46 protein-coding genes and 2 pseudogenes (1 of these 48 only partly in view) are annotated in these 57,423 nt (G+C 60.9%); 25 read left to right on the forward strand and 23 right to left on the reverse strand.

Features of this window, described 5'->3' with window-relative positions:
- Positions 1-657 (forward strand): GNAT family N-acetyltransferase (locus MUN46_RS10480; RefSeq protein ID WP_243377341.1); only part of this gene is annotated, 657 nt, incomplete at its 5' end.
- Between the two features lie 1,437 nt (positions 658-2,094).
- Here MUN46_RS10480 and MUN46_RS10485 read toward each other — a convergent pair.
- The 8 genes from MUN46_RS10485 to MUN46_RS10520 form a co-directional block, all read right to left on the reverse strand.
- The gene (locus MUN46_RS10485) at positions 2,095-2,982 is read right to left on the reverse strand and encodes an IS3 family transposase (protein WP_340309690.1); all 888 of its coding nucleotides are present in this window, start codon (positions 2,980-2,982) and stop codon (positions 2,095-2,097) included.
- On the reverse strand, positions 2,948-3,466 hold the full coding sequence (locus MUN46_RS10490) for a hypothetical protein (RefSeq protein WP_285230631.1): 519 nt from the start codon (positions 3,464-3,466) through the stop codon (positions 2,948-2,950). Before MUN46_RS10490 ends, MUN46_RS10485 begins: the two co-directional genes overlap by 35 nt.
- Positions 3,444-3,806 carry a MarR family winged helix-turn-helix transcriptional regulator gene (locus MUN46_RS10495; RefSeq protein WP_237978300.1) on the reverse strand — a complete coding sequence of 121 codons (363 nt, stop codon included), beginning with the start codon at positions 3,804-3,806 and terminating at the stop codon, positions 3,444-3,446. The genes MUN46_RS10490 and MUN46_RS10495 overlap by 23 nt, the downstream gene beginning before the upstream one ends.
- Before the next feature lie 169 nt (positions 3,807-3,975).
- Positions 3,976-5,289, reverse strand: coding sequence for a vWA domain-containing protein (locus MUN46_RS10500; protein ID WP_243377764.1), 1,314 nt, complete (start codon positions 5,287-5,289; stop codon positions 3,976-3,978).
- A gap of 14 nt (positions 5,290-5,303) precedes the next feature.
- Positions 5,304-6,296: an AAA family ATPase gene (locus MUN46_RS10505; protein WP_243377765.1), complete on the reverse strand. Its 993-nt coding sequence runs from the start codon at positions 6,294-6,296 to the stop codon at positions 5,304-5,306.
- A 1,195-nt stretch (positions 6,297-7,491) separates the two neighbouring features.
- Positions 7,492-8,232 (reverse strand): IS21-like element helper ATPase IstB, encoded by a 741-nt coding sequence (gene istB / locus MUN46_RS10510; protein ID WP_243377472.1) that lies wholly within the window; start codon positions 8,230-8,232, stop codon positions 7,492-7,494.
- Positions 8,225-9,802: an IS21 family transposase gene (gene istA / locus MUN46_RS10515; RefSeq protein ID WP_243377473.1), complete on the reverse strand. Its 1,578-nt coding sequence runs from the start codon at positions 9,800-9,802 to the stop codon at positions 8,225-8,227. The genes istB and istA overlap by 8 nt, the downstream gene beginning before the upstream one ends.
- Before the next feature lie 84 nt (positions 9,803-9,886).
- Complete coding sequence (locus MUN46_RS10520) at positions 9,887-10,966, reverse strand: IS110 family RNA-guided transposase (RefSeq protein WP_243375898.1); 1,080 nt, start codon at positions 10,964-10,966, stop codon at positions 9,887-9,889.
- Between the two features lie 191 nt (positions 10,967-11,157).
- Here MUN46_RS10520 and MUN46_RS10525 point away from each other — a divergent pair, with 191 nt between their 5' ends.
- Genes MUN46_RS10525 through MUN46_RS10535 form a run of 3 tightly spaced genes read left to right on the forward strand, consistent with a single transcriptional unit; the run spans position 11,158 to position 15,654 of the window.
- On the forward strand, positions 11,158-12,180 hold the full coding sequence (locus MUN46_RS10525) for a hypothetical protein (RefSeq protein WP_243375899.1): 1,023 nt from the start codon (positions 11,158-11,160) through the stop codon (positions 12,178-12,180).
- Positions 12,152-14,716: a reverse transcriptase family protein gene (locus tag MUN46_RS10530; RefSeq protein WP_243375900.1), complete on the forward strand. Its 2,565-nt coding sequence runs from the start codon at positions 12,152-12,154 to the stop codon at positions 14,714-14,716. Before MUN46_RS10525 ends, MUN46_RS10530 begins: the two co-directional genes overlap by 29 nt.
- A complete protein-coding gene (locus MUN46_RS10535) occupies positions 14,713-15,654 on the forward strand; it encodes a hypothetical protein (protein WP_243375901.1) in 942 nt (313 codons plus the stop codon). Before MUN46_RS10530 ends, MUN46_RS10535 begins: the two co-directional genes overlap by 4 nt.
- An 18-nt stretch (positions 15,655-15,672) precedes the next feature.
- Here MUN46_RS10535 and MUN46_RS10540 read toward each other — a convergent pair whose 3' ends face one another.
- The 5 genes and pseudogenes from MUN46_RS10540 to MUN46_RS10555 all read right to left on the reverse strand — a co-directional run bounded on the left by MUN46_RS10540 (position 15,673) and on the right by MUN46_RS10555 (position 18,229).
- A complete protein-coding gene (locus MUN46_RS10540) occupies positions 15,673-16,038 on the reverse strand; it encodes a hypothetical protein (RefSeq protein WP_243375902.1) in 366 nt (121 codons plus the stop codon).
- A gap of 212 nt (positions 16,039-16,250) precedes the next feature.
- A complete protein-coding gene (locus tag MUN46_RS10545) occupies positions 16,251-16,418 on the reverse strand; it encodes a hypothetical protein (protein ID WP_243375903.1) in 168 nt (55 codons plus the stop codon).
- Positions 16,419-16,528: 110 nt separating this feature from the next.
- A pseudogene (locus MUN46_RS11795) lies at positions 16,529-16,726 on the reverse strand (hypothetical protein); the annotation flags it as partial.
- Positions 16,644-17,423, reverse strand: coding sequence for an ATP-binding cassette domain-containing protein (locus MUN46_RS10550; RefSeq protein ID WP_243375904.1), 780 nt, complete (start codon positions 17,421-17,423; stop codon positions 16,644-16,646). The gene MUN46_RS10550 and the pseudogene MUN46_RS11795, both read right to left, overlap by 83 nt.
- Positions 17,420-18,229, reverse strand: a complete 810-nt coding sequence (locus MUN46_RS10555) for an ABC transporter transmembrane domain-containing protein (RefSeq protein WP_243375905.1) — start codon at positions 18,227-18,229, stop codon at positions 17,420-17,422. Before MUN46_RS10555 ends, MUN46_RS10550 begins: the two co-directional genes overlap by 4 nt.
- 351 nt (positions 18,230-18,580) lie before the next feature.
- On the opposite strand from MUN46_RS10555, the gene MUN46_RS10560 reads away from it, so the two are divergent.
- Positions 18,581-19,594: a bifunctional transcriptional activator/DNA repair enzyme AdaA gene (locus MUN46_RS10560; protein WP_243375906.1), complete on the forward strand. Its 1,014-nt coding sequence runs from the start codon at positions 18,581-18,583 to the stop codon at positions 19,592-19,594.
- A gap of 113 nt (positions 19,595-19,707) precedes the next feature.
- Here the strand turns inward: MUN46_RS10560 and phoA are convergent, their stop codons facing one another.
- A complete protein-coding gene (gene phoA / locus MUN46_RS10565; protein ID WP_243375907.1) occupies positions 19,708-21,123 on the reverse strand; it encodes an alkaline phosphatase in 1,416 nt (471 codons plus the stop codon).
- 567 nt (positions 21,124-21,690) lie between these two features.
- On the opposite strand from phoA, the gene MUN46_RS10570 reads away from it, so the two are divergent.
- From MUN46_RS10570 to MUN46_RS10610, 9 genes are all read left to right on the forward strand, one after another.
- Positions 21,691-22,662, forward strand: coding sequence for a LysR family transcriptional regulator (locus MUN46_RS10570; protein WP_243375908.1), 972 nt, complete (start codon positions 21,691-21,693; stop codon positions 22,660-22,662).
- Between the two features lie 85 nt (positions 22,663-22,747).
- Positions 22,748-24,955, forward strand: coding sequence for a molybdopterin-dependent oxidoreductase (locus tag MUN46_RS10575; RefSeq protein WP_237978290.1), 2,208 nt, complete (start codon positions 22,748-22,750; stop codon positions 24,953-24,955).
- A 15-nt stretch (positions 24,956-24,970) separates the two neighbouring features.
- A complete protein-coding gene (locus tag MUN46_RS10580; protein ID WP_118076063.1) occupies positions 24,971-25,525 on the forward strand; it encodes a 4Fe-4S dicluster domain-containing protein in 555 nt (184 codons plus the stop codon).
- 2 nt (positions 25,526-25,527) lie between these two features.
- Complete coding sequence (locus tag MUN46_RS10585; RefSeq protein WP_237978289.1) at positions 25,528-26,205, forward strand: TorD/DmsD family molecular chaperone; 678 nt, start codon at positions 25,528-25,530, stop codon at positions 26,203-26,205.
- A complete protein-coding gene (locus MUN46_RS10590) occupies positions 26,192-27,181 on the forward strand; it encodes a formate dehydrogenase subunit gamma (RefSeq protein WP_118076067.1) in 990 nt (329 codons plus the stop codon). The genes MUN46_RS10585 and MUN46_RS10590 overlap by 14 nt, the downstream gene beginning before the upstream one ends.
- A 247-nt stretch (positions 27,182-27,428) precedes the next feature.
- Entirely contained in the window at positions 27,429-27,965 is a 537-nt protein-coding gene (locus MUN46_RS10595; RefSeq protein ID WP_340309689.1) for a 4Fe-4S dicluster domain-containing protein, read from the forward strand.
- A 9-nt stretch (positions 27,966-27,974) separates the two neighbouring features.
- Positions 27,975-30,902: a molybdopterin dinucleotide binding domain-containing protein gene (locus tag MUN46_RS10600; RefSeq protein WP_243375910.1), complete on the forward strand. Its 2,928-nt coding sequence runs from the start codon at positions 27,975-27,977 to the stop codon at positions 30,900-30,902.
- A 232-nt stretch (positions 30,903-31,134) separates the two neighbouring features.
- Entirely contained in the window at positions 31,135-32,205 is a 1,071-nt protein-coding gene (gene eutH, locus MUN46_RS10605) for an ethanolamine utilization protein EutH (RefSeq protein ID WP_237978285.1), read from the forward strand.
- Between the two features lie 120 nt (positions 32,206-32,325).
- Positions 32,326-32,490 carry a hypothetical protein gene (locus MUN46_RS10610; RefSeq protein WP_285230633.1) on the forward strand — a complete coding sequence of 55 codons (165 nt, stop codon included), beginning with the start codon at positions 32,326-32,328 and terminating at the stop codon, positions 32,488-32,490.
- A 45-nt stretch (positions 32,491-32,535) separates the two neighbouring features.
- Here the strand turns inward: MUN46_RS10610 and MUN46_RS10615 are convergent, their stop codons facing one another.
- Positions 32,536-32,955 carry a hypothetical protein gene (locus MUN46_RS10615; protein ID WP_237978283.1) on the reverse strand — a complete coding sequence of 140 codons (420 nt, stop codon included), beginning with the start codon at positions 32,953-32,955 and terminating at the stop codon, positions 32,536-32,538.
- Positions 32,956-33,224: 269 nt separating this feature from the next.
- On the opposite strand from MUN46_RS10615, the gene MUN46_RS10620 reads away from it, so the two are divergent.
- Entirely contained in the window at positions 33,225-34,637 is a 1,413-nt protein-coding gene (locus tag MUN46_RS10620) for a DASS family sodium-coupled anion symporter (protein WP_243375912.1), read from the forward strand.
- A gap of 152 nt (positions 34,638-34,789) precedes the next feature.
- On the opposite strand, the gene MUN46_RS10625 is transcribed toward MUN46_RS10620, so the two are convergent.
- Positions 34,790-35,713 carry an EamA family transporter gene (locus tag MUN46_RS10625; RefSeq protein WP_237978281.1) on the reverse strand — a complete coding sequence of 308 codons (924 nt, stop codon included), beginning with the start codon at positions 35,711-35,713 and terminating at the stop codon, positions 34,790-34,792.
- Complete coding sequence (locus MUN46_RS10630) at positions 35,706-36,917, reverse strand: M20 metallopeptidase family protein (RefSeq protein ID WP_243375913.1); 1,212 nt, start codon at positions 36,915-36,917, stop codon at positions 35,706-35,708. The genes MUN46_RS10625 and MUN46_RS10630 overlap by 8 nt, the downstream gene beginning before the upstream one ends.
- A 145-nt stretch (positions 36,918-37,062) precedes the next feature.
- Between MUN46_RS10630 and MUN46_RS10635 the strand changes: the two genes are divergently transcribed.
- A complete protein-coding gene (locus MUN46_RS10635; protein ID WP_237978279.1) occupies positions 37,063-37,380 on the forward strand; it encodes a glutaredoxin domain-containing protein in 318 nt (105 codons plus the stop codon).
- Between the two features lie 122 nt (positions 37,381-37,502).
- Here the strand turns inward: MUN46_RS10635 and MUN46_RS10640 are convergent, their stop codons facing one another.
- Positions 37,503-39,215: an ammonia-forming cytochrome c nitrite reductase subunit c552 gene (locus MUN46_RS10640; protein WP_243375914.1), complete on the reverse strand. Its 1,713-nt coding sequence runs from the start codon at positions 39,213-39,215 to the stop codon at positions 37,503-37,505.
- A gap of 366 nt (positions 39,216-39,581) precedes the next feature.
- On the opposite strand from MUN46_RS10640, the gene MUN46_RS10645 reads away from it, so the two are divergent.
- The 5 genes and pseudogenes from MUN46_RS10645 (at position 39,582) to MUN46_RS10660 (ending at position 43,550) form a co-directional block, all read left to right on the forward strand.
- Positions 39,582-40,556, forward strand: coding sequence for a cytochrome c biogenesis ResB family protein (locus tag MUN46_RS10645; protein ID WP_243375915.1), 975 nt, complete (start codon positions 39,582-39,584; stop codon positions 40,554-40,556).
- Positions 40,553-41,353: a cytochrome c biogenesis protein CcsA gene (gene ccsA, locus MUN46_RS10650; protein ID WP_237978276.1), complete on the forward strand. Its 801-nt coding sequence runs from the start codon at positions 40,553-40,555 to the stop codon at positions 41,351-41,353. Before MUN46_RS10645 ends, ccsA begins: the two co-directional genes overlap by 4 nt.
- 12 nt (positions 41,354-41,365) lie before the next feature.
- Positions 41,366-41,554 (forward strand): annotated as a pseudogene (locus MUN46_RS11800) (GntR family transcriptional regulator); the annotation flags it as partial.
- Between the two features lie 85 nt (positions 41,555-41,639).
- Positions 41,640-42,815 (forward strand): aminotransferase-like domain-containing protein, encoded by a 1,176-nt coding sequence (locus tag MUN46_RS10655; protein ID WP_243375916.1) that lies wholly within the window; start codon positions 41,640-41,642, stop codon positions 42,813-42,815.
- A 222-nt stretch (positions 42,816-43,037) separates the two neighbouring features.
- Entirely contained in the window at positions 43,038-43,550 is a 513-nt protein-coding gene (locus MUN46_RS10660; RefSeq protein ID WP_243375917.1) for a pyridoxamine 5'-phosphate oxidase family protein, read from the forward strand.
- Positions 43,551-43,762: 212 nt separating this feature from the next.
- Here the strand turns inward: MUN46_RS10660 and MUN46_RS10665 are convergent, their stop codons facing one another.
- Complete coding sequence (locus tag MUN46_RS10665; RefSeq protein WP_243375918.1) at positions 43,763-50,083, reverse strand: autotransporter outer membrane beta-barrel domain-containing protein; 6,321 nt, start codon at positions 50,081-50,083, stop codon at positions 43,763-43,765.
- A 507-nt stretch (positions 50,084-50,590) separates the two neighbouring features.
- On the opposite strand from MUN46_RS10665, the gene MUN46_RS10670 reads away from it, so the two are divergent.
- The 4 genes from MUN46_RS10670 to MUN46_RS10685 all read left to right on the forward strand — a co-directional run bounded on the left by MUN46_RS10670 (position 50,591) and on the right by MUN46_RS10685 (position 53,715).
- Positions 50,591-50,839: a hypothetical protein gene (locus tag MUN46_RS10670; protein WP_237978272.1), complete on the forward strand. Its 249-nt coding sequence runs from the start codon at positions 50,591-50,593 to the stop codon at positions 50,837-50,839.
- Positions 50,840-51,058: 219 nt separating this feature from the next.
- On the forward strand, positions 51,059-51,862 hold the full coding sequence (locus MUN46_RS10675) for a MerR family transcriptional regulator (RefSeq protein WP_243375919.1): 804 nt from the start codon (positions 51,059-51,061) through the stop codon (positions 51,860-51,862).
- Between the two features lie 121 nt (positions 51,863-51,983).
- Complete coding sequence (locus MUN46_RS10680) at positions 51,984-53,399, forward strand: FAD-dependent oxidoreductase (RefSeq protein ID WP_237978270.1); 1,416 nt, start codon at positions 51,984-51,986, stop codon at positions 53,397-53,399.
- Position 53,400: 1 nt separating this feature from the next.
- Positions 53,401-53,715: a cytochrome c3 family protein gene (locus MUN46_RS10685; RefSeq protein ID WP_243375920.1), complete on the forward strand. Its 315-nt coding sequence runs from the start codon at positions 53,401-53,403 to the stop codon at positions 53,713-53,715.
- A 155-nt stretch (positions 53,716-53,870) separates the two neighbouring features.
- Here the strand turns inward: MUN46_RS10685 and MUN46_RS10690 are convergent, their stop codons facing one another.
- The 4 genes from MUN46_RS10690 to MUN46_RS10705 all read right to left on the reverse strand — a co-directional run.
- Positions 53,871-54,194 (reverse strand): integration host factor subunit beta, encoded by a 324-nt coding sequence (locus MUN46_RS10690; protein WP_237978402.1) that lies wholly within the window; start codon positions 54,192-54,194, stop codon positions 53,871-53,873.
- Between the two features lie 271 nt (positions 54,195-54,465).
- Positions 54,466-56,271 (reverse strand): FAD-dependent oxidoreductase, encoded by a 1,806-nt coding sequence (locus MUN46_RS10695; RefSeq protein WP_237978268.1) that lies wholly within the window; start codon positions 56,269-56,271, stop codon positions 54,466-54,468.
- Between the two features lie 176 nt (positions 56,272-56,447).
- Complete coding sequence (locus MUN46_RS10700; RefSeq protein WP_243375921.1) at positions 56,448-56,726, reverse strand: hypothetical protein; 279 nt, start codon at positions 56,724-56,726, stop codon at positions 56,448-56,450.
- A 502-nt stretch (positions 56,727-57,228) separates the two neighbouring features.
- On the reverse strand, positions 57,229-57,423 hold the final stretch of the coding sequence (locus MUN46_RS10705) for a response regulator transcription factor (protein WP_237978266.1). The gene runs 480 nt beyond the window's last position; 195 of the gene's 675 nt are visible here — the last part of the coding sequence; its start codon lies beyond the right edge, outside the window; the stop codon is at positions 57,229-57,231.

The raw sequence follows: 57,423 nt of genomic DNA on the forward strand, positions 1-57,423 counted from the left end.
ATGAAGCAGACAGCCGCCGTCGGCGCGCTCACTGAAATTGCTCTTCACTCATCGGACTACGGCCGCATTGTTGATGCGTTTCATGCGCAGTGGGGATGGGAGACGCTTGGAGCTCCCGGGCTTGGAGCCAAGGTTGCGGACTGGTACTGCGCCAAGATGATGCAAAGCGTCACATTCGGGCGGCTGCTGATCGCGCCCACGGGCGGTACGGCCGGACTTGCCGTGGGAGGAGTCTTCGGAGATCGCCCCGTCATAGGCGGGGATGCGCGCCTGCCGGAGCGCCGCGCGGCGCTGGAAAAGGAAATTGCCGCTCAAAAGGGCGGTCCCGAGACGATTGCACTTTACGACCACATCTCCCGCATCAACGAGCATCTGCGGCGCCAGACCCGTGAAAACGGGCGGGTCTTTGCGGCTGAACTTTATTTTCTCTGGGTTTCGCCGGATTACCGCGGCTGCGGGCTTTCAAGACGCCTTCTCAACGCTGCCATGAAAGCGATGAAGGCGCGGCGCGTAAAGAACTTCTGCCTTTTTACTGATACGAACTGCGACTGGAAGTTTTATATGCGCGATCCCTGGGTCGCCTGCGGTCGTCAGCCTTGGCCCGACGTGCCGGGCATGAGAGGAGGCGCGGGGCTGATGTTCGGAGCCTCGCTCTGATTCGCCCGCCAGGCCTCCGGGCATACTGACCTGCCTTATGGCTGGGGATTTTCACTTCCGACGGCACTCAAAGAGGCATGCCAGCAAGTGAAGAGGCTGGCCTGGATATTGAAAGTTCCCGGTTTCCGTCTTATCTGAAACTGGCATTTGGACAAGGGGCTGTTCGTCGTCCCCGCTTGGATGCTTTGGAAGCCTTGGCCGGCGACCTGTCAGGCCCGGACGTCAGGGGGTGTCTTCCCTTGTTCCCTGGAAGGTGAAAGCTCCTCCTGGTTTTGCACGCAGGCTTATATGGTTTGCGACCGGCTCATCGGCCGGGCGGCACTCAAGAAAAACCAGGACTTCAAAGGAGCGCCGCGCCTTTGCGCAGAAAGCGCTGCGGCCCATCGGCCATCACATCAGCCTCAGGCTGGTCCCTGCGGGATCAATGCGGCGGGGCCTTATCCGTGTCGATGTAAACGCGCCTGTCGACCGGCGAAAGAGCTTGTCCGCAAAAGAGACACGACCTCTTTGCAGCCGGCAGCCCGATCGCCGCTTCGAGGAAAGACCGGTCTGTCATCGTGTTGAATATGGTCCGCTGGTTCTTCACGGAATAACGGGAAGATCTGCTTCAATGGTGCCACACTCGCCTTCATAAGCGGGCCGCAACAAGCCCATAAAAGATTTTCTGGATAAGGTGGGGATTCGAGGCTGAAGAAAAGACGAAAGGCGGTGAACGCCGTTAAGATCATTAATGCCGCCACAACTGTTAATGCAGCGACGCTACCGTCGTGAATGTTTTAGCAAACTCAATCTTGTCGCCAAAACTTGATTTTATGTCCCAACTCCGCTACCCCGGTTTTCTATTAAGAATTTGAAAAGCAATGAAGACGCAAACATCCACATTGACCTGAAGCCTGTGAGCGACGCTGCCTGCCCTGAATGTGGGAAACGGTGTTCTTCTATTCACGAAAGCGCTGGACGGATTGTCAGAGAAGCGCCGTTGCTGGCACGGAACCGGTATGCGTTCATTTTGAAGCACGTCGGGTGCACTGCAACTGCGGCCGTCACAAGATGGAATCTCTGTTCTGGGTCAGTCCCCGCGCCAGAAAAACGAATCTGATGGTCGCCAACATTCAGTCCCTTCTGCGACTCTGCGTATCCATCAGCGAGGTACCTGCCCACTGCCGCCTTGGCGGGGAAACCGTCAAGGCCTGCGACAGGGTTCTCCTCAAATATCTGTTCCAAAATACCGATTTCAACGGGGGAAGCGTCTGGCTATTGACGAATTTGCTGCCCATAAGGGGCATCGGTACGCAACGGTTGTCATGGATCTGGACACCAGTCGCATCCTGTGAGCGGAAATGGGAAAAAGCCGTAGAGACTGAACTGTCCCCACTTTGTGAGACAGAATTAATTGAGCGTCGGAGTGGTTTTACCTGTTACCGCTTCCCTGAATTGTCAGGGGGAGCGGTAACTTAATTTCGTTTGAATGCGTTTCTCATTGTAATAGGCGCAATAGGCTTCAATTTCCCGCCGGGCCTGGTTAAAAGTCAACAGATTTTTGTCAAAGCGCTTGTCCGGGTGGTACAGCCACTCCGTCTTCAGCGTTCCGTTCCAGCCCTCCATGACGGCGTTGTCCCAACAGTTCCCTTTGCGTGAATAGCTCTGCTTAAAGCCGTAATCCCGAGCTTGTTTCCTGAACATCGGGCTGGTGTACAGCACTCCTTGGTCGCTGTGCAGCACAGCCGGTCCGCTGGCCACCGCCTTAAGCGAGTGGAGCGTCTGCATCGCAAGCGCCATATTTTGGCAGGGGCTCATTTCACAGACGACGATTTCGCGAGTGCAAAGATCCATAACGAGCGAAAGATAGAGCCAGCCAGTTTTAGTTGGAATATAGGTCACATCCGTCACAAATACCTTGCCCGGCTCCTGTTGAGTAAATTTGCGATTCAGCGTGTTCTCGAGAACAGTCCCGTCGGTCAGCCGCCCCTTTGTGAGGCTGACTCTGTATGTGCTCTTTCTTCGAATCACGGCCTGGCATCCAAGTTCCTTCATGGCGCGTGCGACTTGGTTGTGTCCGGGTTTTCGTTCATGGCCATCCATGCGAAGGGCTGCCGTCATCCTTCTGACGCCATATCGTCCTTCGTGGCGTTTTTGGAGCACTTTGATGCGATCGCCAAGAGCCTTAGCCGCGAGCACTCTTTTACCAGGATTTCCAATACGGCGGTAAAAGGTGCTCCGGCTGGCACCTGCAATTTCGCAAGCTCGGGCAACGGGTACCCCGCTGCGATGTGCGCTCTTAATTGCCGAATCAAGGATGGCACATTGTTTTTTTTGAGCCCGGATGCTCGTCTATGGACTTCAGCAGGCAGTCCAGGACAATCCGCTGTTCCTCAATGGTCCTCCGGGCTGTCTTAAGTTCTTTGGCCACATTTTCTTTGCCGCGGGATGCAGTTGTTTTATCAGGCATGTTCTTGATCTCCGGGGCTTGGCAACGGACCCCTCTTTTGAGGATGGGAGCGCCGAACTTTTCAACGTTTTGCACATACCGACGTACATCGCTGGCGCTCATCCCCAAAGCACAGCCCGCCGCATTGTACGATTGACAAACAGCGTACACCCTGACAGCCTGCCACGCCATGGCTTCAGTTCTTTTCCGCCAGCTGTTATCCAGGCTCCATGAAACATCACCACGATCAAATGCCGCTTGCCAGTTTTCTACGCTAATGCGGGCCAATCCCAGCTGTTTTGAGATCGTAAAGGATCGAGCTCCCTGCCTCAGTAACGTCAATACTTTTTGACGAATTTCAATCGAGATCTTTTTGGACATGAAAATCCCCAGAAAGTGTCTCACCTTCTGGGGACAGTTCAGACCGGCCGTCTTTCTCCGAGGGTCTCCTTTTAATACAGCCGTTTTTCTCATGCCTGCTGATGAGGCGGGAGAGATAGCTTTTGTCGACCCGCATCGTTTTGGCGATAAAGGCCGCGTTGCAGCCTTCATTCGAGTAGATTTCGTAAAAGATCCTCGCGGCTGTCACTGGGTATTCGGAGCCGCGGTAATGGTCGCCGAGTAGGTTCATGGCCGGCATGTAGAAGCGGTTGAAGGCGCGGACGCGGTGCACGATGGCGGAGGTGCCGTCCCCGCCCAGTTCGGTGGCTTGAACTGACATGGAAGACTGGTTATTTAGTTGATCAAGGCAACTGATTTGACCGCAGCGCTCAGTCTGAGGCGGAGCCATCCGATGCCATTTACAGCCATTGTTTAAATCATATTTCGATTGTTTTTTGATATTTAAATAATTTGAATATTTGAAACCAGGCTTTCTGTTGTGCAGCTTTTTATCGGTCGGGCTCCTGGAGCTGCACCCATGCTCCCCACTCGGGGAAGCATTCCCTTCCTGCTCCGTTCGGTGTGACCAGCCAGATGACGGGCAGGCCCGGGGCATCAGGGAAGGTCCCGTAGCCGTCGGTCGCGTAAATCAGGGCAGCGGGCGGCTCTCCCTCTTTCGCTGTTTTGCCCCGCACCCATTTGAATACCGGCCGAAAGTCCGTGCCGCCCCAGCCCGCTATGGTCCACTGCTCCTTCGGATTCGGAAAATCCCAGGCCTCGAATTCCGAGACGCCCGCAATGTCTGCATCGGCCTGAAGGACCGTGAGGCGGCAAGGGAAAGTCTCGCGGAAGGCCTGAAGCTCAGAGAGGATCTGGCTGATTTCCTCATCCGACATGGAGCCCGAGGTGTCGATTGCGAAAACGATCCATCCCAGGGCCGGGGCGCCGCATGAGGGGAGGTAGAGTCCCTGGGAGATGAAGCGCTTCGAGGGCGGAAAAAGCCTCCAGTCGGTCTTGAGCGTTTCGGTCAGAAAGCGAGCGAGATGCGCGCGCCAGTTGACCGAGGGCTTTGGCCCCGCCTTTAATTCCTCCATCTCTGAGCCGGGGAAAAAGCCTTGGCTTTCCGTCTGCTGACAGAATTCGCGGCGGATTCGGGCGACGATTTTCTTCGCACTCGCGTCTTCCGCGTCGTCCTCGCTTCGGGCGAGCGTCGAAGGAAGCGACTGGGAGTCGACGAGGTCGGCCGCGGCCTCGGCGCAGGGCCCCGGGATCACCCCCGCCGGATCTTTTTCTTCGTCCCGATTCTCCGGGCGCCCTGCAAGGGGGGTGATTTCGATAGGCCCGTCAGGGGAGGAAAGAGGCGCCGGCCCGGGCCCGGCGCCGGCGGTTTTCCTGCGGGAGAGAAGGAGGTCGTAAATGGCCTCGGCCGAACAGTTTTTAAGATTTCGGGGAGGCAGCAGCCCGCCCTCTGGAATCGAAAATCCGGCGTCGGCCAGCAGGTTGTTCACGGCGTAGTCGCAGGCGATGTTCCAGGCCCGGGGGTTGCGTGCGCCCCTTCGGTCGCTGTGCTGGAGCACCACGTGCAGCAGCTCGTGGGCGAGGAGCCCGCGAAGCTCTGGCTGCGTGAGGGTGAGGGCGAACTCGGCTGACACGATGATCCGGTAGCCGTCCGTGCAGGCGGTCGGCACTCCGGCCCCAAGCACTCGGACCGGAAGCTCGAGAAGCGCCGTGGCGAGGAAGGGGCGGCGCATCGCAAGGCTCACGCGGGCCTTGAGCACGGCGTTGCGCGCTTTTTCAAGTGTTTCCTGGGAGGCCCGCTGCATGGCTTGCCTCCTCTTCAGCTCTTGAAGAGCGAAGCGTTTTCCTTCATGAACCTGCGGAAGGCGGGCTTCAGCATGAATTTGGGCGAGACCTTCAGCGTGTCGCGCGCGAGCACCACGGCGAATTCCGCGGGGAGCCTGAAAAGGAGTGCTTCGATCGTCGCAGCGCCCTGTTCGGAGCCGCCCGCACCGGAGGCGAGGTGGGTGACAAGGGCCCAGAGGTGGTCGAGCTGCTTGGGAATCGGAGCGCCCTCGGGGTCCTTGAGCAGAGCCTCTATTTCACGTGCGATCGCGGCGTTCCCGGCAAACGCCGCGAGTTCGGCCGCGGGGCCCTCGCCCACAATCCCGGGGAGCACGTCGCGCGCCTCTTTGATCCCTCCGAATGCCTTCAGGGCGTCGGAGGCCATTTCCCAGGACCTGGGCGTCGCAAAGGCGGCGCCTTCCCCAGGCTTTGTGTAGAGGAGCTCCGAGCGGTAGCGCAGCAGCCCTATCACCTCAGGGCGCACGCGGTGACTGAACGCCCATTCGCTCCAGCTGTGGATGTCGGGCTCGAGCGTGAGGTGGATGAAGCGGTTGGCAAGCGCCGAGGACAGCCTGAAGGTCACCGCGCGGTCGGACGCGCGGTTGCCCGCTGCGATGATCCTCCAGCCCGGGGGCAGCGCGTACTCGCCCACGCGGCGGTCGAGCACGAGCTGGTACATGGCGGCCTGGACGAGCGGAGGAGCGGCGTTGATCTCGTCCAGGAAGAGGACTCCGGGCTTCATCTCCGGGGTCGGCAGGAAGGCGGGCGGGCACCAGAGGGCCCGGCCGTCCTTCACCATCGGGAGACCCCGCAGGTCCGTGGGGTCAAGGAGCGAAGCCCGCAGGTCAACCACGGGCAGCTTCATCTTCGCCGCCGCCTCCCTCACGATGGAGCTCTTTCCGGTGCCGGGCGCGCCCCAGATGAAGGCGGCCCAGCGGGCTGCCTTAAGCAGTTTTTCCAGAACCTCTGTCAGCCGGCCGGCTCTCATTTTTCCCTCCCGCGCCGGAAGTCCCGGCGCCGATGCCGCCCTTACATTTCCGCTTGAAAAAAAACTACTTCCCCAGCCTGAAAAAAAGCTTAATTAAGCGATAGGGACTTGCCCGACTGCCGGGGAAATCCGCGCCTTGCTAACATAAATTCCATCCCCCTTCCTTCCGCAAAAAATCAGGTTTTGCCGGCGATTCGCCGGCTGAGGGAAATACGCCGGGGAGTCTCGCCTCCTTCGGCCTGAAGGCCTCGGGAAGTCGAGTTCTCCTCAGTCGAACTGTGGCTTCACAACGCTTCATCTGCGTTCTGCTGCGCATTCCGCAGTCTGACAGTGTTTTGAAGTCCACAGGGTCGCCTTCGGAGACTCCGGAGGAAACTTAAGTGATCAGGAGGGAAGGAGGATGCACGCCTTATGAAAATACGTGGTCAGCCCAAACTGTTGAGGCGTAGTTTCCCTAACGGGGCATGCGCAAGCATGCCCCAACTTTAAAAAGCTCAAATCGAAGAATCAGCATCGAGCCGCCGCACCAGTGCGCGCGGGATCAAATACGTGGTCAGCCCAAACTGTTGAGGCGTAGTTTCCCTAACGGGGCATGCGCAAGCATGCCCCAACTTTAAAAAGCTCAAATCGAAGAATCAGCATCGAGCCGCCGCACCAGTGCGCGCGGGATCAAAACACTTGCGCGCACCCATTATTGCGGCGGCGAGCGTCGAATTTACTTTGCCGCCACAACCTGATTTCCATAACCATTCCTGCCAATACACTTGTAGCGCCAGCTCTTCGTGTGATGAGGAGGCTTCACAGCAATACGTCCGCGGTCGTCATGAGGAAGGTTTTCTCTTCCTCGCCGCCTAGTGATATTCGGGTGCGGCGGGAGCGCACTATAAACATCGCAGTTTCATAAACTTGAACTATTTACATCACCTGCGTTTTCCCGCCGCCTTGAGCCGGATCGTCACTACAACATTGGCCTTCGTGGTCCTGAGAAAATATTCTTAGCTGTTCTCCGGTTTAAGCCGCAGCCCTCGATCTGCCGGCTTTGATGGGCTGAGGTCTGTATTCCATGCCTTTCTCACAGAGTATTCTCCAGGCGATGCGGGCGTGTGTTCCGTCAAGTCAAAACCAACCACTTTTTGACGCAAAGTCCTTCGTAAGCTGGTTGGTTTTTTCAGGATGTCATGGGAACCTCCAGTCCTTATTTCATCAGCGAGTGGCTTAAGCGATAGCTTTCACCCATGTGTTTAATGAGATAGCCATGATGAGCCAGCCGGTCAATCATCGCCATCAGCAGGCGCTCGTCGCAAAAGATCTTGTTCCATTCAGGAATCGGCATATTTGTCGTTAATATCAGGCTGCGCCGTTCGTAGCAGTCGGCAATCAGTTCGAAAAGCAGGCGCGTGCCCGTTACGTTGGTGGGCAGGTAGCCCCATTCGTCAATGACCAGCAGGTCGCATTTTTCAAAACGCCGCTTCAGCCTGGGCAGCTGTCCCGTCTCGTGTGCCGACGACAGCTCCTCGACCAGCACTGCCATTCGCTTAAAGAGCGCTTTGTAGCCCAGCCTGCAGGCCTGCAGGCCAAGCGCTGTGGCAAAGTGGGTCTTGCCAGTGCCCGGGTGCCCCAACAGGATGAGGTTCTGCTTAGCCTCAATAAAACGACACTGCGTCAACCAGGCCAGGTCAAGATTCCGAGGCAGTTCCAGACAGCTGCAGTCGAAATTCTCCAGTGTTTTGGTGCGCAGGAGACCGGCTTTGACTTGATTACGCTCGACACGATCTCGGACGCGCGCGTCCCAAAGCTTTTGCAAAAGCTGCAGGACGAATTCGGCTCGATCGGTCAGGCTGATCTCTTTGTAGGTTTTCACAACGCTGGTGCCGCCAAGCCTAAGATTTAAAGCAAGTTCTCGGATGCGGGCATCTGTTTCAGCGGCCTTAGACATGCGCCCCTCCCTCCAGCTCCTTGCAGACATCAGAGAAGCTATGCGGCGGCAGATCCATGTTCCCGAGGGCATGGCTCACGCTTTTCATCGGCTTGATGCTGTCGGTCAGCTTGTCCTCAGCTCCCCGATAGGCGGCAGCAACTTCTTCAGCGCTGCGGCTGCCATAGACATCGAGCGCCAGCTCCAGCAGCGAGAGTTCGCTGACAATGTTCCTGCTTTTGACAAAGCGCTGCCGCAGCGCCCGCAGCAGCACACCGCGCCCAGGAGCGGTCAGCTGCTTAAGGTAGGCAGACACTTTTTGCGGGCAGACGGACTGGAGATAAGAGCTGTTGAAAGCGCTTGGGCGCTCGCTGAGCATTTCAAGTTCCACGCCCCAGTTGATGCTGTCCCTGCGGGTTCCGTACTGTCGGTTGTATTCGGAAACGAGCTGCCCGCCCTCGGTGAAGATGGCCAGCTTGTTCCAGAACTTCTTCACAAACGTCTTCGTCCCAGGCGGCAGGCCGACCTGATAGGAATTCGTATCGACCTTGATGCGGCAGTCCTCCGTCACCGTTGCCCGGCCCCAGGAGTGAGTCACTTCGCGTGGGGCGTCCGGCAGCGGATTCATTGCCGCCAGATCCTCCTTGAAAAGGGCATCAATTGACTTGGGTTTGTGCAGATAGTGAGGTTTCCTGGCCTCGTTGAAGCAAAATTCCGCCAGTTCTGCGTTCAGGGCATCGTAGTTGCCGTTGAACGAACGCAGCGGGCAGAAAAAATTCCTTCTCACCCACCCGACGGCATTTTCCACTGAACCCTTCTCGTTGCCTGAAGCAGGATTGCAGAACTCCGCGTCAAAACCGTAAGCCGTCATCAGGGTGAGAAAGTTTTCCGTCAGCTGGCGCGGATGATCCTTTGCGTCGTGGTTGCAAAGCCCATTGCCCAGATTCTTGCGGCGAATGACTTTAGTGACGGCTGTGCTCATGTTGTCGCAGCGAATGATCACCGGGACGCGCCCTATGCGCTTGAACATCTCCGCCAGGCCGTGGGCCAGGCACTCAAAGTTTTGTGCCGGCAGGGCGTACGCAAGCCGAAAATTTGAATGCGGGAAGCTCATCACCAAAATGTAATGGCGGCTTTCTCCGTTTTCACTGAGCATTGTTATTTCACCGAAATCAAGCTGTGCCTTGCCTGGCTGATGGAGCAGCTTGAGATGCTGGCGGCTCTGGGCCTGGCGCAGTGAGCTTCGAATGTCTTTGACCATGCGCTCGACGGTCCGGATGGATACATTGAGCGGAGGCAGATCCGCGGCAAGGCTGCCGGTTTTGATCAATTCATGAATGCGTTTGGCCGTGAGCCTGAGCTTGGGATTGGCAACAGCGCTGTCGCTCTGCAGGAGATTCAGCACGTAAGGCTGGCAGGAGTCGATCTTCTTGGCGCGTTCCTTATGGAAAGGCTCAGGAATCGATGCCTCTTTTTTGATGTACTTCATCACCGTCTCACGGTTGAATCCTGTAATTTTCGCTATTTCTCGGGTTGAGCGGCCGCTGGCGGCCAGCTTCTTGATAAGATGAATTTGGTCCATGGATAGCATTTGCGTTTGCTCCATCTGTTTGGCTGCAGTGGAGCGTGAATGATATTCGTGGACTTTGTCGTTTTAGAGAGAAAAGTGCTTCTCTCAGCCAAATATGCCGCTCACTTTCGTGACGGCACTGGTTGGTTTCTTATTGACGGTTCTGGTTGGATCCTTAGTGTCGCAAAACAGGGCGAGCTTTGCCGCGATGGCGCAGACCTTGACGCCGTATTTCTTTCCGGACGCCTTGATCTTCCGGACCCATTCGCCAAGAGCTCCCTCGAGCCTGTCAGCCATGATCATCAAAGCCGAGGCCCCCTGAACTAACATGGATCTGGGGTGTTTCGGCCCTCTCTTCGTAATGTGGCCCAGGGTGTCCCTGTCTCCGGTCGAGTTCTGGCGGGGCACAAGGCCGAGAGAAGCTGCAAACTGCCGGCTGTCGCGGAAGCGGGAGGCTTCCCCGCAGTGCGTGAGGAGAGCGCCGGCGCATTTGGGCCCAATGCCCGGGATTGTCATCAGACGCTTCGAGTCCTCGTTTGCACGCACGAGTTCGTCATACTTCTGTCCGGCCTTTTTCTCCCATTCAGAGGCCTCGAGCCAGGAGTCCCGCAGCATCAGGAGGGCTTCCTCGGCCAAAGGCGTCAGATCCTTCGTATGCGTCTCTATGAACTCCGGCAGCTGTTCGGCTATGAACCGGCTTGTTTGAGGACTGCTTAAACCATATTCGAGCAGCAGGGCGTGAATTCTGTTTCCGAATTCTATGCGGGTCTTCATGTAGCCCTGATAGATGCGCTGCAGGGACTGGAGATCCTGCTGCGCCTGGGTTTTCGGGGCCACAAAGCTGATGCCCGGAATGTACCAGGCCCAGGCGATGTAGGCGGCGTCAAGCATGTTGTTCTTCTGATGCCCGCATCTGATCCGCTTCACATCACCGGGATTCACAAGCCGTCCGTCGTGCCCCAGCGCTTTCACTTTGCGGATGAAGCTGTGGCTTCCGCCGCAGGCCTCCATCAGAACGGTGGCCCTGGGCATGTTCGTAAGCCTTTCCAGCAGCTTTTCCTTCGAAATGCGGGGCAGCTTCAGGACTATCTTCTGGTTCTTGTCATAGCCGACGACATCGCAGTGGGTTTTGGCAAGGTCGATGCCGATGACAACAGCGGGATTGTTTGAGAGGGTAGAATTCATGGTGGAGCGCTCCTTGGTTGTGTATACCTCAGTTATAGCCCCGGGCGGGGTTATGTTCTGAGAAATCAGGGCGCTCTTTTTGTTTTCAGAGACGACTTTCATGATGGATGGTCACCGCGAGTAAGGCCCCGCTGTAGGGGGCTGACCATCTCATTAACTTCCGCCAGGCCAAAGACGAATCGTCGTTTTCCTTGGAAATCCGCGACGCCGTCAATTCCCTGGACTTCGCGATTCCCCGTGCGCTTCCCCGGGGAGATCCCTTTGCGCCTTCCGTCCCGGAGGAATACTGGAAAAAAATCCGCAGCGCAGTGGAGCAGCTGTGGCCCGCCCGGGTCAGGCCCCTTTTCAAGGGCAAGGACGAGGCGCGGGCTTATCAGGAGGCCTGGATCTCTGCCGCGTATTCGCCTTTTTGGGACTGCCTGAGGATCTCCGCGCTCTGGTGCGCCGGGCAGCCGGGGCGGCAGGCTCTCCTTGAAGCTGTGCGGCAGGCGGATGCGGTGCCCCGGCAGTATCCCCCGGCCGCGAGCCCGCTGCTCAAGGCCGTTGAGAGAGGGCCCCATAACCCCTATCTTGACGAAGAGTCTGCCCTCGACAAATACAGGGAGGTCTTTCCCAAAGGCAGCTTCACCCCTCCGATCGACACCTGCATGAAGCTGGGACGCCTGGTTGTCGAAAGCCGGCGCAAGCGCCCGGCGTGCGTTTCGGCCTGGGATGTATTCCGCTGCCTGCCTCCGACTCTTCCCCATCTGAGCTGCCGCTGGCTGACCAGGACCCTTCTGGGCTTCGCCGACGCCTGCGCGAGGCTGGGCATCAGGATTAAAAAGATTCCCGCCGCCTGTGCCGCTTTTCTGGGGCGGGATGCTTCGATTGCGATCCGGAGCCCGGCGGTGAGGAGCTTCTTTCTCCTGCCGCCGAAGAAGGACTTTTCGATTGACGTCCGCGCCCCGGCCGGGATGACGCTGCTCGGGTACTTGTTTTACGCTTTCTCAAAGACAGGGGAATACGAAGCGGTCTTCATCGTGTCGGAATCATTGCTGCGGGCCTTCTCGGGCGAGCCGAAGCTTCTTAGGCGGTTCAAGGAATCCCCCGGCTATCAGCTCTTCCTGAAAGCCGCGGTACAGGAGGAGCCGACTCCGAAGGGACGGCGAGACTGGCTGGAACAGGTTGGGCCAGGCCTCCTTCCTGGTGGAATTGGCCAAGGGTGCGCGGGCTAACTGCTACTTTCCACGGGGATACCAGAGGTCCCTTCTGCTGGTGAGCTCCGAGCGGCAGAAACGGCGGCTCGAAGAAAGCGGGCATTGGCTGCGGCTTTTCGACTTGAAAGACGGCTTCCGCAAGGGCGCGGCCAATTGGAAATTCATTCTTCTGCAGGAGAGCTGGGATACTGTCTGGAACGCAAAGGATCGCCTGCAGGAAGAACTGACTGCTGAAAAGGACGCTTCGGCCTACCTGCGCTTCGTGGCTCGCCATCATCCCTCCGGGGATCTGTCCCTGGACTTTTACAACAACAAGAAGATAAAAGAGCGCTTTATTTATGATTTCCACGGCTCCCCACTTTGGGAAAAGGCGGGAGGGGCCTGTCTCGAGCCACAAGAAGCTGAAGCCCTCTGCTTCGCCTGGGGGTCTGCTTCCTTTCGGGGCAGGGCGGGGAGCCTCGCTCCGGCCCTGGAGGAGGTCGGGCCGTACTGCCGGGAGGATCTGCTTGCCCTGATGCTCACCCCCGCGGGGCTGAGGCGCTGCCGCGGGGCGCTGCTTCGGGTCCTGCCCCGGGCATCGGCGGATGCGGTGCGTCATATCGCGGACAGATGCGAGGAGGGCGTTGTTCTCCGTGCGATCGCGCTTCATGGCCCCGAGGAAGCAAGAGTTCCAGCTGCCCTCAGGGCTTACGACCAGCTTGCGCCGGGGAAAGCCGCCGCGCTCGGGCGGAAGCTTTTCCTCGCGGGCCTGCCTGTCAGGCTTGCTCCGGGATGGCTCGACCGGGGAAGCTGGAGCGCAGAAAAACTTTTCCTTGCGCTGTGCGAGCTCTGCGGAGACCCGGACAGGGCGGGCCTGCGCCAGGCGCTCGAAGCCTGCGCGCCGGAGCCGGCGGGCAGCAGGCGCCTTTCCAGGAAGGCGCGGCTTATCGTTGCCCGGCTTGCCGCCCGAGCCGCGCGCCGGTTTGAACCCGGCGAAGCGGGAGCCGCCCCCGGAGCGCTTTCTGCACGGGAGGTCGGGCTCGCGGAATGGCTTCTTCGGGAGGCCCGCTGCTGCGCCTGGGGGGCGGCCTCTTACAACGGCCCCGGGCAAAGCATCGCCCCCGCCTTGAATGAGATTGGGCCGAACTGCCGGGAAGATCTGCTTGCCCTGATGCTCACCCCCGCGGGAGTGAGGCGCGGCGGCGGGGCGCTGCTTCGGGTTCTGCACAAAGCGCCCGCAGAGGCAGTTCTCGAAATCATTGACCATTGCACCGATGTCGAAGTCCTCCAGGCGATCGCGCTTCATGGCCCGAAGGAAGCGCGGGTCCCGGCGGCCCGGCAGGCTTTTGACCGGCTAAGGCCCCAAAAGGCTATCGAGCTCGCGAAGAAGTTTTTTCTTGCAGGCCTTCCCGTCAGGCTCGCCTGGGGATGCCGGGATGTCAAGAGCTGGACTCGGGAAAAGCTTTTCCTCGCGCTCTGCGCCTCCTGCGACAAGCGGGATGCAAACGAACTGTGCGAGGTGCTGGATGTCTTCGCCCGGAGCTTCCAAGGCCCGGATGCAGAGGCCGCTGCCCGCGGCACGCTGGAAGAGGTTGCCAGGCTTGCCGCCCGGGCAGGGCGGCTCCTTGTGTCCGCTGAAGCGGGGCTTGTGGCGGGACTTTGGCCCGGCAAGCAGGCGAGGATCGTGAAATGGCTCATTTCCGCGATGGACTGGAAAGCCGCCCCGGGCTGCCGGTTGCAAAAAAGCTACCGCAGGTTCCATATCCCGAAAAAGCATGGCGGGAAGAGGCTCATTTCGGAACCGATTAAAAAGCTCAAGTTCCTGCAGCGCGGAGTCCTTGAGCGCCTGATCGCTCCCTTGGGCGCGCACCCGGCCGCGATGGGGTTTGTGGCCGGCAAGTCCATCGCAGACAATGCGTCCGTGCACTCGGGCCAGCCCGTGGTGGCGGTGGCCGACGTCCACAACTGCTTTCCCTCGGTGGCCTGGCCTGTGCTGTACCGGGTGCTTGAAAGGGACCTGGGCCCCAGGCTGGGGGCTCCCGCCTGCGCCCTCATCGCCGACCTCTGCACGCTGGACGGGGGGCTCCCGATGGGCTCTCCCGCCTCTCCGGCGCTCTTGAACCGGGTGCTCTTCAAGGCCGATGAAATCCTGGCCTCTGAGGCGAAGCGGAAAGGCTGCCGGTATACGCGCTACGCGGATGACCTCGCTTTTTCGGGAGGCGAAGGGGCGGTCGGGCTCATCGCGCGGGCGGGGTCGGTCCTCTCCGCGGCGGGGCTCAGGCTCGATCCCAAAAAATCCAGCGTCTTTCGGCGCGGGCGCCGTCAGGTCGTCACGGGGCTTACGGTGAACGCGAAGCCCGACGTCTCCCGGGACTACAGGCGCCGGGTGCGCGCAGCGGCCGACCGCTGGAGGAAGGGCCTCGAGCCTTCCTGGCTGGGCTGTCCCGTGACCAGGGAGCAGCTGCTCGGCCGCATCGCCTTCGTGAATATGACTTCGGCCGAGGAAGCCGTCCGGCTCCGCAAATGGATGAGAGAGGGCGACCGGCTCAGAGGAAAGAAAGGGAAGGCTGCATGAGCGGAGAAACCATCACAGTGGCTCTCGCCGATGCGCTTTTAGCCCTCCGTGAATTCCAGCGTCTGGGACTCAAGGCGGAAGTCCGGGAGGTCCGCGCCGCCATTCACGAAGAAGCGCTTGAAACGGATGAGAGAACCGGGCGGCTCCTGCAGCACCTGCCGCAGGCGCCGGTGCCCTTCAAGGCGGAGCGCATCGTGATCGACCTCATCCGCATTCTTGCGGATGCGAGCCGCGACACCGGGCTTGAGTTCTTTGTGAAGGACCGGAAGCTTGCCGTTTTCTCAGGGCTTTTCGTGCGGAGCGGCCGGGTGACTTTCGATTATTTCGGGCAGTCGTATTACCCGGGCCTTGCGGTCTACGGCACCCGCCTGTCTGACTGGCTGGACGGGGCGGACGAGGATTTGGAGAGTATCCGGGAAGGTCCGCGCGGCGCGGCGCTTTGCATCTCCGATGACGCCGCCCGGCTGAGAATCTTTTCTCGCGAGAACGCGCACGGCTTTGACGGGTTCAGCGGCGAAGGCCGGGTGCCTGTCCGCCTTTATTTCCGGACAGGCTCCGCACTCCGTTTCCGGGCTCTGGGCGAGAGGCCCCTCTCTTACCGCGAAGGAGCCTATGAGGTGGGGCTCTCCGCCGAAGACCTGATGGAATGCATGGCTGCAGGGTTCGAAAAGAGCGTCCTCGCCGCGGGCTGCGCCTTCATGCGTTTCCCGGATCCCGTGGATGAGGTCACTGCAGGCTGCGGCAAGGTGTTCTTGAATGCCGTGCACGGATACTCCGGCCTTGCCGTTTCAACCCATAGCGAGAAGTCTTTGTCGAGCCTTCATCCGCTGCTTTCGCTCCCAATCGATTTGTGCCCCGTCCTTTTCGAGCACTTCGCGAGCTTCACCTTTCCCAATGAAGAGGAATTCGTGCGCCTGATCTTCAGCTATGGGCGCTGAAAAGGAGACTGCCGATCTTCAGCCCCACTCGTGCTTCATGTGCAGGAGGATGAGGACGGTCGAAATGACGGCGCAGGAGAGGTGCAGCGCGAGCCACGGCAGCCCCGGGAGGAAGGCGGTGCCCCAGTGGAAGTTCGCGAGGAGCGCAAGCCCCGAGAGGTAGAGCAGCACCATGAAGAGCGCGAGCAGGAGAATCACCGCCGCGTCCCCGGCGGGCGTCTTCGTGTACTTCAGGTGCGGGAGGCTGCGGTAGAAGTCGAGGCTTGCCGCGTTGTGCCAGATAAAGGCGAGAAAGAGAATCCCCGCGATGATTTCATGGGCCATCCCCGGCAGGAAAAGTCCGGCGAATGTGAGAATGAAAAGGGCGAGACAGATGATGGCCATTGGCGAATTCCTGTGGACGGAGGAAAAGGGCTCTCCGTGATTATAAAAGGGCGCAGGAACCGGAACGAGCGGCGGGGGTGGCCCCACCTGAGGGCCGACGGGGAAAGCGGCCCGGCTTCCAGCCGGTCGCGTTTTTATAAGATTCAAAGTAATCAGAAAACAATGGTAAAAAAATATTTTTAAACTCTCGCTTTTCCCCGCCTGGGCGCTGCTCAGGAAGCGGCGGCTTCCCTGAGATTTCGGAACAGGGATCCCTTTTGCAGCAGCTCAGCGGGCCGGCCCTGCTCCGCGATCCTGCCTTTATCGAGCACGACAACCCGGTCCGCTTCCTCAGCCATGGAGAGGCGGTGGGCGATGACAAGGCACGTGCGTCCTTCCATGGGCTTTCCGAGGGCCGCCTTGAGGGCGCCTCCGTCCGGAGGTCCAGGGCGCTCGTCGCCTCGTCGAGGATCAGGACGGGCGCGTCTTTCAGTAGGGCGCGGGCTATCGAGATCAGCTGCCGCTGGCCCCCCGAGAGGCTCGAGCCGGCCTCCCCGACCGGGGTGTCGAGCCCGCGCGGGAGTGCCGCGGCCAGAGGCCGCAGCCCGGCGGCCTCGGCGGCTTTCTCAATCTCCGCCTGCGGCGCCCCAGGCCTTGAGAAGGCGATCCCTGATCGTGCGTTCGAGCAGCACGACCTCCTGCCCGACATAGGCGATCGAAGAGCGAAGTGCGGAAAGCGAGTATTCCCTGAGGCCGGTCCCGTCGAGGGTGACCCTGCCTTCCGTGGGATCGCGGAACCGCGGCAGGAGCGAGGCGAGGCTCGACTTCCCGCAGCCCGATTCGCCCACGAGCGCGAGCTTCTCCCCCGGGGCAATTTCGAGGTTCACTTGCCTCAGGGCCGCTTTGTCCGCTCCCGGGTAGGTGAGGCTCACGTTTTCAAAGGCGATGCGGCCGGGACGGGGCCCCGGCGGCTTCGTCCCCGCATCGCTCTCCAGAGGTTCGTCGAGCATCTCGAAGACGTTCGAGGCGGCTGCGGAAATGGCTGTGAAGGTAGCGTTCAGCCCCGAAAGGTTCTGAACAGGCGTCTTCAAGAGCAGCAGCGCGGTGAGGAAGGTCACGAATTCCCCGAACGAGAACTGCCCGGCCTGCGCCTGCAGGAGCGCCGCTGCGACGACGAGGGCCACTCCGGCCATGGTGATCAGCTGCGAGACCGGGGTGCCCAAGGCCTTCTTGCGGAGTGTTTCGTAGGCCGCAAGGAAGGCCTCTCGGTTGATCCGGGCAAAGCGCTTTGCCTCGAAGCCGCAGGCCCCGGCAAGCTTGACGGTCGCCCAGGCCGCGTACGTCTCCTCGACCCGGGAGATCATTTCGGCCACCATCTGCTGGCTTTGCTTCACGGAACGCTTCATGCGGAGCGAGATGATCCGCAGGGCCCACGCGAGCGCGGCCCGATTACGAAGCTGATGAGCGTGAGGCGCCAGTTCTGCCAGAAAAGGACTGCAAGGAGCGAGGCGACCTGAAGCGAGTCCCGCACGAGGACCGTGAAGGCGCCGATCGAACCCGAGAGGGCGAGGTTCGCCTCGTTCACGAAGCGCGAAGCGATGACGCCAGAGGACCACCGCGCGGCGGTTTCCTCGGGCCGGTGCAGCAGCCTCGAAAAGAGCCTGCCGCGCATGTCGCGCAGGATTTTCTGAGTCACGCGGGCAAGGAGCGCGCTCGAGCAGAGCGTGCACAGGGAAAAGAGCAGGGTGACCGCGATAAGCGCGAGCGGTGCCGCGGCGCTCCAGTCTCCGGAGCTGTAGAAGCTCAGATCGGTGAGCCGCCCCAGGAGCGTCGCCGTGAGAAACGAGCAGGCCGCCGTTCCGGTGAGAAAGATCGCCGCTGCGGCAAGCTCCAGGGCGTGGGGCCTGAGGCAGGGCAGCACCGCGACGATCACCGGGGCGAGGGCGAGGCACACGAGCAAGAGCTTCCAGTCATGCCAGAGCAGAATGGCCGTGAGGAAAATCACCTGGGCGGTGTCGCGAAAGAGGGTGATGCAGTTCTTCGCGGCGCCCGAGAGCGCCGCGTTCGCCTCGTTTGCGAACCGCGAGGCGGCCTCGCCCGCAGTGGTTTCAAGGTGGGCCTGGGCGGGCCAGCGAAGAATACGCTCGAACATCTCCTGGCGCAGCGTCTCAAGCACCCCCTGGCTCACCCGCCCGAGGAGGGTCTGGCTCATGTACATGCTCGCGCCGTGCAGCGCTGCAATGAGGACGGGGGCCGCGGGGGCCGCCCAGGCAATCCAGGCCGCGCGGCCTCTGCAATGCTCATGGGCTTGCTCCGGGGATGAAAAAGGGTCAGAGGTTTTGGCGCAAACACTAGCCGCTCCCGGAGCAAAAAAGCGTCAAGAAGACAGGGTCCGGAAAATAAGGTTATCCAATGTTTTTAAATTTTATAAAAATAGTTATACATAATTTTATAGATTTTATTTCAGCATTGGTTTATTGAAGAATTTGAAACAGATTTCTGCGAAGATTTTCACGCCGTCCGGTGCTAAGTTTGATCTCAGCCGGAACAAACGGGGAAATGGATGATGAACGATGAGGCCAAATGGCAGGCGGTTCTTGCGATGGACAGGACGAAGGACGGGCTTTTCGTCTACGGGGTGAAAAGCACGGGGATCTACTGCCGGCCATCCTGCGCTTCGAAAAAGCCGAAACGGGAGAACGTCCTGTTTTTTAACACCCCCGCCGAGGCCGAGCGGGCGGGGTTCCGCGCCTGCAGACGGTGCCGCCCGGACTCCATGGGCGGGGATCCCGGCCGGGAGCTCGCCGGGCGGGCGCGGGAGGTACTTTTGGAGCGCTTCCGCAACCCCGCCTCGGCGCGCGAGGCGCTCGACGGGCTCGGGGTGAGCCGGGAGCGGCTCTCGGAGGCGTACTGCCGGGCCTGGGGCGAGTCGCCCAAAAAAACGCTGGAGGCCCTGCGCTTCGAGGAGGCGAAAAAGAGCCTCGCCGGGGGCGTCTCGATTCTCAACGCGAGCGCGCTGCTCCACTTTGAGAGCGTCTCGGGCTTCTACGCGTTTTTTCGCCGGATGGGCGGCCTCACGCCGCGGGAATACCTGAAGGAGTGCGGGCGCGAGGAACAGGTCCTGCTGCTTGATTCGCCCCTCGGGCGGCTGAGGCTCAGCTCCATGGCAGGCCGCGTCACCGGGGTGCGGCTCGCCGCCGCGGGGGAGAAAGGCGGCGAGGATCCGGGGCCCGAGCTCTCAGAGCTCAAAAACGAGCTTCTTTCTTATTTCAAAGGAGAGTTGCGAGCCTTTCAGGTGCCCGTGGCGGCCGAGGGGACGCCCTTCATGAAGAAAGTCTGGAAGGCCCTCTCGGAAATCCCCTACGGTCAGACCATGACCTACCGGGAGCTCGCCCAGAAAATTGGCTGCCCTGCCTCGGCGCGGGCGGTCGGCATGGCCTGCAGGCGCAACCCCCTTCTGATCGTCGTGCCCTGCCACCGGGTGGTGGGTTCGAACGGCAGCCTCACGGGCTACGCGGCAGGGGTGAAGGCGAAGGCCTGGCTGCTTGAGATGGAAAAACGGGCGGCCGCGCACTGAAAAAACTGCGGGTCCTTCCGCCGAAAGGCGCAGGAGGGGCGCTGGGGAAAAAGCGCCCCCTTCGGGGAGCAGGAAGAAAAGGGAGGCAGCGGGCCGTTCAATGCTCGTCCGGCTTACTTCAGGCGCAGGGCGCGGCGGATGATGTAGTGCACGTCGGTCTGGTCGATGAGGCCGGTGACGTTCGCGGCCTGGGGGCCGTAGGCCGCTACGCGCACCTGGGTGCCCGTGTGCGTCATGTCCACCTTGTCGTCTTCCGGAACGGCCGTGCCGTAGCCGATCACCATGACGCTGCCGTCGGCTGTGCGCAGCTTCTGCGTGAGGCCCGGGCTCGTGGTGTCAAGCGGCAGGATCTGGCTCGAGTGCGCGTGGTCGGCCGTGACGATCACAAGCGTGTCGCCCTTTTTCTTTGCGAATTCGAGCGCGACCTGCACGGCTTCGTCAAGATCGACCGTCTCGCCGAACTGACCGCAGGGGTTGGCGGCGTGATCCTGCTTGTCGATCGAGGCGCCCTCAACCTGCAGGAAGAAGCCCTTGGGGCTGCCTTTGAGCAGATCGATCGCCTTGCGGGTCATCGCGGCCAGGGTCGGAATGTCACTGGTCCGCTTCGCATTGTTTTGGCAGGTCACGACAGGAACGTCTTTGGCGTAGCCCTTCTCAACCGCCCTCGGGCCCTGCCAGCGCACCGGCATATTGCCTTCGGCGAAGAGCCCGAGCAGCGGGGCCTTCTGGTTTGCGCGCTTCACGGCCGCGAGCTCGTCGGCGGTTCGGACCACCTGGAAGCCGCGCTCGCGGGCCTGCTCCATCAGGGTCTTGCCTTCCCACTTGCCGGCCTTCGCCTTTTCAGCAAAGCTCTTTGCACCGCCGCCCAGCGTCACGTCGGGACGGGTGTTGAGCAGCTGCTCGGTGATGGAGCCGAGGCCCCCGTTTTCAAGGGCGTTCTTCGGGCACTGCTTGGAGGTGCGCTCCGGGCCGTAGCACTTGCGCGCGGTCACGTGCGAGACGAGGACGGCGGGCGTCGCGTCCTGGATTTCCGAGGTGGTCACGTTGCCCGTGGCCATCCCCGCGGCCTTCGTCATTTCAATGAGCGTCCTGCGGGGATTGCCCTTGATGTCGACGCCGATCGCGCCGTTGTAGGTCTTCACTCCGGTCGACCAGGCGGTGCCCGAGGCGGCCGAGTCGGTCACGTAGTTGGGCGTGCCGGAGTCCTTGTTGAGCGAGTAGTGAGTGTAGGAGCCGGTGAAGGGCAGGGCGTCCAGCCCCTTGAAGAAGCCGCCCGCGCCGAGCGCGTAGTTGCGGGCGCCCGTGATCTCGGCGTAGCCCATGCCGTCGCCGATCATCAGAATCACGTTCTTCGGGCGCTTTGAGCTGATGAGTGCCTTGATCGCGGCGCTCTGGTCGCCGTGAATGCGGGCCGCCGCCCCGGGCTGCGTGAGGTCGCTGCCAGTGGCCGGGCGGTCCATGAGGCCCTGGGCCATGACGCCGGCGGAAAGCGCCGAGAGAACGCCGAGAGAGATCACTGTCTTAAGCATGTCTTTTCTGTCTGCCTTTTGTGTGTCGGTTGGAACTTGTCCAATCCTACGGAGGCGCTGTGACGGAAAGACGACAGTTTTGTGACGATTCAATGACCAGCCTTGGGGTGGTTTCCCAAGTTGCAGAGGCCCTCGGTTTTTCAGATTGATGGCAGGGCGGAGGTGGAATTTTTAATTTTCAGAGTTCGGAAATGCCTTTTTATCAGCAAAAAGTATTAGGTCGAATTACTCAGAAAATGGGATGATGATGTGAATTTCGATGGAATTTTATTGAAAGCAATTTAAATAAATATTTATATAAAACATATATTTATATTAAAACATTGAAAATACAAATAAACAGAATTTTTAAATTAAAAATCAAAAATATTTAAAAGATTAAATTTAAATCAATTTAACCGTTATTCTAAATATGAATATCGATAAAATTACAATAAAATCAATTATTAATAATTATTTTCGAATTGTGAAAAATAGTTTTTTGTAAAATGATAAAAATTTTAGATTTGATAAATGTCAAACTAAAAAAATCAGGCGCTCTGCAAAATGCAATTCAAGGAAAAGATCATGAATCTGGAATCGCTCACATATCGACACTTAAGAGTTTTTCTGGCTCTGTACAAATCACGCAGCGCGAGCAGGGTGGCAGAAGAACTGAAGATGACGAACTCGGCCATCACCCGGACGATCGCCTGTCTGCGCGAAATTTTTTCCGACCAGCTGTTCGTAAGGACTAACAAAGGCTTCGAGGTTACGGCCAAGGCTACGGAAATCGCTCCCTTCATCAGCCACCTGACCGAACAGTATCGGAAACTCGACAAAGAGTTTGCGGGATTTCAGCCGGATCAGTCCGAAAGCTACTTTGAAATACTGCTTTACGACGAATTCTGCTTCGCAGTTCAAAAGGTCATCCGCGAGGAAATCCTTCCGGTAGCACCGCACATGCATTTCAACGTGCGCATCCTGAACTACGACTGCGGATCCGACATCGCCAGCGGAAAAGTTGATTTTGCCGTTGTCTATGAAGGTTTCGATGACAAGCGGCTCAATTACGAATGCTTTGCGCACACCCACGACATCTACCTTCTCTTTAGGAAAGGGCACCCTCTTGAAGGGCGGACGGATTTGACTGTGGAGGACCTGGCGCGCTATCGGGTCCTCGAAATAGACAACTACGACGATCTGGCCTGCCCTCTCCTCGTGGAGGTCTGCAGACAGTACGGGGGCCAGATGGGGATCGACGAATACACCGAAAGTGTGTCGGCTGCATTCCAGACACTGGCTGAGACGGATTCCGTCACGGTGGTCTGCAACCAGTTCACGCTCAATTTCGCGGATTCTGTGAAAAACCTGAGCTATGTCAGGCTGCCTGCAGCCATCCAGGGGCGCATCAAGGCGATGCGCAATCAGGTGAGGCCGATCGGAAATTACGTGGTTTATGGAAACGCCAATCAGTCTCAGGCTTTCCGTTTTGTGAAGGACAAGCTTGTCGGAGGGCTGGGACAGGCCTGGCAGGCGGCAGAAAAAATGCGGAGGTGAACAGGATCGGACAATTTCAGAATCGGGTTTCAGAGCAAGATTGACTTCATTTTAATAATAAAAACAAATAAATAGGAGACAAACTATGAGAGTTTCTCGTCGTGATTTATTGAAAGGTGCGGGGGCTACTGTTGCAGTAGGCGGCCTGTCCGGCCTCATGATTGGCTCCGCGAGCGCAATGCATTCCGTTGGCGCCAATCCGGTGCTGCTTGATAAGCGCAGCGGGACGGTGAAGTACCACAGCTGCCTGAGAAACTGCGCTGACCGCTGTCTCATGAAGTTCCGCGTCCAGGACGGACGCATGACCTTTGTGAGCGGCGCCGAGGAGCAGTTCAAAACCGGAACGTGCCCCTGCGTGAAGGGCCAGACGTACGTGGAATACACCTATGCACCCGACCGGATCCTGCACCCGATGGTGCGGGTAGGGGAAAAGGGTTCCGGAAAGTGGAAGCGCATCACCTGGGACGAGGCATGGGATATCCTCGTCAAGAAAACCAATGAAGTCGTAGAAAAATACGGTTCTGAAGCCGTACTGCCGTATTCCTACTCCGGCAACTACGGTGCGATCGGCATGAGAGCCGCAGGAGACCGGTTCTTTAACCGTCTGGGTTCCTCGGTGCTGGACCGTTTGGTCTGTACGGAAGGCGGCGTCGCGGGCTACGGCAGCGTACAGGGCACGACCGACGGCCCGGATCCCGAAACCATTCCGGGGTGCGACTGCTATGTGTCCTGGGGCTTCAACGAAACCGTTTCCAACGTCCATGGCATCAAATACATCAACATGGCACGTGACAACGGCGCGAAAGTTCTGGCCGTCAACCCCAACCGTACTCCGATCTGCTCCCAGGCCGATGTCTATCTGCAGCCCCGTCCCTCGACCGACGCGTATGTGGCGGTTGGGGTAATGAAGTACATGCTGGAGCACGGGCTCGAAGACAAGGAGTTCATGGAGAAGTGCTGCATTGGCGCCGACAAAGCCGTGGCCCGCATCAATTCCATTTCCTGGGACGAAATTGTCAAGACAACGGATCTTAAGCGTGAAGAGATCGAGGAATGGGCCAAGGTCTACTGCAATGCGAAAAAAGTGATCATCCGCGGCGGCTACGGCATGCAGCGCAACTTCAACGGCGCGCGCATGACTCGGGCGATTGGCATCATGCAGGCGATGCACGGGATGTTCGACAAGCCCAACGCCGGCATCATCTATGACAATGTCCGACCGATCACGGGTATGAACCTGGACAAAGGCAGGGGTAACTTCCTGCGCAAGGGCGAGCAGCAGCACGTCAACATGACGGATTTGGATACTGCCCTTCTGGGAGAAAACCCGACCACTGAGGGGCGCAAGATCAAGCCGATCCATGAGCTCGTCATCTACAACGGCAATCCCGTCGCCGTCTCCCCGAACGTGAATCAGGTGATCCGCAACCTGAAGCGCGATGATCTCTTCGTGGTCGGCTTCGACATGATCATGACCGACTCCATGCAGTACTGCGACCTGCTGCTGCCGGCCTCCACCCAGTTCGAGACAGACGACATCATCGGCGACTATCAGTGTTGGTTCGTCCAGATCTGTGAGAAAGTCATCGAACCGCTGGGCGAATCGAAGCCGAATCTCACTTTCTTTGAGGAATGGGCCCATCGGATGGGCTACACGGATCCTGCTTTCGATGAGACGGCCTTTGACATCATGCGCGACTTCCTGACGGATGCCGCCCCGTGGTACAAGGGCGTGACGGTTGAACGGCTGCAGAAGGAAAAGTTCATTAAGCTGCCGCTGCCAGAAAGCGTGCCTGTCCGCCATGGCCAGAAGTGCGGGACGCCTTCCGGAAAGATTGAACTCTATTCAGAATCCATGAAGAAGGCGGGATTTGATCCGGTGGTCGATCTTGGATTGCCGGAAAGCGAAATGCCTCCGGAAGAAAAGAAGCTCCCCTTCCGCATGCTCTCGCCCGGCATCCCCCAGCGTGTCAATTCGTCCTTCTACAACGTGAAGTACATCCGCGCCTTCAATGCCTACGAGTGCGAAATCAACCCGGCGGATGCCAAGAAGCTGGGCATTGCGGCAGGAGACCGCGTGAAGCTTTCCAACCAGCGTGGAACCGCATACTTCATCGCGCGCCTGACCACTCGCGTGCGCCCGGGCGTGGTGAGGACAACCAAGTGCAACTGGCGCTCCACCAATCCCTTCGGTCACAACACGAACACCAACAGCCTCACGACAGGCAAGCTCTCGGACTTGGGCGGCGGCTCTGCATATCACTCGACCCGCGTTGCGGTGGCAAAGGCTTAAAGGAGGCGAACTCAAATGGCAGAAAACAAACTTCAGAAAGGCTTCATTTTCCGTCAGGAAAACTGCGTGGGTTGCGGTGGCTGCACGATCGCCTGCCAGATCCACAACGAGCTGCCGGAAGACGTCCGCTTCCGCAAGGTTGATCTCTATGAGGTGAAGGACTCCAGAGGCAGGATCCGCGACGTGTGGCTGTCTCATGCCTGCATGCACTGCTCGAACCCGAGCTGCATGGCTGTCTGCCCGGCCGGCGCATTCCTGAAGCGCGACGACGGCATTGTTGTGCTGGATCGAAGCAAGTGTACGGGTTGCGGACTTTGCAGGAGCGCCTGCCCCTACGATGCCATCGTGATCAGCAAAAAAGACGGCAAAGCGGCCAAATGCAATATGTGCATCGAACTGCTTGATGCCGGCCTGAACCCGGCCTGCGTCGACGGATGCCCGATTAAGTGCCTGAAAGTGGGCAATACGGCTCAGGTCCTCAACCAGACTCCGGATGCCTCCCGGCAGGGCATTGGCTATCGCGACGGCCCCAACAGGCCCAACATGGTCATCATCAGGAGGCGCAGATAAAGATGGTCACAAGAGAGGGATGGGCTGGCGCTCGCGACTTTTTCCTTGCGTTTAAGGAAGGCTGCCAGAACGCCGGAAAAAAGGAAACTTTTCAAAGGCTTTCCAGCTGGGCGCAGAACCATGGCGAAGAAGCCCTGGCCCGGGTTGCCGGAAAGTTTGCCGGCAGCGCCGAGGCGGCTGAGGTGGATTTCAACCGCATGTGCATCGGTCCGGGGAAGCTGACTGTCCCTCCCTATGAAAGCGTCTGGCGCACTCACACCCGCATCCTTAACAATCGCTACTCGGCGGCCGTTCTCCACTCTTATGCGGAAGTCGGCCTTGCACTGGATCCCCGCTTCAATGAAATGGCCGATTTTTTCGGCAACGAGCTGGAATTTCTGTATTACCTCGCATCGTTGCTGCAGGCTCATGAGAAAGCCGGGCATGCGGAGGTCTGTGAAGCCCTTGCCGAGGCGGCGGACCGCTTCTGGGCGGAACATCTTGGACACTGGGCTCATGATTTTCTGCTGGCCTTCGCCCAAGATGCGCAGGAAGAGGTCTGGAAGGAGTGGGCGCGGGTTCTCGATCGAAAACTGAGTTCACTTTTTGAAGGCGTCAGTCTTTCGCAAGACATGACGGGCATGGAAAAAACCATTGCCGTACCTTCAGCCAATTCAAGGAACTGCTATGCAAATCATTAAATATTTGACGGCCTTTGGACTTGGTGCCGCAGGTTCGGCCGCATGGGCTGCGGACAAGGCGGCACAGGAAACCGTTGAGCATATGCCGGAATTTTGGTCTGAGGTCCAGGAGCATGCGGTCAATGCCGATGTGCCTCAGCTGCTGGGATATCCCTCGGACCCCAGCCTGACCATGACGTACAACCCGGATGCGGTGAGCTCGGGCTATCTCGGCTTCCTGCAGGCAAGCACCACGATTGCGAATTTCATCTTCGCGGCCGTAGTGCTGGTCGCAGTCTTGTTTGCCGTATTCGTGATGATCAACGGACGCGCCAAGCTCGACCAAGGTTTCTCTGGCAAGCTGATCCCCAGGTGGTCCAAGCTGGACGTCTTCCTTCACTGGCTGACCGGCATTCCCGGAGTCGTGCTTATCCTGACGGGTCTGGTCATTGGCGCGGGGCGCTTCTGGCTTGAGCCGGCGATGTCCCCGTCCCATTTCTTTACCCTTGTGAGCGGATCCGTTCAGCTGCATAACTTCTTTGCCTTCCCGTTCCTGATCGGCGCCGTGATCATGATGGTGAAATGGATGAAGCGCCAGATGCCGGAAAAGGGCGACGCGGCCTGGTTTGCGAAGCTGGGCGGCTACATCAATCTGGGGAAAACAAAGGCCGAACATCCTGCTGCCGGCTTTGCCAACGCCGGCGAAAAGGCTTTTTTCTGGACGTTTGTCGTATTCGGCCTGTGCCTGATCGTGACCGGTCTGATGATGCTCTATCCGGCAGCTTTCGGCGGTGTCTCTAAAAACTCAGCTCTTCTCGCTCTCATTATTCACATTGTGAGTGCCATTGTTCTGAGCGCCTTCTCTGTCGTGCACATTTACATGGGCGCGGTCATGAGCGAGGGAGGAATCGAGAACATGCTCTCCGGAAAGTGCGATGAGAACTGGGCGATCCAGAACCACAGCCTTTGGTATGAGAAAGTCGCCAAGGGAAACTAACTTGGGATTTCTCCGAGATCTTTAACTCTCGACAGGGCGAGGCGCAGCTGCGCCCCGCTCTGCCGGCACTGAAAAGCAAGCAGCCATGATTGATCGAAGAACTTTGTTGAAAATGATGGCCGGCGGCATGACTCTGACGTTTGTTCCAAGCGCGGAAATTTTGGCGAAAACAAAAGGCAAACGTTACGGGATGGTTTTTGACGTCAGACGCTGCACCGGCTGCCTTTCCTGTACGGTGAACTGCTCCATGGAAAATCGGATCGGAGATGCACGGAGAAGAACGACCGTAGGACAGGTCGAACTCCGCGGCCCGACCGGCGGCGAGGCTGTGATCTCTATGCCGCGCCAGTGCAATCACTGCAGCAATCCGCCCTGTGTGCAGGTTTGTCCGACCAAGGCGACCTACAAGCGCAGCGAGGACGGCCTGGTAGTGATTGACTATGACCGCTGCATCCACTGCATGAACTGTGTTCCTGCGTGCCCTTATGGAGCCAGGCAGCCCGACAGCTCGCACAAGACTCCTCCTGAGAAGTGCAACTTCTGCATTCACAGGCTTCAGGCAGGGTTGCTCCCTGCCTGCGTCGAAAGCTGCATCGGGCATGCCCGCATCTTTGGCGACCTCAATGATCCAAATAGCGAAATCTATAAAGTGATCAGCAGCAGCAAGACATACGCGCTTCTTACTCAACACGGAACCAAGCCCAACATTTTCTATATCGGACTGCCTGACTCGGTCAAGGACGAAGTTCTGCTGAAGCTCGACAGCAATGACTGGCAGCGGTAAGGAGAAGCCATGCAAGAGAAGAAAATCAGATACGGTCTTGCCTCCGAACCTGAAATGAAGAAAACCGGGGGCACAGTTGAATTAAGACCCGGAATTCGCCTGGGTTTTACCAAATGCTTTACCTGCAACAACATGTGTGGCATCCGCTACAGGTATGACGAAAGGGAAGGGCGTCTAACACGCGTAGCCGGCAACCCTTACTGCGAGGTTGTAACGGGCGGCAGGCCTCTGCCGCTTTCTACCCCGGTGCGCAAGGCCTATGAGATGCTGACAGGCGATTCCGGTCTTTCCCATCGAGCAACCACCTGCGGGAAAGGCGCGAGCGGTCCCGATGTTCTTTCTGATCCCTATCGAATCGTCAAGGTTCTTAAGCGCGCAGGAAAGCGCGGAGAAAACAAATGGCGTTCGATTCCCTATGAACAGGCCCTCAGAGAAATCCTTGAAGGAGGGGATTTGTTCGGCGAGGGGCGCGTGGAGGGGCTACGGTCGATCCGCGACCTGAAGACTCCCGTCAAACCGGGCAGCCCGGAGTTCGGCTCCAAGGCCAATCAGCTATTGGCCACTTTTAACGAGGAGGACACGATCCGCGGCGGGCTTTTCAGCCGGTTCGTGACCAAAGGCTTCGGAAGCGTCAACCTCGTCTCCAAGCATGCTTATTGCGGATCTTCCGTGGGGATCGGTTATTCTCTGGGGCTCGGTCCGTCCATTGAGGCGGGCATGTGCGACATCGACTGGAACGATTTTGAATACGGAATATTCATTGGCACGGCGCCCGGCAGTTCCGGAGCGAGCCTGAACCGGCTGGGATTTGGGGCGGCAGACGCGCGGACGGCGAGAAAAGCTGAATATGTCTGTGTCGACCCTATTTTGAGGAATCCTGCCGCTGCCGAAACCGGGGCTTCGTGGCTGCCCATCATTCCGGGCGGGGACTGCGCGTTTCTGTATGCCCTCGTTCGAGTCATCATCGACCGGAAATGGTACAACGCTGACTTTTTGAGGGTTCCGTCTAAATCCGCAGCCGCAAAAGCGAAAGAGGTCAACTGGAGCAACGCCGCCTGGCTCGTCAATGTGGAAAGCGGCTCGATGGCGGACGCGGCGGAGTTTGGGCTAGGAAAGAAAGGCGAAGGGATCGTTCTGGTTGGGGGACGGGCGGTTTCCTCTGAGAAAGCGATTCTCGGCGATCTTGACGCTCAGGTGACCCTGAAGGCTCTGTCTGGCAAATCCGTTCGCCTTGCCACAAGCTTTGCTCTTCTGAAGCGCGAGGCTCAAAAGCATTCGCTTGCAGACTACAGTCGTCTGTGCGGGATACCGGCAGAGAAGATTACCGCTGTGGCGGAAAACTTCACTCACCATGGCCGCAAGGCCGCCGTGGTTTCGAACACAGGCAACTATACGGCTGACGCCCCCATGGTGGGCTGGCTGATCTGTATCCTCAACACGCTGATCGGCTCGCATGACGCGCGGGGCGGCGCCATTTATGGAAACGGCGCCCAGATGGGGTTTGAGGGAAGATACGATCTGAATACAGTCTCCGGGGCGCCAAAGCTGGACGGGCAAAGCACGGTGTGCCTCAACATGCCCTATGAAGAATCTACAGAATTCAAGCAGAAGGCGGCGAAGGGCCTTAAGCCTTATCCGGCAGGACATCTCTATCACAACATGAATCCAGGGTATGGGGCCTCGAATGCCGCGGAGATGCTTACGGCTCTTGCCAACAAATCTCCTTATCCGGCTAAAGCGCTGCTGACTTGGAGGAGCAACCCTGTTTACGCAGCTGCTTCTTTTAGCAGGCAGGCTGTCCGTGCTTTGGCTGATCCCCGGACCCTGCCGCTTTTTGTGTCGATAGATGCCTACATCAACGAGACCAATGTCTATGCGGATTACATTATCCCGGATCATGTGATGTACGAGGATTACGCCTGCGACCGCACCTGGGGGAGCTTTGACCAGTGCGTTGTGGCCGGTGCTCCTGTGTCCGAGTCCCGGACGGTGAAGGACGCCCAGGGCCGCAGAGTCGGCATGGAGCGCTTCCTCATAGACTGTGCTGTAAAACTGGGGCTGCCCGGATTCGGTCGTTCCTCGATACCGGTTAAAGACGGTTCTCCGGTCGATCTGCTGGATCCGGAGGACTGGAGTGTGCGCTACATTGCCAATGTGGCAGCCCAGTGCAAAGGGCTGCCACAGGTAACAGACGAGGATCGTAAATATGCCGGACTCGTTCACGCTATGAGGGACGTGACAGCGCGAGTGACAAAGGGCGAAGCCTCGCAAATTGAGGCTTTGTTCTCACGAGGAGGCTATTACGCTCATGAAGAGCGCTATGACGGCCAGTTTATGAAAAACGGAGGCGGCAAATTCCTGCAGCTGTTCAACCCTGCCATGGCAGCGCTGCATAACTGCTACAGCGGAAAGAAGTACCCAGGAGTGCCAGTGCTGGACGAGCCTCGTTTTTTTAATGGCGACCCATGGTCGAAAATCTGGAGCAGCCAGCGTTTTCCGCTGCGCTTCAGTTCCTACAAGCCCATCCTGAGATCCCCTTATTCTGCCGCTTTCGAACATGATCTTCGGGTCAGTCCCCGGAACTTCATATTTATAAATAAGACAACGGCTGCCTGGCTGGGGCTTAAAGACGGTGACAAGGCTCGCTTGGTGAGCCCGAACGGGCTTTCTGCCGAGGGAGTTTTAAAGTGTGTTCAAGGCGTGGCGGCAGGGGCGGTTTGCGTTTCCCATTGCTTTGGGCATACAGGGTATGGCGCTAGGGACTGCCTGATTGATGGGCAGACGATTCGGGCAGACGCTCGGCGCGGCAGCGGAATTGCCGTTAATCGTTTGATTCCTCAGGATCCTACCCGGCCCGGTCCGGCTTCGCTCTTGTGCGATGTTTGGGCCGGCGGCAACTGCCGCAGCGGTATCCCGATGAGGGTGGAGAAAGCCTGAGCTGTAGCATTGCAAAGACTTCTCCCACATTCGGGTTGATGCGGCAGAGTCATCGCTGACATCGCCGGTAAGATTGTGGTACACCTCTATGCCAGAACTGTCCGGGGCGGTTCTGGCACTTTTTTAAGCTTTTTCAGCTTCCAGAAAGCAGAATTCCTTCTCTGTCCTTTCAAGGAAAATAAAGGAAGAATTGCCGGGAAGCGTATTTTCCTTTTTTATCTGAGCCTGTGAAATGAGCACCGTGGTCATTGGGATCATGGCCTTTTTTATGACTGTCGGAGCGGTGGACAAAGCCCTCTTTGACAATCGGTTCGGCTATGGCAGGGAGTTTGAGCGGGGGTTAAACACGATGGGACCGCTTGCTATGGTCATGGTCGGCATTATGTGTGCTGCTCCGGCCCTGGGAGCGTGTATCGGCCCATTTTTCGGTAGGCTGTTCGAGTCCGTAGGATCGGATCCGGCACTATTTGCGGGGATGGTGCTGGGAGTAGATATGGGCGGTTTGCCACTAGCCCAGTCCATGGCTCACAGCAGTGAGGCGGCGGTTCTGTCCGGGATTGGTTTAGGAGGAACGTTCGGTTGCATTCTGACCTATGCGATGCCTCTCTCTCTTTCCATGTGCGGTTCGGAGAGTCGTTTGGATGTTTCCAAGGGACTGGTCATCGGCATTATCGCCGCTCCCCTCAGTCTTTTTGGGGTCGGTCTGGCGGAAGGCTATGCCATGAGCTCTCTTCTGAAACTAGGCATGCCCGCCTTCATTTTTGCGGCTACCGTAGCCGGAGCCCTTGCTTTTTTTGCGGAAAAAACGGCTCAGGTCTGCCTTCTTGTTTCCCGTTTTTTGGTCGGCGCCTTCATTCTGCTGCTGGCTGTTGCTGCACTTGAAAATTATTTTGGTTTTGTGCTGATTCCTGGGATGGCCCCTATGGGCCGGCAGTTTGAGCTCATTGGGGAAATCAGTGTGATGCTGGCGGGAGCCTATCCCTTCGTACTGTTTATCCAAAGGCACTTTGCGGGACTGCTCCATGCATTCGCTTCGTTTTTAAAGATTGATGACTCTGCAGCTTTGGGAATGATTGTCGCTCTCGCCAATCCACTGCCGACGTATACTTTGTTCGATCAAATGACCCGGCGGGGCAGGGTGATATGCTCGGCATTTTCTGGCCCCGCTCTTTGCCTTTTGGGGGATCAGCTGGGATTCGTATCGGCTGTATACCCGGCCGGAATCTCCGCGCTTTTTGCAGGAAAGCTGATAGCGGCCGTGGCTGCCCTGATTATGGCTCTTGCCTTAGTTGATGCCGGGTGAAAGTGCAGAAGAAACAGTTAGGATGGATGTCTTCTTCTGAGGTATGCCCTTTTATCGGAGCCCTGTGATTTCAGGGAAAAAAGCGGGCGAAAGGGCGCGGCCTTTCATAAAATGGAGCGCATGAAGATCAACTGGGCCGTTGTTCTCGTCTTTCTCTTTTACGCCGCCATGGGCTACGCGCTGTACCGGGGCTTTCTCTGGGCGGGCGCGAGCAGGCCTATGGCCCAGACGGTGGGGGTGCTCTACACCCTCTTTTTCGCCTGGCGCACGTTCTGGCGGCGCTGAAAGGGCCGCTCCGCCTTTTCTCTTTTCCGGCTTGGAAAGGCGGGCTTACTTCGCCCCGAGCTCTTTCATCAGGTGGCGGTCGAACTGCGACTGCCACTGCTGCACCTTCCGGTGCGCAGTGCGGTTTCCACCCTCGTCCCGGGCTTCGCTCAGGCCCCTGCTGTTCAGGAAGTGGATCTGGTACCAGTGCTCGCCGTAGTCGATCCGGTAGCGGGCCTGCATGGGCTTTCTGTCGCGGTCGAGCTTCTTGTAGACGACGGTCACCGCGCCCCGGCGGTCGGCTTCGACGCTGTAGCCCAGCCGTCCCGCCGTGTCGAGAATCGCCTGGCGGATGCGCTTTGCGCCCGCCTTGGTCTCCCGGCGCGGCAGCTCTTCGACCCGGACGCCGGAAAGCCCGCAGCCGGACAGGAGCGCGGAAGCGGCAAGCGCCGCGGGAAGGGCAAGCAGGATTCTTCTCTGCATCATCTGTTCTCCTTGAGGTGGGATCGGTGGCAGAGGTCATTATAAAGAGGGATTTTTTTTGTTCCTCGCATCATCCCGGAGGCCGGGGCCGGGGTTCGGCGGAAAGTATTGACCGCCGGGTCCGGGCTGTGACATGATGTAGCCGGTATTCCGGAATACAGGAATACCGACACATGACAGGGATGCGCCGCTCTCTCTCGCTCCCGGTTCGGGAGCGGCCCGCGCGGCGGGGGCCGGATGGCGGCCCTGCTCGTCCCCTAGGAGAGAGACTTATGACAAAAAAACAGCTCATCAAGCTCGCAGTGTGCTTCCTGCCGCTGCTGCTGCTTCTCACCGATCCGCCCTCAGGCATGAATCCCAAGGCCTGGGGACTCTTCCCCTTCTACGTGGCCACGATTCTGGGCATCATGCTGCATCCGCTCACCGAGGCTGCGATCCTCATGATCTTCCTCGGCCTCTACGCGGTCTGCATGAAGGGCCAGCAGGTGGCCCTTTCAGGCTTCGCCCTCAACATGACCTGGCTCGTCGTGGGCGCCTTTGTGATCGCGCAGGCCTTTCGCGACACGCAGCTCGGCAAGCGCATCGCCTACCACCTGATCGGGATTTTCGGGCGCACGTCCCTCGGGCTCGGCTACGCCGCGGCCTTCTCTGACTTCGTGATCGCGCCTGTGACGCCGTCCAACGCGGCGCGCACGGGCGGCATCATCTTCCCGATCTTCCGGTCGGTCGCCGAGGCCCTGGGCTCCACCCCCGAGCACAACCCCAACGCGATCGGAGCCTACCTCTCGCAGCTGCTCTACATCGTGACGATGTGCACCGGCATCACCTTCCTCACGGGCTACGCCGCCAACACCGTTGCCTGGTCGATGACCGAGCAGATTCTCGGCATGCAGGTGAGCTGGCTGCAGTGGACGACCTGCTTCATCGTGCCCGCGGGCATCGTGTTGCTGCTCGCGCCCTGGCTGATCTACAAGATCTACAAGCCCACGATCACGAAGATCGACAACAAGAGGATCGCCCGCGAGGGGCTGGAGTCGATCGGGCCGATGAACAGGAACGAGAAGGTGCTCTGCGTTCTCTTCCTCGCCGCGATCGCGCTCTGGGCGACCTCCTCCTACACCGGGATCAACAGCACGGCCGTCGTCCTCGGCTTCATCTCGCTTTGCCTTCTCACCGGGATCCTCAAGTGGAAGGACATCGCGGTGAACGGCCAGATCTGGTCGACGCTCGCCTGGTACGGCGGCATCCTCGGCATGGCCGGCGCCCTGAACAAGTTCAAGTTCTTCAACTGGATGGCCGACTGGCTGCAGACGCTCGTCGACTTCTCCTCCTTCAACCACGTGGCGCTTCTGATCCTGCTGGTCTTCGCCGGCACCGGCTGCCGCTACCTCTTTGTCTCCTGCGGCGCCTACATGGCCTCGGTGATCCCCGTGCAGTACACGATCGGACTGGCCGCGGGGCTGCCGAAGTGGGACATGTTCCTCGTGTTCCTCACCTGCGGCGTGATGGGGGCCCTCGTGACCCACTACGCGAACGCGGCCGGCCCCGTGCTCTTCGGCGCGGGCTATGTGCCTCTGAAGAAGTGGTGGGCGACCGGCCTTTTCGTGACGCTGCTCTCCTACGTGATCTTCGCGCTGATCGGCGTGCCCTACTGGAGGATGCTGGGCCTGTTCACGTCGCTTTAAAGGCGGTTTGGCGCGCGGGAAAAGGGCGGCGCTGTCTCCTGCCTCCTTTTCCCTTGCGGGCGCAGCCCTCCCTGCCTGCCTCACGCCCCTTTCCGGGCGGCGGCAGCGGACCGGGAGGGCTTTTTTGCCGGCCCAGGCTGAAGGGCTTTCCCTCAGCCCGGGCCGCCCGGTCCCTTCCGCGGCAGCGCGAGGATCACCATGTTCGCGATCACCATGGCCGCTCCCGCCGCCTCCGGGGCGGAAAAGGGCACCCCGAGCAGCGTCACGGTGAGGATCACCGCGGTGAGGGGCTCGAAGGAGGAGAGCAGGCTCGTCACCGAGGCGGGCACATAGGAGGTGCTCTTCAGGTAGCAGCCGAAGGCGAGCACCGTGCCGAAGATCACGATGAAGGCGTAGAGGCCGGCCGACTCCCAGGTCCAGCGGGCGCCGCCTGCGAAAGGCGAGGTAAAGAGCAGGTCGGCCGCACCTCCCAGGGCCATCGCCCAGCCCACCGCGAAGCGCACGCCCGTGCGGCGGATGACCGAGCCGGGCTGCAGCGTGCAGAACGCCCCGAACCCGGCCGAGACGATGCCCCAGGCGACTCCGGAGACGGAGAAGTCGAGGCTGGAGAGCCGGCCCTTGGAGACGAGCAGTGCCACCCCGGCCATCGCGAGCGCGAGGCACAGGACTTCGCGGCCCCGCAGGAGCCTTCTCTCGCGCGCCGCGAGCCAGAGAATCACGAAAAGCGGCACGAAGCCCACCATGAGCGAGGCCGTGCCGGCGTTGGCCGCGTCAATGGAGAGGAAAAAAGTGAGCTGGATGAGGACGAAGCCCGCGCCGAGGACCGCGATGTCGCGGAGGTTGCGAAGGTCGGAGAAAAGTGGCCTCAAAAGCCCGCGCCGCGAGAAGAGCGCCTCGAGGGCGAGCATGAGGGCGCCCGCCCCGATCAGCCGGATCGACACGAGGTCCTGCGGCCTGAAGCCAAAGCGCGTGAAAAGTACCTGCGCGGCCACGCCCATCGAGCCGAAGCAGATCCCGGAGAAGGCGGCGAGAAAGACGCCCTCGAGCGTGCGCAGCGCTGTCCTGCGCTCAGGCATCGGCTGCGGCAAGCTCTTCGAGCCTGACCCTTGCGATTTTCGACAGCAGCGTCGCCGCGGCGGGGAGCACCTCGTCGTTGAAGTCGAAGACGGGGCTGTGCACGCCCGCGGTGTGGTCCTCGTCGCGGATGCCGATCCGGATCATGACGCCGGGAACCACCCGCTGGTACTCGGCGAAGTCCTCCGAGCTCATGAAGGGCTTCATGTCGGGCACGACGTGCTCCCCTCCGAAGAGCTTCTGCGCGATCCCGGCCGCCTCGAGCGTCCGGTCGCGGTCGTTGATCACGGCGGGGGTCTTCCGCTCGTAGCGGATTTCGGAGCTGCAGCCGTTCGCGCGGGCAGTCTCCTCGGTCATGAGCTGCACCTCGCGCTCGATCTGCGAGCGGACCTCTTCGGAGTACGTGCGCACCGTGCCGCTCATGGTGAGCAGCGGCGGCACCACGTTCTGCGCCTCGTAGCGGCCGGCGTTCAACGAGCAGACCGAGACCACCGCGGGCTCGATCGGGTCGACCCGGCGCGAGACGATGCTCAGGAGCGCCCCGTAGAGCTGGACGCCGGCCGCAATCGGGTCGATCCCGAGGTGCGGGCGCCCGCCGTGGGTGCCCCGGCCGTGGATTTTGATCCAGAAGTTGTCCGAGGAGGCCTGAAGAGGCCCCGCCCGGAAGCCGAAGACTCCCTTGGGCAGCATCGGCTCGTCGTGCGCGCCGTAGATCTCCCGGATGCCGTATTTCTGGAAGGCGCCCGAGTCGACCACCGCCTTCGCCCCTCCGGTCGGCTCCTCGCAGGGCTGGAAAATGCCGATCACGCGGCCCGCAAAGCTGCGGTCCGCGGCGAGGTGCCGCAGCGCCCCGAGAAGCCACGTCTGGTGCCCGTCGTGCCCGCAGGCGTGGCAGCGCCCCTTGATCCGGCTCGCCCAGGGGCGGCCCGAGAGGTCGTCAATCGGCAGCGCGTCGATGTCGGCCCGAAGGGCGAGCGCGGGCCCCGGGCGGCTGCCGTTCACCACGGCGATCACGCCGTTCCTCACGGTCTTTTGATCGATCTCGTCCGCGCCCCAGCCGCGCAGCAGCCCCGCGATCCGCTCCGCGGTCTTCGGCGTTTCAAACCCAAGCTCGGGGTTCTCGTGGATCTCGTGCCGGATCGCTGCGAGCTCGTCGGCCCAGGCGGCGATCTCCGGGAAGACCTTGTCCTTCAGAACGAACTCCATGGAGCTCCTCCACAATAAAAAATCAGGATGGGAAAAGGTTATAGCACCAGGCTCGGGGGCGGTGAGAAAAGCAGCTAAACTAACGAAAACGGCGGCCTTTCCCCCGCCGCTTCCACCCCTCTCAAGTCAAAAGGAAAAACAGCTGATGCTTAAAGTTTACGGAAGCCCGATGTGCCCGGACTGCAGGGCCTGCAAGGCGAATTTCGACCGCTTCGGCATTGCCTATGAGTATCTCGATGTCACGGGAAGCCTGAAGAACCTGAAGCAGTTCCTGATCTACCGCGACTCGAACCCGGTCTTCGACCGGCTGAAAAAAATCCACGACATCGGGCTACCCGCCTGCGTGGACGAGGACGGCACGATTTTCACCGACTGGGAAGGCTACCTGAAGGGAAAGGGCTTCAAGCCTTTCGCGGTCGAAGCCTCCGCACCGGCCTGCAGCGTGACCGGAAAGGGCTGCTGAAATCAAGGGCGCAGGGGGAGTCCGGCTTTCCTCCGTTGCAGCCTTTGGAAGATGATCAAAAGCCCCCGGGAAATTGTCTTTCCCGGGGACCCTTGTTTTTCAGGACTGCCTGCGAATGGGATTTACAGGGTCTTGAAAACCTTCTTTGCCTTGCCGTTCGCGCTTCTCAGATCCCAGATCGTCTTCGTGACCGAGCGGTCGAACGCCCTCGGATTGTGGAAGCTGCTCGAGAGATCCGTGAGCCAGTAGTCGCGGGTCGAGAGGTACTGCTCGTAGGCCTCGGTGAGGGTCTTCAACTCCGCCTGCGGCAGCGTCGCCTTCTTCGCCTTCACGGCGGCGAGCATCCGCTGCGCGTCCTTGGCGGCCATCTCCATCTTCTGGGTGCGGATCCTGTAGGCCTGCTGGATCGACTCGATCGTGTAGAGCGCCTGGCCGGGGTTCGTCCAGTTGTCCCTGGAGCCCGGACCGTGGCATTCGCTCCTCATGCAGGTGTTCCGGGCCTTCAGCTTCGCAAGGCTCGGCTGGTGCTCGAACGTGCCGTCCTTCTTCTTCGCGAAGTGGCAGTCGGTGCAGGTGACGCCGGCCTGGCCGTGCCTGCTGTTGATCAGGATTTCAACGTTCGGGTGGTCGGAGCCGTTGATGTACTTCACGCCGGTGAGCCCGTTCGTGCCCTGGTTCCAGCCCTTCTTCTTGAACCACTCGTAGGTCTTCACCGGGTCGCCCAGGAACTCGGTCGAGTAGGGGCTCACGCCGGCCTTGGCGAGTTCCTCGCGGGTGACGGGTTTGCCGGTGTCATTGTGCTTGTAGTTGAGGTAGCGGTTGGCCGCGTTGTGGCACTGGCCGCACTGGTAGTTGGCGTTGTAGTCGGAGAGGATGCCGATCTTGCGCGTGAAGCCGCGCACGCCCATGTCGATCACCTCCATCGACGGGAAGGCCTTGCTACCCTTCTTCGCCTGCCTCTGGTAGGTGTTTCCGCGGCCGTTCTTTCCGGTCATCGATTCGATCATCGGCGCGAAGATCACGCGCGGCTCGGCCGAGTGCGGATCGTGGCAGAAGTTGCAGTTGAAGCCCGAGTGCGTGCCTTTCAGCATCGGGACCACCTTGCTGTCGAAGTCATAGCCCTTCGGGTTGGGCGCAGTCCCGTCGTAGGCGTACTCCAGCATCGTCTCGGAGGTCTTGCAGAGCAGGCAGCGCGAGTCCTGCTGGCCCTCGCGGCCCTTATGCGGCCGCCAGCCGATGCCGATTACGTCGCCCTTCATCAGGTCGCCGTTTTGCGGGAAGTCGTCGATGATGTTCTTCCAGTGGTCTTCCTGAGGCGCGCCCTGCGCGACAAGGGACTTGTACTTGAAGCGGCCGTTGGCGCGGTTCGCGATGAAGTCCGACATGAGCCCGGCGTGGAAGCGCGGGAACTTGTGCTGGATCGCGCGCGGCCACCCGTCGTCCTGGTCGCGCACGAAGCTGTAGTCGTTCATGCCCTTCTTCTGGGCCCATTCGTAGTGGTACTTGGGATTGAACAGGTCCTTGTGCTGCTCCTTGTGGCACTGGGAGCAGGAGCCGTAGTCAAAGCGGGTCTTCGGGCGGTTGGCGGCCGAAGGGGCGGAAGTGTGCCCCGCGGGCACCGTGTGGCAGGAGCCGCAGTTCACGTTCCTGTGCGCCCCGCGGTTGTGGAGCTTCGCCACCGGGGTGTGGCAGGCGAGGCACTGCTGCGGGTTCTCGACCTTCTGCGCGGGCGGCGTGAGCGGCGCGGCCCGTGTCAGGGCCTCGGCCGCCGGGGCGGCCCCGAGGGCGGTTGCGGCGCAGAGCGCGAGCGCTGCCGGAAATGCTTTCCCTCTCATGATGGACTCTCCTTCGTAGAGTTTTTTTTATAAAAGCAATGAAGCCAATGAAGCCGTGGCTTGAACATTGAAGCCATTTAAGCATCAGTTAAGATTTCCAAATAGACCCATTTTGGAAATAAATCATGGATCCAAAACGGAGCCAAAAAGGCGGGAAAGAGGCCTGCTTTTAGAAATTGAAAAATTAAATTATTTAAAAACAGTATGATGAATGATTATTTCTTTCTGAGCGCTCCGTCCGGACCTGGTTTTCAGAGGGCGGCCGGCGGGAAATGGCCTCATCATTTAGCCGCGGTTTGGATCTAGTCATTCCGGGGGCGTTTCGGTAGATTGGATCCAATCAAAAACACTTGGATCCATCGTAAAATGCAGGTCCGCTCACTGTTTAAGAACATTCCGCTGCTGCTTTGCGCGGCCGGGGCCGTCGTCACGGCGGCAAGCCTCGTACTCGCCACGGCAAGGCGCGGGCTCGAGTCCGCCGCGGACTCTCCGGGGCTGCTCGCGGGACTTGCGCTTTTCGCGGCCTCTCTCGCCCTTTATCTGGTCCGCAGGCTGCGCCGTCCGGAGGCGAGCCTCGCCTGGGTCTCGCTCGTGCTCCTGCACGCGGGGCTGCTCGCCGCGCTCGCCGGTTTTTTCCTTAACGCCCGGTACGGAGAGAAGGGCTTCGTCTACATCCGCGAGGGCGACGCCGCCTCCTTTTACGTGGACAAAAGCGACAAGGACCGGAAGCTGCCCTTCGCGCTGCGGCTGAACGACTTCCGGATCAGCACCTACCCGAACTCGCTCCGCATCCGCTCCTACGACTCCGACATCACCGTGGAGGACGGGGGAAAGAAAACGAACGTGAAGCTTTCCGTGAACCATCCGTTCTCCTACGGCGGCTACGACTTTTATCAGCACAGCCACGGCCTCACCGCGGGCCTTAATCCGCGGATTCTGGCCAAGGCCGGCCCGCGCGAGGCTGCCCTGGAGCTGAAGTTCCGCGAGACCGCCCGGGTCCCGGGCTGCGGCTCGGTCACCGTGCGCGACTTCATCCCGAGCGCGGTCTTTCCGGACTCCGGCATCCGGGACGCGGGCGTGAAGGGGATCCTCAATCCCGCCTACCTCGTCGATCTCGTCACAGAAAAGGGCGCTCACTTCAGGCGCTGGGTGCTTCCGGCCGCGCCCGAGTCCGAGCAGCTGGGAGGCTGCAGGCTGCACTTTCTCGACTTCAAGGGGGTGGAGTACACGGTGCTCTCCGTCTCGCGGCTGCCCTTCAGTCCCCTGATCCTGCTGGGCTTCGCACTGGCCAGCGCAGGCTGCGCGGGACTTGCTCTCGTCATTCGGAGGAAAGTGAAATGAGCGCAGAAGAAATGGCCGGGCTCGCAGGGCTCCTTCTCATCCTCGCCGGGCTGCTCGGGCTGCTGGGCGGCCGAGGGCTGCGGCGCTTCTCCTTCATCCCGGCGCTGCCCGCCATGGCCCTCATGGCCTGGGGCTTTGTCCTGCGCTGGCGGGGCTACGCGCAGGCGATGGACGTGAGCTGGTTCGAGTCCTTCCCGGTCTCCACCTTTTTCGAGTCGGCTCTTTTCTTTGCCTTCCTCACGCTCGCGCTCGGGCTCTTCGTCCTGCGCCGCACGGACTCGCGGTTCTTTCCCGCGGCGCTTTTCGGCGGGTGCGGCGCGCTGCTGCTCTTTTTGTCGCTCTCGGGCATCCCCTCGCGGCCCCTGCTTTTCCTGCCGTCGCTCAAGAGCGGCTGGCTCATCGCCCACGTGGCGCTCTCCTTTGCCGCCTACGCGGCCTATGCGGTCGCCGCCGTGCTCTCGCTCGGCATCATCTTCTCCAGCCGGGGCGAGCGGCTCGTGCCGGTGCTGCGGCGGCTGCTCGCCGATGCGACGCTTGTCTTCACCGTGGGCGGCCTCATCTTCGGGGCGGTCTGGGCGCAGTACTCCTGGGGCCGCTTCTGGGCCTGGGATCCGAAGGAGACCTGGGCCTTCCTCACCTGGTGCGCCTACGTGCTGCTGCTGCACGCCGACTGGCGCGGTAAGCTTTCGGGCAGGGGGCTCGCGGCCTGGGCGCTCGCCGACTTCGTCATCGTGCTCTTCACCTACTTCGGCGTGAGCGTGCTTTTCGCCGGTCTGCACAGCTACATCTCTTTTTAGGGGAGACGGCATATGACCGCACGCACTTCAAGCCTCACGCTTGACATTGAGCTCGACACCGGGGAGGGCGCAGTCCCCCTGAAGGACCAGGTCTACCAGGCGCTTCTCGCGGGGATCCGGTCCGGGTCGCTGCGGCCGGGCGACCGGCTGCCTTCCTCGCGCGCGCTCTCGGCCCGGCTCGGGGTGGGGCGCGTCACAGTGACCGCCGCCTACGCGCGGCTTCGCGACGAGGGCTGGCTCGCCCCGCGGGCGGGCGGCGGCCCCGCTGAGCGTCGCCGTCCCCGCGGTGCAAAAGCGCGTTTCCCCGAGGGCCTCGCTCGCGCTCGAGGCGCTGTCCTTCCGCGTGCAGGCGCTGCGGCCCTTCGCGATCGCGAGCCCCGACTACGAAAGCCTTCCCGGCAAGAAGTGGACGCAGATCGTCGCCCGCGTCTCGAAAAGCCCGTGGCTGCACAACGGCTACTGCGAGCCCTGCGGCTACCCGCCTTTCCGCGAGGCGATCGCGAACTACGTGCGCCGCGCGCGGGGCCTTAACTGCGCCCCCGAGGACGTGATTGTGACAAGCGGCATCCAGCAGGGGCTGTCCATGTGCGCGCAGGTGCTCTTCGAGCCGGGCGAGAAAATTCTGGTCGAGGATCCCGGCTACCAGCCGCACCGCCAGGCGCTCGCCTATTTTGGGCTCAGGCCCGAGCCCGTGAGGATCGAAGAGCCGGGGCTTGACCTGGAGGCGGTCCGCTCCTCCGGCGCCCGCGGGATGCTCGTCACTCCCTGCCACCAGTATCCGATGGGCTACCTCATGGGTCAGAAGGACCGCTCCGGGCTCATCGGCTGGGCCGCCTCGAGCGGCGCCTGGCTGATCGAGGACGACTACGACGGGGAGCTGCGCTTCGACGGCGCCCCGCATTCGGCGCTTGCCTCCGCGGACGCGGCCCGCAGCTCGGTGGTCTACCTGGGCAGCTTCACGAAGATGATCTACCCGGGCTTCAACATGGGCTACCTCATCGCCCCGAAGGGGCTCGCGGCGGCCTTCGGGGGCGCGAAGATGCTCAACGACCGCCACGCGAGCGAGGTCCACCAGGTGATTCTCGCCGAGTTCATTGCGGGCGGCCGGTACGAGGCGCACGTGCGCCGGCTGAAAAAGCTCTACAAGGCCCGCCGCGCCGCGATGATCGAGGCGGCGCAGATCCTTCTCGGCCGCTACGGGCGCATCGTCTCGGGGCCCCAGGGCACGCACCTCGCCTTCCAGTTTTCAATCCCCGTGGACGACAGGAAGCTCGCGCAGTTTCTGAGAAGCGCCTGCGGGCTCGAGCTGCGGACGCTCTCGGAGTGCTGCATCGCAAGGCGGGACCTCTCGGGCCTGATCCTCGGGTTCGCGGGCTTCACCGAGGAGCAGATCCGCGAGGGGATGCACCTCATGGCCAAGGGGATCGAGCGGTTCCTCTCTGGCCAGGGGGAGGGCCGGTAAAGGCAACGGTTTAGGACGAGGGCAGCGCGGCAATGGTAGATAAAGCGGATCCGAAGCCTTGGCCTGACACTTTTTTTGGAGGAGGAAAGCCTGAAGGAATCCCGCGGGACGGCCCGCGGCTTCAGGCTCCCGGTCCGGAAACCGGACACCCCGGGCCCGCGGGAACGGGCCCTTCTTCCGCCGGGGGACGGCCTCCGCGGACATTTCTGAAGTGAATGAAAGATGCAGGAACGGAAAATGAGGCGGTTCGGGCAGCAGCTCTCCCCGGCCGAGTGCGAAGAGATTCTGAAGGCGGGCCACACGGCGGTCCTCTCCCTTCAGGGCGACGACGGCTTCCCCTACGGGGTCCCGGTCAATTACGTCTGTCTCGGCGGGAAGATCTACATCCACGGCGCCCCCGAAGGCTACCGCTCCGAGTGCGTGCGGCGCGACCCGAAGCTGTCGCTTGCCGTCATCGCCGAGGGGAAGGTCCTCCCGCTCACCTACGAGACGCGCTACAGAAGCGTGATCGTGCGCGGCACCGGCCACTATATCGAAAAGGATGAGGACAAGCTCGCGATCCTCAACGCCATGATGGACCGCCTCGCGTCGGGAAGGCTTGAGGAGCGGGCCCGCGAGATCCAGAAATTCAGCTACTTCGCCCTGCTCGAGGTGACCCCGGTTCAGATCACGGGGAAGATGGCGTTCTGCGTCCTTATGGAGCGGCGCGCGAAGGAGGCGCAGGGCGAGGCTTGAAGCGAAGGCGGAAAGCCTGCGCGTTCCGCCTTCACGCAAAAGGTTCGGGCCAAAGCGAAAGGCCCCGCAGGGGGCCTTTTTCCGTCCTCGGGCCTGCCGGAGGGAAGCGGATTCCGGCGTCTCCTTTTTCAGCTCCGGGCCTTCGGGCTGTCCGAAGGATCTGGGCCCGGCCTTTGACGGCTTTCCGGCCCCGGCCTCTCCCCTTTGCGCTTTTAGAAGTTCCAGCGCAGGCCCGCGTCCCAGGCCCACTTGCGCTCGTAGTTTCCGCCCGAGCCGCGGTCGAAGTCCATGTAGAGCTGAAGGTTCTTCTGCAGCTTCACGGTGAGCCCCGCGCCGTACTCGAGCCACCCCGCGTCGTAGTCCTCGGTGAGGTGCAGCCTCTCGCCGCCGCTTCTCATCGTGACCGAGCCGTTGCCGGACCAGTCGCGGTTCCAGGCGGCCTTCGCGAAGAACTGCACCCGGTCGGACTCGTAGCCCGCGCGCAGCCCCGCGCGCAGCCACAGCGAATTGACGCGGTCGAAGTTCATGCTGATGCCGCCCGTGTCCCTGCCGCTGTCGCCGCTTAAGGTGCCGGCCACCACCTTCACGCCCGGCTCTACGAACCAGCCCGGCCTCACAGGAAGCTTCCAGCCGTACTCGGCGCCGATCGACCAGCCGAGGCTGCCCGCGTCTCCGCTGTGGCGCACGCCCTGCGAGAGGTAGTGGTACTTGGTGTCGATGTTCTCGAACTTGAGCGAGAGGTCGAGATGCTGGCCGTCCTCGCGCACGAACGTGTCGTAGAGGCCGACCCCGAGCGCGAAGCTGTCGCCGCGGCCCGCCGCGTAGGAGGAGTTGCCGTCCATGAACGAGATCGCGGCGCCCGCGTAGTGCCTGCCGTGCTCGGTCTTCGCGGTGAAGAAGTCGACGCCGCCCTCGAACTCGGTGTAGTCGCCGCTGTACTTGAACGCGCCGCCGACGCCCCAGCGGGCGCCCTTCGCGCGGGCCCAGGCGGCGTGGACGCCGTCGGGCGCGACCGTCTCATGCACGTCGCCCAGCCGCCGGAAGAGCGTGTCCATGTCGTTTCGCCAGAGGTTGTAGGCGGTGCCGGCCACGCCCATGAGGCTCGAGGGCGCGGGGAGGTAGCGGCCGTTGTCGTCCCTGGGCGACTGGCTCACGGTCTTCAGGTAGACGTCGGTGCCGTAGGACGGATCGGTGCTCGCGCGCTCGTCAAGCGTGAGCCTGTAGACATAGAGGTCGGTCTGTTGGCGGGGGTTCGCGAGCGTGAAGTACCCCGATTCGGTGCCAAGCCGTGCGAGCACCGTGCCTTCCATCGCGGCGGTGTAGTGCGAGGGGCCCGCGCCGCGCGAGAGTTCGACCGCGGTGGTGCCGGTGTGCTCGTTCCGGACGTAGACGATGTCGTTGCCGGTGTTCGAGCCGTAGTCGACGTCAAGAGCGAGGACCGTAGGATCGTCCTTCCAGTGCCCGATCGTGAGCGTGTCGCCGATGCGGCCGTTCGCCAGCGTCACGACGGCGTTGTGCGAGATGAGGGTGCGGACCGAGGAGCCGCCTTCGGGGCGCCACACCGCGCCGTCCTTCAGCGTGATGTCAAGGCCCGAGCCCGCGCCTTCGGTGCGGGTGACCGCCCCCTCGTCATAGGCCCGGCCTTCTATAAGCGAGCCGGAGCCTTCGGCAAAGAGCGCGACCGAGCTCGAGAGGTCGCTCATGAGGCCGCCCCTGATGACGGAGCGGGTGCCTTCGGCGCCGACTCTGATCGTGCCGCCGGAGAGCGCCCGCGCGGCGTACCCGGTGGAGCCGGCCTCAAGCACGGCCTGCTTTCCGGAGGCGATGATCGCGCCGCCCTCGGCCTTGAGTTCGCCCCGGGCGCCGAGGGCTTCCGCGTCCCGGGCTCCGAGGGTCACCGCGCTCCCCTTCAGGGCTTCGGCGGCCAGGCCGCTCGAGCCGGCTTCAATCGAGACCGTCTTTGCGGCGGCCCGCAGGAACCCCTGGTTTTCGGCCTTGAGTCCGCCCTTCGCATAGAAGAGGCTGCTCGTGTCCGAGCCGAATTCGACACTGCTTCCCGTCAGCGCCTCGGCGGCGAAGTGAGTCTCATCGGTGAAGAGGGCGATCGTGTCTCCCCGTCCGGTGAGGGTGGAGCCGTTTTCCGCCTTCAGCTCGCCCCTGGCGCAGAGGGTGGAATTTTCGCCTCCCGCTCCCAGGGTGACGGTGCTCGCGTTCAGAGCCTCGGCGGCGTAATGGGTCTTGTCGGTTTCAATGAAAACGTTCTTTGCATTCACTGAAACCAGGCTTCCCTGATTAATATGCAGGGGGTTGTCGGCCTTTATTTCGCCCTTCGCCTTGAATTCCTGGGCGGAATCGCTGCCCAGCGTGATCCGGGCCGAGTTGAGCGCTTCGGCGGCATAGCCTGTGGTGGTTGTGGCGAGCTGCATCGTCTCGGTGCCGTTCGCGGCGATGGAGGCGCTGCCGGCGCTGCCGTAAACGCCGCTGCTGACGACAAAGGCCCCGGCCTTGAGCTCGCCCTGCGCGTAGAACTTCCTGGTGCTCTCGTCACCGAGCGCGATCCGCCCGTAGGGCAGGGCTTCGGCCGCGTAATCCGGATGATCGCTCTCCGCCAGGGCCGAAACGGCGATTTCCCCGCCTGCGAGGGCGGTGATGCTGGATTCGTAATCGGAGTATGCGCCGTGGTCAGCGCCCGCCCTCATTTCGCCCAGGGCGGTGATCTTCTCGGTCGAGACCGTCCCCAGCGAGACCGCGCCGCGGTTCAGGGCTTCGACCGAATAGCCGGTGGAGCCGGCGGCCACGCCGATCTCTTTGGCGTTCACCGTGACAGCGGTGTCCCTCACGTCGCTCAGCCTGCGGGGAGACTCATAGGCGGCCTTGATTTCGCCTTGTGCCTGGAAGAGCCCGGTGCTCTCCGAGCCAATTCTGATGGTTCCGGCCTCGGAGGCGTAGGCCGCATAGCTGCGGCCGTTGCTGTCCACCGCAATCTGAGTGCCTTTGAGCTCGATGCGGGTGTTCTCTGCGACCTCGCCGGACCGGCGGTTCCAGCCATGGGCCCAGACTTCCCCGTTGATCAGCGTCGTGGTCGTCGCCGCCGCGCCGCCTGAGCCCCGCTCAAGCCCGACCGAGAGGGCCGCGCCCGGCTGCGCCTCGAGCGCCGTCTTGCCGGAGGCGGCGTCGATCAGGACCTGGCTGCCGCGGATAATGGTCCTCTGATTCCCGGGGTTTCCCTCCCAGCCGATCACGCCGCCGTAGATTTCAACCTCCCTGGTCGAGTCCGTGCCGATGAGGAGGTCGGTCGCCGCGTTCACAACGACATTTTCATTTTTGCGCAGGCGCTCGTTGCCGCTCAGCTTCCCGGCTGCGGCCTCGGTGCCGTAGATCGAGGCGTCGGCATCGTAAATGGCGATCGTGCTGCCCTTGATTTCAAGCCCGGTGCCGGTGTTGGCCTCGCCCCGCTTCAGGAGGACGCGGCCTTCGATCGTGACCGCCGAGCCCTCGTCGCCGATCACCGCGTGGCTGCCCGCCGTGTCTGCCACCCCGATCACAATGGCGTCGTGCGGCACCTCGCCGTTCACGAGGCCCTGGCTCTCCCCGTTGTAGTCCGTGGTGGTGTTGTAGCGGCTGTTGTCCATCGGCAGCCGCGTCGTCGCGGACGTGTCGACAATGGCGATGCGGCCGCCGTGGATGTCAATCCCGATGCCGCTGGCATAGTTGTTGACGATGCTGCCCCTGATCAGGGTGTCCGCGGTCGCCTCTTCGCTGCCGATCGTGATGTCGCCGTAGTGGTCGTTCGCGAACACGGCCATGAGATCTGCGTTCAGAACTTCAATGTTTTTTCCGAACAGGGCATACGAGGAGCGCCTGCTGCTGCCGTAGTTATAGCCGGAGCTTTGCTTGGTGATGGCGCCGATGAACCTGAGCCTGTCGGTGTCGTCGCTGCCGATCCGCACCGTGCTCTGTCCGGTGGCGTCCATGAGGGTGGTGTTGTACTTCCACCAGCTGCCCTCATACCGTTCCGTGGAATAAAAGTCGTTGTTCCAGCCGTTCACCAGGATGTTTTTGGCGTCAATGCTGACGGAAAGCGGGTTCAAAAGAATAATGCCCCCGTTGATGGCGACGCTTTCCGTGGCTGCAGCGGCGGAGCCGCCGCTGCAGCTGGCCGCGTGTCCGATCTGCAGGCGGTCTTCCTGGGGCTGCGCGGTGCTGTCGACGAGGATGGCGGCATAGTAGTTCGGATCGCTGTGGCTCGCGAAGTCCGAATGGTCCGCGGCGCTCTGGTTTTCAATGGCGTCCGCGTCGCCGTTGGAATTGAGCGTGATGCGGCTGCCGTCAAAAGTGATCGTGGACGCGCCGTCCCTGGAGAAATCGTTGAAGACGACCCGCCCGTTGATGGTCACCTCGGCCCCGGAGCTGCCGAAAACCGGGCGTCCGTCCCTGTCGCCGCTGCCGTTGATCCAGTGGATGGCGGCGGAATTCTGGAAGCGGCCTGAGCTGTCGATGTTCCTTTCGTTCTCGCTTCTGCTTACCGTGAGGCTGCGGCGGGCATTCAGGGCGAGGCCCCCGGCCTCGTTCACCGCAATGCCCTGGCTGATGAGGATGTTGTCCGCGGTCACAGTAAGGCTCTTGTTCTGGCGGACTTCGAGCGAATGGGTGTTATCGGAATAGCCTGAAGTTCTGCCGCTTAAGGCGAAGGTCGAGCCCTCGCCGGTGAGGGTGATGGCGTTCTCCTCAAAGCCCTCAAGCGGACTGCTGTCGGTGTCAAGAAGGAGCGAGTTGAAGGAAACGTCGCCCGAGGCCTGCACGGAGAGGGCGGCGTGCGCCTGGACATCGACGTCGCCCGCGCTGATGTTTCTGCCCTTTAAGGTCAGGCTGTAGCCGTACTGTGTGCGGTCGCTGTCGTTTTCGGCGCCCTGAATGAAGATGGAGTCCCGGTAGCTGCCCTTGACAAATCTGATGTCGCCGCCCGCTTCAATGGTGCCGGAGCCCCGGCTGTGCGCATAAAAGGCGCTGTCTCTTGTGGAGGTGACCGTGACGTTTCCGCCCGCCTTCAGAAGAAGCGTATTGTCCCGGTCGTCATAGCCGCTCGATTCCGTGAAAACCGAGCCGTCCAGGCTGATGTTTGCGCCGGCCCCGATTTCGACCCGGTTGGCGCCGTAGCTGTAAAGCCCGGCGTCCCTGCTGTGTTTTGATTTGATCGAAACATCCCCGGCCGCCTTCATATAAATCCCAAGATGGTCGGTACGTGCCCTCGTGGAGGTGTTTTCAGCGAAAAGGCTGCCGTTCAGCGTGATGTCGTTGCCCGAGACATAGTAAAACGCGTTCTGCCGGGCGTAGAGTGCGTAGGGGGTGTAATCGGAGTCGGAGCTGCCGAATCGGACGTCACCGCTTGCCTCGATCAGCGCCTCGGCCTGATCGGCGTCCAGCCCGAAGTCTTTCCGAACGCTGTCGAGCGCCGACAGGGGCGACGCGGATGAACCGTCAGAAATCACCTTGGCTGTGCCGGCGCGGCGGTCATTTTGCAGCGTGAAGGGAGTGTTGAAGGTGATGTCGCCTTCGCCCTCTGCCGTGGACCTGGTCTTGAAGGAATAAACGCCGTCGCCATAGACCTGCATCAGGCTGTCGACCTCTATGCCTTTGTAAGCGTCAAGGCTGAGGCCTTTCTTCCGGTTCAGGCTCAAGCTGTTGCTTTCAGCATTGACGCCGTATTTGACCGTGATGGCGCCGGACTCGCTCGAGGCCTCAAGGTTTGTATTGATGCCGTTCAGATACACGCGGCCCTGAAGGCCGATGTCGCCCGATGACTGGAAGCTCGCGTTCGAAGACCCGGCCGCCCCGATGTATTTCAGATCGTCCTGAAGGAGAACGTCGCCGGAAACGGTGAGGCTTCGGACGCGGCCGCCGGCCGATCCGATATGGAGCTCTGACTGGGACACGGAGATGTGGCCCGTATTCACGCTGTCGGTCTCTTTGCCGCCAATCGCCGTCACGCCGCCGGTCTGGTAAATCTCCTTCATTTGGATCTGCCGGCCCAGAACCGTGACGCTGGGATCCTGTCCGCCATCGCTCTTGGAGAAAAGGTTCCCTTCGAAAGTGGTCCGGGTGGTGGAGGAGTCGCCCAGGGAGAGAGTGGAGCCGTTCGCGCTCACCTGCTTTTGGAACGTAATGCTCCCGCCGTGGACCGTGACCGTTCCCCCGGCGCTCGAATTGATGGAGCCGAGCCCTCCCTCGCCTTTCACCACCACCGTTCCCGTTCCGGTTTCCGCCCCGACCACGACGTTCTTTTCACCCCATTCGCCGCCGTCGCCCCAGGCGGCCACGTACTGGTTCACCGTGATGTCGTCGGTCACGCCGGTCGTGTTCCGAGTCCAGTTGTTGACGAAATCAACCGTGAGGGAGTCGGCCGAAGCCCCGAGGGAGCAGGCCGCGAGCAGCGCGGCGGCCGTCGCGGTCGCGATCCGCGAGGGCCTCAGGGCCGGGGTCGTCCGGCGGGATGTTCTTGAAGTAGACAGTTGATTTATAGAATATTTTTTCATTTTAGAAGACCGAGAGCAGAACGAAGGGCCGGGAAAAGATGTCTAATGAAAACATTTTTTTACATTTGTAAAGAATTATAGGCCGCCGGTAACCCGAGAACAATTAGACAAAAGGCGCAAAGCTATAAGAATCAACGCATAAACAGCCGGATGGCCCGTTCTTCCGGCGGCGTTTCCCCAGGGGTTCGGACAGAGGCCCCGAGGGGACGGACGCGAAGCGAGGGCGCGGCCCGGGGCGTATTTGACGACATTGATGCGTTCTTGGAAGGTGAGGCGTTGACCACGGAAGACACTCTTTTTGAATATTACGGAGTGTCTTAACTTTTTGGGTCAGTCTAGTCCGGGGCTTTTTCTCTCCTGACCGGCCGCCGCCCGCCTCCGGCAGGCCTTTAAAAATTTTTTAAAACAGCGTTAATTTTTGAAAAGACGCTGGCGGGAATCCCGCCGCCGGGAGCAAACTGTCTGAACGAGCAGGGATTTCCAGTTGGCTCGTCTAGGGAGAAATCGATGAAACGTCGTGCACTTCTTGCAGCTTTCGCGGCGCTGCCGATCATTGCGGCGCAGGCAAAGGACAAGGGCCCGAAGCCTCCCGAAGGACCGAAGCCTGAGGGCCCGGACAAGGGACCCCGTCCTCCGGAACCCCCCAAGGGCGGCCCGAAGCCTCCGAAAAAGGGCGACCGCAGGCCTCCGAAAAAAGAGGACAGGAAGCCCCCGAAGAAGGGACCGGACAAAAAGCCCGAAGGCCCGCGTCCCTGAACTCCAAAAATTGAGAGAACCTTGATTTGATGCCGCCGCCCTTTAAAGTGCGGCGGTTTTTTAGGCCCTCAGCGAAGCGGAGCCGGACCCGGCCGCAGAGAGAATCAGGGAGGCTTCGGCCGCCCCTCCCCCCTTTGAGCGTTGACCGCCCCGGGCGCCATGCCCGACAATGGAGCGCACGGCGTTTCCTTTTTTCTCTCCGGTCTTCCGCCTCTCCTCATGCAGACAGTCAAGCAAATCGCCTCGGCGCTCGGCGTCGGCCCCGACGTCATCCGGTACTATACGGACATCGGGCTGCTGCGCCCCGCGGTGGGCGCGCAAAACGGCTACCGCTACTACGACCCGCACGATGCGCTGCGCACGGCCGACGCCCGGGTGATGAGAAGCCTCGGGTTTCCGCTCGCGCGGGTGAAGGTGCTCTCGGGCGCCCCCTGCGCCGAGCAGCTCGCGGCGCTCAAGGACCGGGAAAAGGATGTCGAAGAGCAGCTCCGGGAGCTCTCCCTGCGGCTCGAGCGGCTGCGTGAGGTGGAGTCTTTCCTCGCCAGGAGCGCGCTTTGCACCGGGACGGTCGAAGACGTCGCCCGGCCCCCGATCCACAGCCTCTACACCTACGGGCGGGAGAAGGACTACAGGGCGGCAAGGCGCCTGGCCGCGGCCTGGATGAAGCACCTTCCCTACACCCACATTTCGGTGAAGGTTCCCCGCGAAGAGCTCAACGACCCGGGCTTTGGGGGCCCCTATTCGGTGGAGCTCGGGGTGGGGGCGACCGATGGGTTTGCAAAAAGGCTGGGGCTGGACCTGAGCCCTCCGGTTGAGTCGATCCCCGCGGGGCGCTTTCTGATCGAGTACCTCAGAACCCCGGACATTCTGTCGATTTCGCCCGCAGATCTCGCCCCGATGCTGTCGCTGTCGCGGCGGCTCGGGCGGCCTTTCCTGAACCACTCCTCGGGCAGGCTCCTCGCGATCGAAGACGGCCCGCAGGGGCCCGTCTACTCCATCCTGATCCGCGCGAGGATCGGCTGATCCCCGTCCCCTTGCCTGATCTCCTTGACCTCGGTGCCGCCCCCGGGTTTAGGGTGTGCCTGAACGGAAGACCTGGAAGAAAGGCTTCCGGACCCTTGAGAAAGGAAAAAAGGAGAAACACATGGCAGAAAAAGCAGTTTCCAGAAGAACGGTGCTTCGGGCCGGCGCGGCCCTGGCGCTTTCGGCTCCGGTCCTGCCCGCCTTCGCGCGGACGCAGCCGCGCTTTGACGTCATCGTAGCGGGCTCGGGCGCCGGGGGCTTTGCCGCGGCGATCCGGGCCGCGGAGAACGGCGCCCGGGTGCTGCTGCTCGAGGCGAACAGCTGGGTGGGCGGCGCCTCGCGGGTTTCGACCGGAATCTTCGGCTGCGCCGGGCACCCGATACAGAAAAAACTGGGCTTCACGGCGACGGCCGAGGATCTCTATAAAAACTACATCGGCGTCGCCGCGGCCACCCGCACGAAGGCGAAACCCGAGGCGGCGCGGATCCTTGCCGACGGCGCGGTGCCCGCGGCCGACTGGCTCGCATCGCTCGGGGTCGAGTGGTCGACGAAGAAGGCCCAGAAGTTTTTCTTAAACATTAAGGAAGGCCACAGGCTGGGAGAGCTCCTGATCGATTCGCTCGAACGACGCGCGAGGGCGCTGGGGGTGGAGATCCGCACCCGGCACCGGGCTGAGCGCCTTCTCGTGAAGGACGGCCGGATCGCGGGAGTGCGCTGCCGGACTACGGAGGGATCCAAGGCCTTTCCAGCTCGCGCTGTGGTGCTTGCGACTGGCGGCTTCGAGGCGAATCCCCGCATGATTGACCTTTACATCGGGCACGGCTGGGGCAAGGCGGGCATTTACTGCACCCCGGCCGACCGAGGCGACGGCCAGAGGATGGCTGAAGAGGCCGGGGCGGGACTCGCCGACATGGAGGTTTTCAAGGCGAACCCCACCATCCACGAGTACAAGGGCAACCGCTACAACCTGCGCTCCGTCATCCGCCAGGGCGCGATCGCGGTGAACGGCGAAGGGCGGCGCTTCATGAACGAGACGGGGAGCTACTACGAGTCGCACCGCATCTGGGCACTGCCGCAGAAACAGGCCTGGGTGCTCTTTGGGGATCCGGCGCTCGAGGCCGACCCGAGGCTAAAAAAGCTCGTGGCCGCGGGCGACATCCTGCGCTCCGAGACGCTGTCGGGGCTCGCCCGTGCGATCGGGGCGGAGGAGAGCACGCTCGAGGTGACGCTGCGGCGCTACGAGGCGATGCGGAAATTCGGGCGCGACGAGGACTTCGGGCGCGGGAACCTGAAGGAGGCTTTTGGCGGCGCGTGGTACGCGGCGCGCATCCAGCCCATGATCCAGGGGACATTTGGAGGCGTGATGACCAATGTGCGCACGCAGGCCCTCACGCCCGAAGGGCGGGTGTTCCCCGGCCTTTATGCCGTCGGGGAATGCGCAGCCGCGGGGCTGAGGGGGCTCAACCCCCAGACGGCCAACGCCGTTTTCGGATCCATCGCCGGGCGCGAGGCCGCGGCTTACAGCAGGGAGGCGTGATATGAAAAAGACTGTCGCAGTTTTGATTCTCGGACTCTTCTGCGCCGCGGCTTTCGCTTCCGACCTCGCCGCAGTGCATCAGAAAGCGGGTGTGCGGCTCAAGGCCGAGCCCACTGAGCAGCAGTGCCTCTCCTGCCACGGCTCTTACGAGTCGCTGGGCGAGAAGACCGCCGCGCTTTCTCCCAACCCCCACCGCAGCCACATGGGGCGCGTGCAGTGCAACGCATGCCATGCCTGGAAGGGCAGGTCCCGGCTCATGTGCCAGGACTGCCACAATTTCCTCGAGCTTGAGGCCGCCTTACGGCGCGGGCGCTGACCGCACACCGGGTTCCTCTTCCTCTGAAAGGAGGGAGGGGCAGCGCGGTCCATGGGCAAAAAAGAGCTCCGAAGGCCGTTGCATCGGCTTTTCGGAGCTTTTTGCTGCCGGCCGGCCCATTCCGCCCGGTCAAGGACGGACAGGCCACGCGCTTTTCAGGCGGATTTTTTCTGCGATAGGTTCGGCACGCCGTTTTGCGCGGCGCGGTTCACGTTGTCCTTCATGTCCTTGCCGGGCTTGAAGTGGACGGCGAACTTGGCGGGCACCTCCACGGACTCGCCCGTTCTCGGGTTGCGGCCGAGACGGGACGGGCGCAGGTTGAGGTCAAAGGCACCAAAACCGCGGATCTCGATGCGGCGGCCGGAAGTGAGGCTGTCTGTCATTGCCTTGAGCAGCATCCGGACGGCTTCATCAGTGTCTTTTTCAGAAAGGCCAGGAATGCGGTTGTTGATGGCCTTGATCAGATCGGAACGGGTTATGCCTGCCATTTTTTAATTCTTTTCAAATGTTTTGCGATAGAGGACAAAATCTTATCAGACTTCGCAGAGGGTGGAGCCCGAAAGCGGGTCATTTTGCTTAAATTGAAACAAATCAGGCCCCTGCAGATTCCAGAGGCCGCCTCCAGCACGGGGGAAAGAAAAAAAGCTCCGGCCCGCCCGAAAGGCGGGGCCGGAGTCCTTGGAAAGCAGGGCGCTTCGCGGCGGGGCCCCGGCCTTTTTGGGGGAAAGGGGCCCCGGAGCGGACCGCTCCTTACTTGATCGACTTCACGGCTGAATCGGCGGCAACAGCTCCGGAGATGATCGCCCAGGAGTTCATCATGGCGGTCATGGAGTCGGCGCCGTTCGCACCGCCCACAACGCAGCCCGCGCCGTAGAGGTGGCCGATCGGCTTGCCGTTCTTCCTGAGGATCTGCATGTTGGCGTCAGCCTTCAGGCCGCCCAGCGTCGTGCAGAAGCGGACCTTCTGCTCGACGATGTACCAGGGTCCCTCGGTGAGCGGCTTCAGGGTCTTGCGGCCGAAGTCCTTGTCGGAACCCGCCTTGACGAAGCCGTTCCAGCGGTCCACGGTCTTCTGCAGCCCGGCCGGATTAATGCCCATCTTCTTTGCGGCTTCGGCCAGATTCATGGAGGTGGCCATCACCGGGCGGCCGTTGTTCACGATCTTCGCCCACTTGTTGAGGTCATCCTCGGAAGCGACGAGTTTGTCCTCGAGGGACTTCGCGACGTACTGCTTCCAGGCGGCCTTGTCCATCACAATGTACATGATGGAGTTCTTCTGAGCCTTGGTCGCATCGGTGAGAATCCCGAGGCCCTTCATCTCGTCGACGAAGCGCTTGCCGTCGGTGTTCACGTAGATGGCGCCCGACTTCTTGATCGTGTCGGTCGAGGAGGCGGTGGCGGCCAGGCCGTGGTGCGGCGTGGTCTCAACGCCCTGCGGGTACTGCTTCACGAGGTCGAGGTTGATCGTCGCGGCCCCGATCGCACGGCCCATCTTCAGGCCGTCGCCGCTGTCGGAGTCAAGACCGTAGAAGAGGCCCTTCTTCACGTCCTTCGGCAGCAGGGCGCGGTTGGCGCCGTAGCCGCCCGAGGCGAGAATAACCGCCTTCGTGTTGAAGATCTTGTAGCTGCCGTCGGCGAGGCGCGCCTTCACGCCCGTCACGTTGCCCTTCTTGTCGGTGATGAACTTCTCGGCGCGCGTGTCGGTCATGATCTTGCCGCCGTTCTTCTCGAAGATGCCGCTCATGAGGTGCAGGAAGTTCACCGAGCGGCCCTTCACGCCCAGCTGACGGTTGGCGGAGTGATCCGGGTACTGGGTCGCGGCCGGTCCGTACGGGATCTTGAGGTCGTCGATCAGCCAGTCGACCACGCGGCCCGCGTTTTCAGTCGTCATCTTGACGAGCACCGGGTCGTTGCGGTACTTGCCCACCTTCATAATGTCCTTGTAGGCGAGCTGCGGGCTGTCCTTCGTCTCCTTCATGACTTCGCGCTGGTAGCGAGAGCCGGTCGCGATAAGGGTGCCCGCGTTGAGCTGCGTGTCGCCGCCGATCTGAGGCATCTTCTCGATGAGGATCGTCTTCTTGCCCTGGGTGGCGGAGCGCACGGCCGCGGTGATGCCCGAGGCGCCGCCGCCGATCACGAGAATGTCGGTCGCGACGGTCTCAGTGCCCTTCTTGCCGGCCTTCTTCACAGGCACCACCGCCTTGAAGTCGGCGGGGTTGCCGCCTGCGGCCTTGATCGCGTTGTTCACGGCCTCAAGGATGCCCTTCGAGGTAAGGGTTGCGCCCGAGACGGTGCTCACCTTCGTGGAGTTGGCGGCCACGATCTCGCCCGGGAGCTTCTTGAGCGCCGGGTCGGAGACGCCAGCGGTCTCGGTCTGCTTGGTGATCTTCACTTCGGTGATCTTGCCGGCCTTGAAGGTGACCGCAGCGGTCACGGGGCCGCCGCGGCCCGCGCCGGTGCCCTCGAAGGTGCCGTCCTTCACGGCGGCGCCCGCGGACACGCTGAGGAACGCGGCTACGGCCGCTGCAGTGACGGTGAGTGCGAATTTCCTGCTCATTTTCTCCCTCCTGGAGAGGGCGCACCATGCGCCCCTTCTTTTCTAACACAATATGGTTAGTTATTTTTGCAGAGAGAAGCGCAGGTGTCTTTATACGTACGTATAAGGTCTATATCCAATCCCTGAAGTTTGTTTGGTAGGTTGGCAAAGCACTCTATTTATTTAAAAACATCAAATTAGGTTTTAAATTTCCATTTTTTTGACTCGTATCCACAGTTCTCTCGTAAGGAAGCCTTTCCCCTCGTGTGCGGATATCCGCGGGAGAAGTTTCCGCCTTTGTTAAGGAGAATGATGATGAGATCCAGCCGCAGACCCGCTTTTTCCGAGGTCTTTGCCATACTGTTCGGCGTGTTTGGAACCGCCGCATTTTTCTCTTCTCCTTGTTTTGCCGAGGATGTGCCGGCATTTTCCAGAGCGGTGGGCGGCGAGACGAAGGAAATCAGCGGCGACGTCATCACAGCCACCGGCACGTATACGAGCGGTACCGCTGCCGTGGAGGGCAGATCGATCCTCTTAATGCGAATGTCAGAAACGACACGAGCTTCAGCGCAGGCTCGCCCAGTGCGTGGGCTATTAAAGATCGCAGCACGGTTTCCGTTCCCACGGCCAAGGGGGAAACCGCGATCAGGCTGCCCAGATACTCCGGCGCGATTTGTGCCAGCAACGGCAGAGTCACCGTCGAGGCAGAAACAGGCGGCAACGCTATCCCGGGCGGTTGCCAGGATACGGAATATACGATTTGGGCTGAAAACAACGGCGAAGTCACCGTCAGGAATGAAGCCGGAAACAACATCCTGAGCCCGGGCGGCATCCGTCTGGATAAAAACAGCACGGTCGAACTTACGGCCGTTTCAGGCAGCAACAGACCGACAACCGGCGGCGCACCTGAAAACGCGAGCCGGGCTGCACGTGGCGTTCTGAGGCCGCTCTGTAGGGGCTCGGGGGTTTTCTGCTTCTTCAGGAGGAGTCCCCGCCGCCCACGTCTTCCGGAAGAACCTGCAGCGTGATGAGCGGGTTCTTCTTTTCATCTGCACCTGCGGAATCAAGCAGCGAGCGGATTTCCACGGCCGAGCGGAGGGCGAGCTTCGCGTAGATGTTGGAGCGGTGGATCTTGATGTTCTGCTCCGACACCCCGAGCCGATCGGCGACCGC

Source organism: Mesosutterella faecium (genome assembly GCF_022809315.2).
Classification (GTDB): domain Bacteria; phylum Pseudomonadota; class Gammaproteobacteria; order Burkholderiales; family Burkholderiaceae_F; genus Mesosutterella; species Mesosutterella faecium.

Bases quoted from the DNA above. Each gene is read 5' to 3' on its own strand.
- ccsA (WP_237978276.1), top strand. From the start codon at position 40,553: ATGAGCGCAGAAGAAATGGCCGGGCTCGCAGGGCTCCTTCTCATCCTC.
- MUN46_RS10620 (WP_243375912.1), top strand. From the start codon at position 33,225: ATGACAAAAAAACAGCTCATCAAGCTCGCAGTGTGCTTCCTGCCGCTG.
- MUN46_RS10505 (WP_243377765.1), bottom strand. From the start codon at position 6,296: ATGAGAGCCGGCCGGCTGACAGAGGTTCTGGAAAAACTGCTTAAGGCA.
- MUN46_RS10640 (WP_243375914.1), bottom strand. From the start codon at position 39,215: ATGAGAGGGAAAGCATTTCCGGCAGCGCTCGCGCTCTGCGCCGCAACC.
- MUN46_RS10660 (WP_243375917.1), top strand. From the start codon at position 43,038: ATGCAGGAACGGAAAATGAGGCGGTTCGGGCAGCAGCTCTCCCCGGCC.
- MUN46_RS10685 (WP_243375920.1), top strand. From the start codon at position 53,401: ATGAAAAAGACTGTCGCAGTTTTGATTCTCGGACTCTTCTGCGCCGCG.
- MUN46_RS10615 (WP_237978283.1), bottom strand. From the start codon at position 32,955: ATGATGCAGAGAAGAATCCTGCTTGCCCTTCCCGCGGCGCTTGCCGCT.
- MUN46_RS10630 (WP_243375913.1), bottom strand. From the start codon at position 36,917: ATGGAGTTCGTTCTGAAGGACAAGGTCTTCCCGGAGATCGCCGCCTGG.
- MUN46_RS10545 (WP_243375903.1), bottom strand. From the start codon at position 16,418: ATGGAAGGACGCACGTGCCTTGTCATCGCCCACCGCCTCTCCATGGCT.
- MUN46_RS10490 (WP_285230631.1), bottom strand. From the start codon at position 3,466: ATGTCCAAAAAGATCTCGATTGAAATTCGTCAAAAAGTATTGACGTTA.
- MUN46_RS10675 (WP_243375919.1), top strand. From the start codon at position 51,059: ATGCAGACAGTCAAGCAAATCGCCTCGGCGCTCGGCGTCGGCCCCGAC.
- MUN46_RS10580 (WP_118076063.1), top strand. From the start codon at position 24,971: ATGGCAGAAAACAAACTTCAGAAAGGCTTCATTTTCCGTCAGGAAAAC.
- MUN46_RS10670 (WP_237978272.1), top strand. From the start codon at position 50,591: ATGAAACGTCGTGCACTTCTTGCAGCTTTCGCGGCGCTGCCGATCATT.
- MUN46_RS10635 (WP_237978279.1), top strand. From the start codon at position 37,063: ATGCTTAAAGTTTACGGAAGCCCGATGTGCCCGGACTGCAGGGCCTGC.
- MUN46_RS10495 (WP_237978300.1), bottom strand. From the start codon at position 3,806: ATGTCAGTTCAAGCCACCGAACTGGGCGGGGACGGCACCTCCGCCATC.
- MUN46_RS10645 (WP_243375915.1), top strand. From the start codon at position 39,582: ATGCAGGTCCGCTCACTGTTTAAGAACATTCCGCTGCTGCTTTGCGCG.
- istB (WP_243377472.1), bottom strand. From the start codon at position 8,232: ATGTCTAAGGCCGCTGAAACAGATGCCCGCATCCGAGAACTTGCTTTA.
- eutH (WP_237978285.1), top strand. From the start codon at position 31,135: ATGAGCACCGTGGTCATTGGGATCATGGCCTTTTTTATGACTGTCGGA.
- MUN46_RS10665 (WP_243375918.1), bottom strand. From the start codon at position 50,083: ATGAAAAAATATTCTATAAATCAACTGTCTACTTCAAGAACATCCCGC.
- MUN46_RS10625 (WP_237978281.1), bottom strand. From the start codon at position 35,713: ATGCCTGAGCGCAGGACAGCGCTGCGCACGCTCGAGGGCGTCTTTCTC.
- MUN46_RS10500 (WP_243377764.1), bottom strand. From the start codon at position 5,289: ATGCAGCGGGCCTCCCAGGAAACACTTGAAAAAGCGCGCAACGCCGTG.
- MUN46_RS10560 (WP_243375906.1), top strand. From the start codon at position 18,581: ATGATGAACGATGAGGCCAAATGGCAGGCGGTTCTTGCGATGGACAGG.
- MUN46_RS10520 (WP_243375898.1), bottom strand. From the start codon at position 10,966: ATGAATTCTACCCTCTCAAACAATCCCGCTGTTGTCATCGGCATCGAC.
- phoA (WP_243375907.1), bottom strand. From the start codon at position 21,123: ATGCTTAAGACAGTGATCTCTCTCGGCGTTCTCTCGGCGCTTTCCGCC.
- MUN46_RS10585 (WP_237978289.1), top strand. From the start codon at position 25,528: ATGGTCACAAGAGAGGGATGGGCTGGCGCTCGCGACTTTTTCCTTGCG.
- MUN46_RS10595 (WP_340309689.1), top strand. From the start codon at position 27,429: ATGGAAAATCGGATCGGAGATGCACGGAGAAGAACGACCGTAGGACAG.
- MUN46_RS10590 (WP_118076067.1), top strand. From the start codon at position 26,192: ATGCAAATCATTAAATATTTGACGGCCTTTGGACTTGGTGCCGCAGGT.
- MUN46_RS10575 (WP_237978290.1), top strand. From the start codon at position 22,748: ATGAGAGTTTCTCGTCGTGATTTATTGAAAGGTGCGGGGGCTACTGTT.
- MUN46_RS10550 (WP_243375904.1), bottom strand. From the start codon at position 17,423: ATGAAGCGTTCCGTGAAGCAAAGCCAGCAGATGGTGGCCGAAATGATC.
- istA (WP_243377473.1), bottom strand. From the start codon at position 9,802: ATGCTATCCATGGACCAAATTCATCTTATCAAGAAGCTGGCCGCCAGC.
- MUN46_RS10680 (WP_237978270.1), top strand. From the start codon at position 51,984: ATGGCAGAAAAAGCAGTTTCCAGAAGAACGGTGCTTCGGGCCGGCGCG.
- MUN46_RS10600 (WP_243375910.1), top strand. From the start codon at position 27,975: ATGCAAGAGAAGAAAATCAGATACGGTCTTGCCTCCGAACCTGAAATG.
- MUN46_RS10695 (WP_237978268.1), bottom strand. From the start codon at position 56,271: ATGAGCAGGAAATTCGCACTCACCGTCACTGCAGCGGCCGTAGCCGCG.
- MUN46_RS10535 (WP_243375901.1), top strand. From the start codon at position 14,713: ATGAGCGGAGAAACCATCACAGTGGCTCTCGCCGATGCGCTTTTAGCC.
- MUN46_RS10540 (WP_243375902.1), bottom strand. From the start codon at position 16,038: ATGGCCATCATCTGTCTCGCCCTTTTCATTCTCACATTCGCCGGACTT.
- MUN46_RS10700 (WP_243375921.1), bottom strand. From the start codon at position 56,726: ATGACGTCGCCGCTGATTTCCTTCGTCTCGCCGCCCACCGCTCTGGAA.
- MUN46_RS10610 (WP_285230633.1), top strand. From the start codon at position 32,326: ATGAAGATCAACTGGGCCGTTGTTCTCGTCTTTCTCTTTTACGCCGCC.
- MUN46_RS10570 (WP_243375908.1), top strand. From the start codon at position 21,691: ATGAATCTGGAATCGCTCACATATCGACACTTAAGAGTTTTTCTGGCT.
- MUN46_RS10555 (WP_243375905.1), bottom strand. From the start codon at position 18,229: ATGAGCCAGACCCTCCTCGGGCGGGTGAGCCAGGGGGTGCTTGAGACG.